The 57671-nt window shown below is 60.1% G+C and carries 49 protein-coding genes and 4 tRNA genes (2 of these 53 only partly in view); 20 read left to right on the top strand and 33 right to left on the bottom strand.

The features are described 5' to 3' along the window. From rplP to BW995_RS07305, 25 genes are all read right to left on the bottom strand, one after another. A protein-coding gene (gene rplP / locus BW995_RS07425) for a 50S ribosomal protein L16 (RefSeq protein WP_076399509.1) crosses the window boundary here: on the bottom strand, positions 1–303 show its 5' portion. It extends 117 nt beyond the left edge of the window; 303 of the gene's 420 nt are visible here — the first part of the coding sequence; its start codon is at positions 301–303; its stop codon lies beyond the left edge, outside the window. Positions 304–331: 28 nt separating this feature from the next. Beyond that, positions 332–1012: a 30S ribosomal protein S3 gene (gene rpsC, locus BW995_RS07420; RefSeq protein WP_076399508.1), complete on the bottom strand. Its 681-nt coding sequence runs from the start codon at positions 1010–1012 to the stop codon at positions 332–334. After that, positions 1012–1392 carry a 50S ribosomal protein L22 gene (gene rplV, locus BW995_RS07415; RefSeq protein WP_076399507.1) on the bottom strand — a complete coding sequence of 127 codons (381 nt, stop codon included), beginning with the start codon at positions 1390–1392 and terminating at the stop codon, positions 1012–1014. Before rplV ends, rpsC begins: the two co-directional genes overlap by 1 nt. A gap of 4 nt (positions 1393–1396) precedes the next feature. After that, the gene (gene rpsS / locus BW995_RS07410; RefSeq protein ID WP_076399506.1) at positions 1397–1675 is read right to left on the bottom strand and encodes a 30S ribosomal protein S19; all 279 of its coding nucleotides are present in this window, start codon (positions 1673–1675) and stop codon (positions 1397–1399) included. A gap of 12 nt (positions 1676–1687) precedes the next feature. Continuing rightward, positions 1688–2527 (bottom strand): 50S ribosomal protein L2, encoded by an 840-nt coding sequence (rplB, locus tag BW995_RS07405; RefSeq protein WP_076399505.1) that lies wholly within the window; start codon positions 2525–2527, stop codon positions 1688–1690. Positions 2528–2532: 5 nt separating this feature from the next. Further along, positions 2533–2811 carry a 50S ribosomal protein L23 gene (locus BW995_RS07400; protein WP_076399661.1) on the bottom strand — a complete coding sequence of 93 codons (279 nt, stop codon included), beginning with the start codon at positions 2809–2811 and terminating at the stop codon, positions 2533–2535. A 29-nt stretch (positions 2812–2840) separates the two neighbouring features. After that, the gene (gene rplD / locus BW995_RS07395) at positions 2841–3458 is read right to left on the bottom strand and encodes a 50S ribosomal protein L4 (protein ID WP_076399504.1); all 618 of its coding nucleotides are present in this window, start codon (positions 3456–3458) and stop codon (positions 2841–2843) included. Between the two features lie 6 nt (positions 3459–3464). Next, on the bottom strand, positions 3465–4220 hold the full coding sequence (gene rplC / locus BW995_RS07390) for a 50S ribosomal protein L3 (RefSeq protein ID WP_076399503.1): 756 nt from the start codon (positions 4218–4220) through the stop codon (positions 3465–3467). Between the two features lie 29 nt (positions 4221–4249). Beyond that, positions 4250–4558, bottom strand: coding sequence for a 30S ribosomal protein S10 (rpsJ, locus tag BW995_RS07385; RefSeq protein WP_019646046.1), 309 nt, complete (start codon positions 4556–4558; stop codon positions 4250–4252). 97 nt (positions 4559–4655) lie between these two features. Beyond that, positions 4656–5846, bottom strand: a complete 1191-nt coding sequence (tuf, locus tag BW995_RS07380) for an elongation factor Tu (RefSeq protein ID WP_076399491.1) — start codon at positions 5844–5846, stop codon at positions 4656–4658. 35 nt (positions 5847–5881) lie between these two features. After that, positions 5882–7960 (bottom strand): elongation factor G, encoded by a 2079-nt coding sequence (gene fusA / locus BW995_RS07375; protein ID WP_076399502.1) that lies wholly within the window; start codon positions 7958–7960, stop codon positions 5882–5884. A gap of 50 nt (positions 7961–8010) precedes the next feature. Next, positions 8011–8481: a 30S ribosomal protein S7 gene (rpsG, locus tag BW995_RS07370; RefSeq protein ID WP_076399501.1), complete on the bottom strand. Its 471-nt coding sequence runs from the start codon at positions 8479–8481 to the stop codon at positions 8011–8013. An 18-nt stretch (positions 8482–8499) separates the two neighbouring features. Beyond that, on the bottom strand, positions 8500–8871 hold the full coding sequence (rpsL, locus tag BW995_RS07365) for a 30S ribosomal protein S12 (protein WP_076399500.1): 372 nt from the start codon (positions 8869–8871) through the stop codon (positions 8500–8502). Positions 8872–9314: 443 nt separating this feature from the next. After that, positions 9315–13514, bottom strand: coding sequence for a DNA-directed RNA polymerase subunit beta' (rpoC, locus tag BW995_RS07360; RefSeq protein ID WP_076399499.1), 4200 nt, complete (start codon positions 13512–13514; stop codon positions 9315–9317). 162 nt (positions 13515–13676) lie between these two features. Then, the gene (gene rpoB / locus BW995_RS07355; RefSeq protein ID WP_076399498.1) at positions 13677–17858 is read right to left on the bottom strand and encodes a DNA-directed RNA polymerase subunit beta; all 4182 of its coding nucleotides are present in this window, start codon (positions 17856–17858) and stop codon (positions 13677–13679) included. Positions 17859–18286: 428 nt separating this feature from the next. After that, positions 18287–18661, bottom strand: a complete 375-nt coding sequence (rplL, locus tag BW995_RS07350; RefSeq protein WP_076399497.1) for a 50S ribosomal protein L7/L12 — start codon at positions 18659–18661, stop codon at positions 18287–18289. An 82-nt stretch (positions 18662–18743) separates the two neighbouring features. Further along, positions 18744–19265 (bottom strand): 50S ribosomal protein L10, encoded by a 522-nt coding sequence (gene rplJ, locus BW995_RS07345; protein WP_076399496.1) that lies wholly within the window; start codon positions 19263–19265, stop codon positions 18744–18746. Between the two features lie 383 nt (positions 19266–19648). Further along, entirely contained in the window at positions 19649–20344 is a 696-nt protein-coding gene (rplA, locus tag BW995_RS07340; RefSeq protein ID WP_076399495.1) for a 50S ribosomal protein L1, read from the bottom strand. Between the two features lie 4 nt (positions 20345–20348). After that, positions 20349–20780, bottom strand: coding sequence for a 50S ribosomal protein L11 (rplK, locus tag BW995_RS07335; protein ID WP_076399494.1), 432 nt, complete (start codon positions 20778–20780; stop codon positions 20349–20351). A 108-nt stretch (positions 20781–20888) separates the two neighbouring features. Beyond that, the gene (gene nusG, locus BW995_RS07330; RefSeq protein ID WP_076399493.1) at positions 20889–21422 is read right to left on the bottom strand and encodes a transcription termination/antitermination protein NusG; all 534 of its coding nucleotides are present in this window, start codon (positions 21420–21422) and stop codon (positions 20889–20891) included. A 6-nt stretch (positions 21423–21428) separates the two neighbouring features. After that, positions 21429–21626, bottom strand: coding sequence for a preprotein translocase subunit SecE (gene secE / locus BW995_RS07325; protein WP_076399492.1), 198 nt, complete (start codon positions 21624–21626; stop codon positions 21429–21431). 143 nt (positions 21627–21769) lie between these two features. After that, positions 21770–21845, bottom strand: a tRNA-Trp gene (locus tag BW995_RS07320). Between the two features lie 184 nt (positions 21846–22029). Continuing rightward, entirely contained in the window at positions 22030–23220 is a 1191-nt protein-coding gene (gene tuf, locus BW995_RS07315; protein WP_076399491.1) for an elongation factor Tu, read from the bottom strand. A 113-nt stretch (positions 23221–23333) separates the two neighbouring features. Continuing rightward, positions 23334–23407: transfer RNA gene (locus BW995_RS07310), tRNA-Gly, on the bottom strand. Between the two features lie 136 nt (positions 23408–23543). Further along, positions 23544–23629 (bottom strand) — tRNA-Tyr (locus BW995_RS07305). A 127-nt stretch (positions 23630–23756) separates the two neighbouring features. Between BW995_RS07305 and rlmB the strand changes: the two genes are divergently transcribed. Further along, a complete protein-coding gene (rlmB, locus tag BW995_RS07300; RefSeq protein WP_076399490.1) occupies positions 23757–24653 on the top strand; it encodes a 23S rRNA (guanosine(2251)-2'-O)-methyltransferase RlmB in 897 nt (298 codons plus the stop codon). Between the two features lie 72 nt (positions 24654–24725). Next, a tRNA-Thr gene (locus BW995_RS07295) sits at positions 24726–24801 on the top strand. Positions 24802–25156: 355 nt separating this feature from the next. On the opposite strand, the gene BW995_RS07290 is transcribed toward BW995_RS07295, so the two are convergent. Then, positions 25157–26410 (bottom strand): DUF2478 domain-containing protein, encoded by a 1254-nt coding sequence (locus BW995_RS07290; protein ID WP_076399489.1) that lies wholly within the window; start codon positions 26408–26410, stop codon positions 25157–25159. Between the two features lie 71 nt (positions 26411–26481). Next, the gene (locus tag BW995_RS07285) at positions 26482–26715 is read right to left on the bottom strand and encodes a DUF3553 domain-containing protein (RefSeq protein WP_076399488.1); all 234 of its coding nucleotides are present in this window, start codon (positions 26713–26715) and stop codon (positions 26482–26484) included. Positions 26716–26850: 135 nt separating this feature from the next. On the opposite strand from BW995_RS07285, the gene BW995_RS07280 reads away from it, so the two are divergent. From BW995_RS07280 to uvrC, 6 genes are all read left to right on the top strand, one after another. Then, positions 26851–27525 carry a histidine phosphotransferase family protein gene (locus BW995_RS07280; protein WP_076399487.1) on the top strand — a complete coding sequence of 225 codons (675 nt, stop codon included), beginning with the start codon at positions 26851–26853 and terminating at the stop codon, positions 27523–27525. Positions 27526–27836: 311 nt separating this feature from the next. Continuing rightward, positions 27837–30737, top strand: a complete 2901-nt coding sequence (locus tag BW995_RS07275; RefSeq protein ID WP_076399486.1) for a hybrid sensor histidine kinase/response regulator — start codon at positions 27837–27839, stop codon at positions 30735–30737. Positions 30738–31021: 284 nt separating this feature from the next. Further along, positions 31022–31390 (top strand): response regulator, encoded by a 369-nt coding sequence (locus tag BW995_RS07270; RefSeq protein WP_076399485.1) that lies wholly within the window; start codon positions 31022–31024, stop codon positions 31388–31390. A 101-nt stretch (positions 31391–31491) separates the two neighbouring features. Next, on the top strand, positions 31492–32622 hold the full coding sequence (locus BW995_RS07265) for a protein-glutamate methylesterase/protein-glutamine glutaminase (RefSeq protein WP_076399484.1): 1131 nt from the start codon (positions 31492–31494) through the stop codon (positions 32620–32622). A gap of 2 nt (positions 32623–32624) precedes the next feature. Beyond that, positions 32625–33473 (top strand): CheR family methyltransferase, encoded by an 849-nt coding sequence (locus BW995_RS07260; RefSeq protein ID WP_076399483.1) that lies wholly within the window; start codon positions 32625–32627, stop codon positions 33471–33473. Between the two features lie 786 nt (positions 33474–34259). Beyond that, entirely contained in the window at positions 34260–36161 is a 1902-nt protein-coding gene (gene uvrC / locus BW995_RS07255; protein WP_076399482.1) for an excinuclease ABC subunit UvrC, read from the top strand. A 127-nt stretch (positions 36162–36288) separates the two neighbouring features. Here the strand turns inward: uvrC and BW995_RS07250 are convergent, their stop codons facing one another. Beyond that, entirely contained in the window at positions 36289–37182 is an 894-nt protein-coding gene (locus BW995_RS07250; protein WP_076399481.1) for a LysR family transcriptional regulator, read from the bottom strand. Between the two features lie 131 nt (positions 37183–37313). Here BW995_RS07250 and BW995_RS07245 point away from each other — a divergent pair, with 131 nt between their 5' ends. Next, positions 37314–37643 (top strand): nuclear transport factor 2 family protein, encoded by a 330-nt coding sequence (locus BW995_RS07245; RefSeq protein WP_076399480.1) that lies wholly within the window; start codon positions 37314–37316, stop codon positions 37641–37643. Then, complete coding sequence (locus BW995_RS07240; RefSeq protein ID WP_076399479.1) at positions 37640–38443, top strand: SDR family oxidoreductase; 804 nt, start codon at positions 37640–37642, stop codon at positions 38441–38443. The genes BW995_RS07245 and BW995_RS07240 overlap by 4 nt, the downstream gene beginning before the upstream one ends. 103 nt (positions 38444–38546) lie before the next feature. Here the strand turns inward: BW995_RS07240 and BW995_RS07235 are convergent, their stop codons facing one another. Further along, positions 38547–39833, bottom strand: a complete 1287-nt coding sequence (locus BW995_RS07235) for an NAD(P)/FAD-dependent oxidoreductase (protein ID WP_076399478.1) — start codon at positions 39831–39833, stop codon at positions 38547–38549. Positions 39834–40313: 480 nt separating this feature from the next. Here BW995_RS07235 and BW995_RS07230 point away from each other — a divergent pair, with 480 nt between their 5' ends. From BW995_RS07230 to BW995_RS07215, 4 genes are all read left to right on the top strand, one after another. Continuing rightward, positions 40314–41414, top strand: a complete 1101-nt coding sequence (locus BW995_RS07230; RefSeq protein ID WP_076399477.1) for a polyamine ABC transporter substrate-binding protein — start codon at positions 40314–40316, stop codon at positions 41412–41414. A 126-nt stretch (positions 41415–41540) separates the two neighbouring features. Beyond that, positions 41541–42707, top strand: a complete 1167-nt coding sequence (locus BW995_RS07225) for an ABC transporter ATP-binding protein (protein WP_076399476.1) — start codon at positions 41541–41543, stop codon at positions 42705–42707. Next, a complete protein-coding gene (locus BW995_RS07220; RefSeq protein ID WP_084194651.1) occupies positions 42704–43750 on the top strand; it encodes an ABC transporter permease subunit in 1047 nt (348 codons plus the stop codon). Before BW995_RS07225 ends, BW995_RS07220 begins: the two co-directional genes overlap by 4 nt. After that, positions 43747–44592, top strand: coding sequence for an ABC transporter permease subunit (locus BW995_RS07215; RefSeq protein ID WP_076399475.1), 846 nt, complete (start codon positions 43747–43749; stop codon positions 44590–44592). The genes BW995_RS07220 and BW995_RS07215 overlap by 4 nt, the downstream gene beginning before the upstream one ends. 76 nt (positions 44593–44668) lie before the next feature. Here BW995_RS07215 and BW995_RS07210 read toward each other — a convergent pair whose 3' ends face one another. Then, positions 44669–45556, bottom strand: a complete 888-nt coding sequence (locus BW995_RS07210; protein WP_076399474.1) for an MYG1 family protein — start codon at positions 45554–45556, stop codon at positions 44669–44671. A gap of 402 nt (positions 45557–45958) precedes the next feature. On the opposite strand from BW995_RS07210, the gene BW995_RS07205 reads away from it, so the two are divergent. From BW995_RS07205 to BW995_RS07195, 3 genes are all read left to right on the top strand, one after another. Further along, positions 45959–46285, top strand: a complete 327-nt coding sequence (locus BW995_RS07205; RefSeq protein ID WP_245821321.1) for a rhodanese-like domain-containing protein — start codon at positions 45959–45961, stop codon at positions 46283–46285. Positions 46286–46635: 350 nt separating this feature from the next. Then, entirely contained in the window at positions 46636–47160 is a 525-nt protein-coding gene (locus BW995_RS07200) for a universal stress protein (RefSeq protein ID WP_076399472.1), read from the top strand. Positions 47161–47507: 347 nt separating this feature from the next. Then, complete coding sequence (locus BW995_RS07195) at positions 47508–48335, top strand: fumarylacetoacetate hydrolase family protein (protein WP_076399471.1); 828 nt, start codon at positions 47508–47510, stop codon at positions 48333–48335. 429 nt (positions 48336–48764) lie between these two features. On the opposite strand, the gene BW995_RS07190 is transcribed toward BW995_RS07195, so the two are convergent. Beyond that, a complete protein-coding gene (locus BW995_RS07190; protein ID WP_076399470.1) occupies positions 48765–52283 on the bottom strand; it encodes a CHAT domain-containing protein in 3519 nt (1172 codons plus the stop codon). A gap of 87 nt (positions 52284–52370) precedes the next feature. Between BW995_RS07190 and BW995_RS20740 the strand changes: the two genes are divergently transcribed. Both BW995_RS20740 and BW995_RS07180 read left to right on the top strand, forming a co-directional pair. Next, the gene (locus BW995_RS20740; protein WP_175617010.1) at positions 52371–52727 is read left to right on the top strand and encodes a hypothetical protein; all 357 of its coding nucleotides are present in this window, start codon (positions 52371–52373) and stop codon (positions 52725–52727) included. Further along, positions 52724–53434 carry a hypothetical protein gene (locus BW995_RS07180; RefSeq protein ID WP_139332802.1) on the top strand — a complete coding sequence of 237 codons (711 nt, stop codon included), beginning with the start codon at positions 52724–52726 and terminating at the stop codon, positions 53432–53434. The genes BW995_RS20740 and BW995_RS07180 overlap by 4 nt, the downstream gene beginning before the upstream one ends. A gap of 297 nt (positions 53435–53731) precedes the next feature. On the opposite strand, the gene BW995_RS07175 is transcribed toward BW995_RS07180, so the two are convergent. Next, complete coding sequence (locus tag BW995_RS07175) at positions 53732–55255, bottom strand: tetratricopeptide repeat protein (protein ID WP_139332801.1); 1524 nt, start codon at positions 55253–55255, stop codon at positions 53732–53734. 376 nt (positions 55256–55631) lie between these two features. Next, positions 55632–56585, bottom strand: a complete 954-nt coding sequence (locus tag BW995_RS07170) for an acetyl-CoA carboxylase carboxyltransferase subunit alpha (protein ID WP_076399466.1) — start codon at positions 56583–56585, stop codon at positions 55632–55634. A 237-nt stretch (positions 56586–56822) separates the two neighbouring features. On the opposite strand from BW995_RS07170, the gene BW995_RS07165 reads away from it, so the two are divergent. Beyond that, positions 56823–57671 carry the 5' portion of an MFS transporter gene (locus tag BW995_RS07165; protein ID WP_245821319.1) on the top strand. 456 nt of this gene lie beyond the right edge of the window, so only the first 849 of its 1305 coding nucleotides appear in the window; it begins with the start codon at positions 56823–56825; the stop codon falls past the right edge of the window.

The following is a 57671-nucleotide window of genomic DNA, read 5'->3' as shown; positions in this document are numbered from 1 at the left end:
GCGACCGGGCTTAATCTTGCAAACCCAGTACTCGGGCGACCCCTTACCGGAACCCATACGGACTTCGGCAGGTTTGGTGGACACCGGCACATCCGGGAAAATGCGAATCCACACACGGCCTTGACGCTTCATATGACGGGTCATGGCACGACGAGCGGCTTCGATCTGGCGAGCGGTCACGCGCTCCGGTTCCAGCGCCTTCAGACCGAACTGGCCGAAGTTCAGGGCAAAACCACCCTTAGCTTCGCCCTTGATACGGCCCTTGTGCGCCTTGCGGAACTTAGTACGCTTCGGAGAAAGCATCTCTCAAATCCTCGTTCCTGGGGCGGCCTTAGCGAGCGGTGCTGCCGCCTTCGGCAGCGCGCTTGTCCTGGGCCATCGGGTCATGCTCCAGGATTTCGCCCTTAAAGACCCACACCTTGACGCCGCAAGCGCCATAGGTGGTGTGAGCGGTGGCTTCGCCGTAATCGACATCGGCGCGCAGGGTGTGCAGCGGCACGCGGCCTTCGCGGTACCATTCGGTACGAGCGATTTCGGCACCACCCAGACGGCCCGAGCAATTGATACGGATACCCTGGGCACCCAGGCGAATCGCCGACTGCACCGAACGCTTCATCGCACGACGGAACGCGACTCGACGCTCCAGCTGCTGGGCGATGTTTTCGGCAACCAGCTGAGCTTCCAGTTCCGGCTTGCGGATTTCGACGATGTTCAGGTGGACTTCGCCACCGGTCATCTTCGACAGCTCACGACGGATGACTTCGATGTCCTGACCCTTTTTACCGATCACCACGCCCGGACGGGCGGTGTGAATGGTAATGCGGGCCTTCTTGGCCGGACGTTCGATGACGATGCGGGAGACGCCAGCCTGAGCCAGACGCTTCTTCAGGAACTTGCGAATCCGCAGGTCCTCATGCAGCAGCGTGCTGTAGTTCTTTTCGGCGAACCAGCGGCTATCCCAGGTACGGTTGATGCCGAGGCGCAGGCCGATCGGATTAACTTTCTGACCCATTATTCGGACTCCCCGCGCTCACGCACAACGATGGTCAGGTTGCTGAAGGGCTTGAGAATCTTGCCCACGCGACCACGAGCACGCGGACGCCAACGCTTCATCATCAGGCTCTTGCCAACGAACGCTTCAGCAACCACCAGACGGTCAACGTCCAGCTGGTGGTTGTTTTCCGCGTTGGCAATCGCCGACTGCAACACCTTCTTCACTTCGTTCGACACCCGACGGGTGTTGAACGTCAGCTCAGCCAAGGCCTTTTCTGCCGACATCCCACGGATGCTGGCAGCGACCAGGTTGAGCTTGCGCGGGCTGGTCCGAATCGAACCGGAGAATGCCCGGGCTTCGTTATCCGCGCTCCGGCGCGGTGCCGACTGCTTACCCATGGTCTTACTTCCTCTTCGCCTTCTTGTCGGCGGCGTGGCCGTAGTAGGTGCGAGTCGGCGAGAATTCACCGAACTTATGACCGATCATGTTCTCGGTAACCAGCACCGGCACGAACTTCTGCCCGTTGTAGACACCAAAGGTGAGACCAACGAACTGCGGCAGAATGGTCGAACGTCGCGACCAGGTCTTGATGACCTCATTTCGGCCAGAAGCGCGGGTAGCCTCTGCCTTCTTTAAGAGATAACCGTCGACGAACGGTCCCTTCCAAACTGAGCGAGCCACGTCCGTTCTCCGTTACTTCTTCTTCGCCTTGTGGCGCGACCGCATGATGAACTTGTCGGTCGCCTTGTTCGAGCGGGTGCGCTTACCCTTCGTCGGCTTACCCCACGGGGTAACCGGGTGACGGCCACCAGAGGTACGGCCTTCACCACCACCATGCGGGTGGTCGATCGGGTTCATCACAACGCCGCGAACGTGCGGACGACGGCCCAGCCAACGCGAACGACCGGCCTTGCCCAGGCTGATGTTCTGGTTGTCCGGGTTGGACACGGCACCAACGGTGGCCATGCACTCGCCGCGCACAACACGCAGTTCACCAGAGGACAGACGGAGCTGAGCGTAGCCACCATCCTTACCGATCAGCTGAGCATAACAACCGGCAGAACGAGCGATCTGACCGCCCTTGCCCTGCTTCAGCTCAACGTTGTGGACGATGGTCCCCACCGGCATGTTCTTAAGGGGCATGGCGTTGCCCGGCTTAATGTCGGTGCGGTCGTCGGCAACGATCTGATCGCCAGCCTTCAAACGCTGCGGAGCCAGGATGTAAGCCAGCTCACCGTCTTCGTACTTCACCAGGGCGATGAAAGCGGTACGGTTCGGGTCATACTCCAGACGCTCGACAGTGGCGAACATGCCCATCTTGCCGTTGCGCTTGAAGTCGATCTTGCGATACCGACGCTTGGCCCCGCCGCCACGCCACCAAACGGTGATGCGACCGGTGTTGTTACGACCACCGGACTTGGTCAGACCTTCGGTCAGCGCCTTGACCGGCTTACCCTTCCACAGATCGGAACGGTCAACCAGCACCAGCTGGCGCATACCCGGGGTAACCGGGTTGTAGTTCTTCAATGCCATGGTGATCAGACCCCCGTGGTCACGTCGATGGACTGACCGTCAGCCAGGGTGACGATCGCCTTCTTGGTGTCCGAACGACGGCCGATGGTGCCACGGAAGCGCTTGGACTTCCCCTTGGCAACCAGCGTGTTGACCGCCGTCACAGTCACACCGAACACACCTTCAACAGCAGCCTTGATTTCCGGCTTGGAGGCGGTCAGCGGAACGCGGAAGGTAACCTGGCCGAATTCGGACCCCAGGGTAGCCTTTTCGGTGATCACCGGAGCGGAGATGATGTCGTACATCTGCTCCTTGGAGAGCGAGACCTTCTTGCTCACTTCAGGCGCTCCTCAAGATTGGCGACGGCGGCCTTGGTCAGAACCAGGGTGTCACGACGCAGAATGTCGTAGACGTTGGCGCCCTGGGACGGCAGCACATCGAAGTTGGGGATGTTGCGCGCAGCGAGCTTGAAGCCTTCGTTCAGCTCGGAACCATCGATCACCAGGGTCGAACCCCAGCCGAGGGCTTCCAGCTTGGACACCAGCTCCTTGGTCTTGCCTTCAGTAACGGCAGAGTCCAGGATGATCAGCTTCTGTTCGGCCAGCTTGGCAGACAGAGCGGTCTTCAGACCCAGCGCACGGACCTTCTTCGGCAGATCGTGGGCGTGCGAACGCACCACCGGCCCGAAAATGGTCGCACCGCCACGGAACTGGGCGGAACGCATGGAACCCTGACGAGCACGACCGGTGCCCTTCTGCTTGAAGGGCTTCTTGGTGGTGCCGGAGATCTCGGAGATCCCCTTGGTCTTGTGCGTGCCGGCTTGACGCTTGGCCAACTGCCAGCGCACAACGCGCTGCAGCAGGTCAACGCGAACTTCCAGACCAAAAACGTCGTCTGCAAGTTCGATCGAACCGGCCGCCGAGTTATCGAGTGTGATAACGTCGCACTTCATGGCGGCTTATTCCTTGTTTTCGGCTTCGGTTCCTTCGGAGGAACCCGCCTCGGTGGCCGGGGCATCGGCAGCAGCCTGAGCCACAACGGCAGTCTTCACGGCAGCCGGGAACGGAACGTTGTCCGGCGTCGCCTTCTTAACGGCATCGCGCACCAGCACGTAGCCGCCCTTCGAACCGGGGACAGACCCCTTGACCAGCACCAGGCCGCGTTCGGCATCAACCGAAACGACGGTCAGGTTCTGGGTCGTAACGCGCTCGGCGCCCAGGTGACCGGCCATCTTCTTGCCCTTGAACACACGGCCCGGATCCTGACACTGACCCGTAGAACCATGCGAACGGTGGGAGACGGACACACCGTGAGTCGCTTCCAAACCACGGAAGTTATGACGCTTCATCGCACCGGCAAAACCCTTACCGATGGAGGTGCCAACCACGTCAACAAACTGGCCGGAGACAAAATGGTCCGCGCCAAGCTCGGCACCAACGTCGATCAGAGCTTCCTCTTCGACGCGGAATTCCACAAGCTTTTTCTTCGGCTCGACCTTCGCCTTGGCAAAATGACCACGAAGAGCCTTCGTGGTGTTCTTTACCTTGGCATCATCAAAACCAATCTGAACGGCAGTGTAGCCGTCAACTTCTTCCGTACGCTGGGCGACAACTTGGTTACCAGCAACCTTCAGGACGGTGACCGGGGTATGCACACCATCAGCGGTGAACACACGGGTCATGCCGACCTTCTGGGCAATGAGACCGGAGCGCATTATTACATTCCTTAATTAGGCACGCTCACTTAGAGCTTAATCTGGACGTCCACACCGGCGGCCAGGTCGAGCTTCATGAGCGCGTCGACGGTCTGCGGAGTCGGATCAACGATATCGAGGACCCGCTTGTGAGTACGAATTTCGAACTGTTCGCGCGACTTCTTGTCGATGTGCGGCGAACGGTTAACAGTGAACTTCTCGATTCGCGTCGGCAACGGAATCGGGCCACGGACCTGGGCGCCCGTACGCTTCGCCGTGTTGACGATTTCCAGCGTGCTCTGATCCAGGACACGGTGGTCGAACGCCTTAAGGCGAATGCGGATGTTCTGACTTTCCATCATGGTCCAACCGTAGATTAAGAGGCAGCACCCGGGGCTCGGGAGGCAGGGTTATACCCTACTCCGCCCCGGGTGCCCACTCTTTTTTTCAGTTTCTTTACGCGATGATCTTGGCGACGACGCCGGCGCCGACGGTACGACCGCCTTCACGGATGGCGAAACGCAGACCTTCATCCATGGCGATCGGCGCAATCAGCTTCACGGTCATGGAGATGTTGTCGCCCGGCATCACCATTTCGGTGCCTTCCGGCAGCTCGATGGTGCCGGTGACGTCGGTGGTGCGGAAGTAGAACTGCGGACGGTAGTTCGAGAAGAACGGGGTGTGACGGCCACCTTCATCCTTGTTCAGGATGTAGCACTCACCGGTGAAATCGGTGTGCGGGGTGATCGAACCCGGCTTCGCCAGAACCTGGCCACGCTCCACGTCTTCACGCTTCACGCCGCGCAGCAGGGCGCCGATGTTGTCGCCGGCTTCGCCCTGATCGAGCAGCTTGCGGAACATTTCAACGCCGGTGCAGGTGCTCTTCACAGTGGCCTTCAGGCCAATGATTTCGACTTCTTCACCGACCTTCACCACGCCACGCTCGACGCGACCGGTCACCACGGTGCCACGGCCAGAGATCGAGAACACGTCTTCGATCGGCATCAGGAAAGCCTGATCCTTCGGACGGGCCGGCTGCGGGATGTAGTCGTCAACGGCCTTCATCAGCTCGAGAATCGCTTCGCGACCGATGGTGGCGTTGTCGTCGTTCAGAGCGGCCAGAGCCGAGCCCTTCACGATCGGAATGTCATCGCCCGGGAATTCATAGGACGACAGCAGCTCGCGGATTTCCAGCTCGACCAGTTCCAGCAGTTCCGGATCGTCGACCTGGTCAACCTTGTTCATGAACACCACCAGGGCCGGCACGCCGACCTGACGGGCCAGCAGGATGTGCTCGCGGGTCTGCGGCATCGGGCCGTCAGCGGCCGACACCACCAGAATCGCGCCGTCCATCTGCGCAGCGCCGGTGATCATGTTCTTCACATAGTCAGCGTGACCCGGGCAGTCAACGTGAGCATAGTGACGGTTCGCGGTTTCATATTCGACGTGAGCGGTCGAAATGGTGATACCACGCGCCTTTTCTTCCGGGGCCTTGTCAATCTGGTCATAGGCCGCAAACGTCGCGCCGCCGGTTTCGGCGAGGATCTTGGTAATCGCAGCAGTCAGCGTAGTCTTACCGTGGTCAACGTGGCCAATGGTGCCAACGTTGCAATGCGGCTTGGTACGCGCAAATTTTTCCTTAGCCATACTAGCTCTCCAACCTTGCTCTGAACCAACCAGCCTTAGCCGGCCAGCTTGGCACGGATCTCTTCAGAAACGTTGTTCGGCACTTCGGCATACTTGTCGAAGACCATGGTGTACTGGGCGCGGCCCTGGGACATCGACCGCAGATTGTTCACGTAACCAAACATGTTGGCCAGCGGAACAGAGGCGTCGACCACGCGGGCATTGCCGCGCTGATCCATGCCCGAGACGTTGCCACGGCGGCTGTTAAGGTCGCCGATGATGTCGCCCATGTATTCGTCCGGGGTCACCACTTCGACCTTCATCACCGGCTCAAGCAGCTTCGGGCCAGCCTTGGGCATGGCTTCACGGAAGGCAGCGCGAGCAGCGATTTCGAACGCCAGAACGCTCGAGTCGACGTCGTGGTACGAACCATCAATCAGGGTGACCTTGAAGTCGGTGCAGGGGAAACCGGCAATGGTCCCGGTATCCAGAGCAGACCGCAGGCCCTTTTCGACGCCCGGAACGTATTCCTTCGGCACCGAACCACCGATCACGGCGTTTTCGAACACGAAACCAGCACCCGGCTCCAGCGGAGCGAACTTCAGCACGACCTTGGCGTACTGACCCGAACCACCGGACTGCTTCTTGTGGGTGTAGTCGCAGACGTATTCCTTCGAGATGGTTTCGCGATAGGCCACCTGCGGGGCGCCCACGGCGGCATCCACCTTGAACTCACGACGCATACGATCGACGATGATTTCGAGGTGGAGTTCGCCCATCCCCTTGATCACGGTCTGACCGGTTTCATGGTCGGTCGACACACGGAACGACGGATCTTCGGCGGCCAGACGAGCCAGCGCCATCCCCATCTTTTCCACGTCAGCCTTGGTCTTGGGCTCAACGGCCACTTCGATCACCGGCTCGGGGAATTCCATGCGCTCCAGGATCACCGGCTTCAGCGGATCACACAGGGTGTCGCCAGTGGTGGTGTCCTTCAGGCCAACGATGGCAACGATATCGCCAGCAGCTGCGCCCTTGATTTCTTCGCGGTTGTTCGAATGCATGAGCAACATACGGCCGATGCGTTCACGCTTTTCCTTGACGGTGTTCACCACATAGGAACCGGCTTCGACGGTACCCGAGTAGATGCGCACGAAGGTCAGCGAACCAACGAACGGGTCGTTCATGATCTTGAAGGCAAGACCGGCGAACGGCTCGTCATCGCTGGAGTTACGAACAACTTCGGTTTCGCCATCGGTCAGCACACCACGGATGGCGGGCACTTCGAGCGGCGACGGCAGGAAGTCGATCACGGCATCCAGCATGGTCTGGACGCCCTTGTTCTTGAAGGCAGAGCCACACAGGACCGGCACGAACACTCGGGCAACGGTACCCTTGCGGATACAGGCCTTCAGGGTTTCTTCGTCCGGCTCGTTGCCTTCCAGATAGGCTTCCATCACCGCATCGTCGACTTCGACGGCGGTTTCCACCAGCTTGGCGCGGTAGTCGGCAGCCTTGTCAGCCAGATCAGCCGGAATGTCGACGTATTCGTAGGCAGCGCCCAGATCGTCGCCCTTCCAGATCACGGCCTGCATCTTCACCAGGTCAACGATCCCGGCGAATTCGGCTTCGGATCCGATCGGCAGATTGACCACCAGCGGAACAGCACCCAGGCGATCGACGATCATGTCGACGCAGCGGTAGAAGTTCGCACCGATACGGTCCATCTTGTTGACGAAGCACATGCGGGGCACGCCGTACTTGTCAGCCTGACGCCACACGGTTTCGGATTGCGGCTCGACGCCGGCAACCGAGTCGAACACGGTCACAGCACCATCGAGCACGCGCAGCGAACGTTCCACTTCAATGGTGAAGTCGACGTGGCCCGGGGTGTCGATGATGTTGATGCGGTGGTCTTTCCAGAAGCAAGTGGTAGCAGCAGAGGTGATGGTGATACCCCGCTCCTGCTCTTGTTCCATCCAGTCCATGGTAGCAGCGCCGTCGTGGACTTCGCCGATCTTGTGCGACTTGCCTGTGTAATACAGGATGCGCTCGGTCGTCGTAGTCTTGCCGGCATCGATGTGGGCCATGATGCCGATATTACGGTATCTCTCGAGCGGGGTTTCGCGTTTCATGACGAACTCTTGAGCCTTGAGGGTCTTACTAAAGCCAGCAGAAATGCCGACTACCAGCGATAGTGCGAGAAGGCCTTGTTGGCTTCCGCCATGCGATGCGTATCTTCGCGCTTCTTGACGGCACCACCACGGTTGGAGGAGGCATCCATCAGTTCGCCGAACAGACGATCAATCATGGTGGTTTCCGACCGCTTGCGGGCGAAATCAACCAGCCAGCGGAACGCCAGAGCCTGACGACGGTCCGTACGGACTTCGACCGGCACCTGGTAGGTTGCACCACCAACGCGACGCGAACGCACTTCGACCGACGGCTTGATGTTGTCGATGGCGTCGTGGAACAGCTTCAGCGGATCCCCGCCAGCCTTCGAGGACAGCTTGTCCAGCGCACCGTAAACGATGTGCTCGGCAGTGCCCTTCTTTCCGTCAAACATGACGGAGTTGATGAACTTGGCCAGGACCTGGTCACCAAACTTGGCGTCCGGCAGGACCTCACGCTTTTCTGCTTTATGACGACGAGACATTGTCGCGCTTCCCTATTCTTACTTCGGACGCTTGGCGCCGTACTTCGAACGACGCTGCTTACGGTCCTTAACACCCTGCGTATCGAGGGTACCGCGAATGATGTGGTAGCGAACGCCGGGAAGATCCTTCACGCGGCCGCCGCGGATCATCACCACCGAGTGCTCCTGGAGGTTATGACCTTCGCCAGGGATGTACGAGGTCACTTCAAAGCCGTTGGTGAGGCGCACACGGGCCACCTTACGAAGGGCCGAGTTCGGCTTCTTCGGCGTGGTGGTGTAAACGCGGGTGCAAACACCGCGCTTTTGCGGGCAGGCCTGCATGGCGGGAACCTTGTTCCGCTTGACCACCGGCTGCCGCCCACTGCGAACCAACTGATTGATCGTCGGCATTACCGTTCCTTTATTTTCCTAACGCTTTCGCGTTTCCAATAAGCCTGCGCGTCAAAAGCGCTTTACCGACAGTTTTCGTAAAGCGCCGGATTCTTCGCCGGCATAAGACCCAATTACGACCGTGAAAGGGCCGTGTGGGAATTCCTTTACAGGAGTCCCAACGGCGCCCTTCCTCAAGAGGCCCCAAAGGCCTGATGTCAAATCGCGCTAAACCAAAAGATCTCACCTGACCGACCCGACAGGCCGATCACAAGACCTCCGATTGAGGGGCGCATACTACGGATGCCCCCCGATACCGTCAAGCGAAAGCTGATGCCTGTCACAAAGCAGAGCCCTCACCGGACGATTCAAGGCTGCCCCCGAACATCTTTGTAATAAAATGTCCTGAAGCAGCCTCGAAACGTCAGTTTATAACCGATCGTTCATCAGGCCAAAGACGGCCTTTATTCAGCCGGAGTGCCGGGAACGCCCGACTCTCCGCCGACTCCGGCGACTCCCGGCAGGGCCGAGAAATCCGCAGTCTCCTGAATTTGCGCCAGATCACGATCCCGACGGGCCGCAATCTGCCGCTTGGTGTTCATCGCAGCGCCGGTCCCGGCAGGGATCAGACGACCAACGATGACGTTTTCCTTCAGACCGACCAGGGTGTCGACCTTGCCCGAGACCGAAGCTTCGGTCAGGACGCGAGTCGTTTCCTGGAACGAGGCTGCCGACACGAAGGAGTGCGTCTGCAGCGAGGCCTTGGTAATCCCCTGGAGAACCGGCGAGGCAACCGCTTCGCGGCCACCATCCTTGATGGTCTTTTCGTTTTCGAACACGAAATCGACGCGATCAATCTGTTCCCCGGCCAGGAAGGTGGTGTCACCCGGATCGGTGATTTCAACCTTCTGCAGCATCTGGCGGACGATCACTTCAATGTGCTTGTCGTTGATCTTCACGCCCTGCAGACGATAAACGTCCTGGATTTCCTTGATCAGGTAATCGGCCAGAGCCTCGACACCCATCACACGCAGGATGTCGTGCGGCACCGGGTTGCCGTCCATCAGCGGATCGCCACGCTTGACGTAATCGCCTTCCTGCACGGCCAGGTGCTTGCCCTTCGGCACCAGGTATTCCATCGGCTCGCCAGCATCGTCGCCGGTCGGGGTGACCAGAATACGGCGCTTGTTCTTGTAATCCTTGCCGAATTCAACGCGACCATCGATTTCGGCGATGATGGCGTGATCCTTCGGCTTGCGGGCTTCGAACAGTTCGGCCACGCGCGGCAGACCACCGGTAATGTCGCGCGTCTTGGAACCTTCCCGCGGGATACGGGCCAGCACGTCACCGGCGTTGACCTTCTGCCCCGGCTCGACCGACAGGATCGAGTCGACGGACATGTAGTAACGGGCTTCCATGCCGTTCGGCAGGGTCAGGACCTGATCGTTTGCGTCACGCAGGGTGATGCGCGGACGCAGATCGCCGGACTTGGGCATCGACTTCCAGTCGATAACCACGCGCGAGGAAATGCCGGTCGCTTCGTCGAGCTGTTCACGGACGGACACGCCGTCGATCAGGTCAACATAGCTGACATAGCCTTCCAGCTCGGTGATGATCGGCAGGGTGTACGGATCCCACTCCGCCATCTTCATCCCCTTGGCGACATCCTGTCCGTTCTCGACATAGATCTTCGCGCCATAAGGAATACGATGACGGGCCTTTTCGCGGCCCTGCACGTCCAGCAGGACGACTTCGCAGTTACGCGACATGACGATGGCGATGTTGTCGGAGTTGATAACCACCTGACGGTTTTCGACCCGGATCTTCGAGTCAAACGCCGCTTCAACCGCCGACTGTTCCGCACCACGCTGAGCCGCACCACCGATGTGGAAGGTACGCATGGTCAGCTGGGTACCGGGTTCACCGATCGACTGCGCGGCGATAACACCCACAGCTTCACCGGTGTTGACCTCGGTGCCGCGCGCCAGGTCACGACCATAGCACTTGGCGCAGATGCCGGTTGCCGCTTCGCAGGTCAGTGCCGAACGGATCATCACGGTTTCGATACCGGCCGCTTCGATCTTTTCGACTTCCGCTTCGGTGATGATTTCGCCAATCGGAGCCAGAATGACGCCGGTTGCCGGATCAATCACATCCTCGGCAGCACTGCGACCCAGCACACGTTCGCCCAGCGAGACCACCACTTCGCCGCCATCGACCACCGGAACGGCCTTCAGGGCGTTCTTGGTGCCGCAATCGCGTTCGGTGATGATCGCATCCTGCGCCACGTCCACCAGACGGCGGGTCAGGTACCCCGAGTTCGCCGTCTTCAAGGCGGTGTCAGCCAGACCCTTACGGGCACCGTGGGTGGAGTTGAAGTACTCCAGCACGCTCAGGCCTTCCTTGAAGTTCGAAATGATCGGGGTTTCGATGATTTCGCCCGACGGCTTGGCCATCAGGCCGCGCATCCCGGCCAGCTGCTTCATCTGCGCTGCCGAACCACGCGCCCCGGAGTGGGCCATCATGTACACCGAGTTCACCGGACGACCGGGTTCGACCTTCGAGATTTCCTTCATCATCTCGTCGGCGACCAGATCGGTACAGTGCGACCAGGCGTCAACCACCTTGTTGTACTTTTCACCGTGGGTGATCAGACCGTCCTGGTACTGCTGTTCGAATTCCTTCACCAGACGTTCGGTGTCGGCAACCAGCTTTTCCTTGGCGGCGGGGATCACCATGTCGTCCTTGCCGAAGGAGATCCCGGCGCGGGCGGCCTGCTTGAAGCCCATCGACATGATGCGGTCACAGAAGATCACCGTCTCTTTCTGACCGCAATGGCGGTAGACGATATCGATGACGTCCTGAATGTCCTTTTTCCGCAGCAGACGGTTGATCAGCGTGAACGGCAGCATCGGGTGACGCGGCAGCACGCTGGCCAGCATCATCCGGCCCGGAGTGGTGTTGACCACCAGGGTAACCGGAGTGTTGTTGGCATCAACGGTGTGGTAACGGGCACGAATGTTGGCATGCAGGGTCACGGCCCCGGCATGCAGGGCGTGTTCCATTTCCGCCAGATCGGCAAAGGCCATGCCTTCACCCGGTTCACCGGCCCGTTCCATGGTCATGTAGTACAGACCGAGGACCATGTCCTGCGTCGGAACGATGATCGGCTTGCCGTTGGCGGGGCTGAGGATGTTGTTGGTCGACATCATCAGCACGCGGGCTTCGAGCTGGGCTTCCAGCGACAGCGGCACGTGAACCGCCATTTGGTCACCGTCGAAGTCAGCGTTGAACGCCGTACAGACCAGCGGATGCAGGTTGATGGCCTTGCCTTCGACCAGCACCGGCTCGAACGCCTGAATGCCCAGACGGTGCAGCGTCGGCGCACGGTTCAGCATCACCGGGTGTTCGCGGATCACCTCTTCGAGGATGTCCCACACTTCCGGGCGCTCTTTTTCCACCATGCGCTTGGCGGCCTTGATGGTGGTCGCCATGCCGTACAGTTCAAGCTTGGAGTAGATGAACGGCTTGAACAGTTCCAGCGCCATCTTCTTCGGCAGGCCGCACTGGTGCAGCTTCAGTTCCGGCCCCACCACGATCACCGAACGACCGGAGTAGTCAACGCGCTTACCCAGCAGGTTCTGACGGAAACGACCCTGCTTGCCCTTCAGCATGTCGGCCAGCGACTTCAGCGGACGCTTGTTCGCACCGGTGATGGCGCGACCACGACGGCCGTTGTCGAACAGGGCATCGACCGATTCCTGCAGCATGCGCTTTTCGTTGCGGATGATGATTTCCGGCGCACGCAGCTCGATCAGGCGCTTCAGGCGGTTGTTGCGGTTGATGACGCGACGATAGAGATCGTTCAGGTCAGAGGTCGCAAAGCGGCCTCCGTCCAGCGGCACCAGCGGACGCAGTTCGGGCGGAATGACCGGAATCACTTCCAGGATCATCCATTCCGGACGGCAACCCGACTCGAGGAACGCTTCGACGATCTTCAGACGCTTGACCAGCTTCTTGCGCTTGGCTTCCGAGCTGGTTTCGCGCAGCTCCTGCCGCATTTCCACCCGCAGCTCTTCGAGGTCCAGAGCGCACAGCAGATCGCGGATGGCTTCGGCACCAATCCCGGCGGTAAAGGTGTCTTCGCCGTATTCTTCCACCGCACGCTGATACTGCTCTTCCGACAGCAGCTCAAACATCTTCAGCGGGGTCAGACCGGGTTCGGTCACCACATAGTTTTCAAAGTACAGGACGCGTTCGAGATCCTTCAGCGTCATGTCCATCAGCAAGCCGATGCGCGACGGCAGCGACTTCAGGTACCAGATGTGCGCCACCGGCGCGGCCAGCTCGATGTGGCCCATGCGTTCGCGCCGCACCTTGGACAAGGTGACTTCGACGCCGCACTTTTCGCAGATGATGCCGCGATACTTCATGCGCTTGTACTTGCCGCACAAGCATTCGTAATCCTTCACCGGCCCAAAGATACGGGCGCAGAACAGACCGTCGCGCTCGGGCTTGAAGGTACGATAGTTGATGGTTTCCGGCTTTTTGATTTCGCCGAACGACCAGGACCGGATCTTTTCGGGGCTGGCGATAGAAATCTTAATCTGGTCAAACGACTGGCTGCCGCTGGCCTGACCAAAGATTTTCATCAGTTCATTCATGCCTGATCTCCCGTTGCGAAACCGACGCGGTGCGCCGTTCAAGAAAGGCCCGGTGGGGACATGGCATACCGTCCCCACCATCGCCGGTTCCGCCTTTCGCTATCGAATAACGAGGCCTAACCGTGGGTGAAACGTCCTTGCGGACCGAGGGGCGTCGACCGCTCAGCTTTCGCTTTGCAGCAGTTCGACGTCCAGACTCAGCGACCGCATTTCCTTCACCAACACGTTGAAGGACTCAGGGATGCCCGCCTCAAAGGTGTCATCGCCACGAACAATCGCTTCATAGACCTTGGTACGGCCGGAAACGTCGTCGGACTTGACGGTGAGCATTTCCTGCAGGGTATAGGCAGCGCCATACGCCTCCAGGGCCCACACTTCCATTTCCCCGAAGCGCTGACCACCGAACTGTGCCTTACCACCCAGCGGCTGCTGGGTAACCAGCGAGTAGGGGCCAATCGACCGGGCGTGGATCTTGTCGTCGACCAGGTGATGGAGCTTCAGCATATAGATGTAGCCCACCGTCACCTGACGGTCGAACGGCTCACCGGTACGGCCGTCGTGCAGGGTCACCTGACCAGAGGTGTGCTGGCCAGCCTTTAACAGGTATTCGGCGATGTCACGTTCCCGCGCACCATCGAACACCGGCGTCGCGATCGGAATACCGGAGCGCAGGTTGTGCGCCAGTTCCTTGACTTCGCTGTCGTCGAGATCGGCGATTTCTTCGGCGTAGGTTTCTTCACCATAGACGTCCTGCAGCTTGCCGCGCAGGTCATCGACAGTCTTGTTCTGATACTTCACCGCATCGAGCATCTCGCCAACCTGCTTGCCCAGGCCACGGCAGGCCCAGCCAAGGTGGGTTTCGAGAATCTGACCGACGTTCATGCGCGACGGCACGCCCAACGGGTTCAGCACGATATCGACGTGGGTACCGTCTTCCAGGTACGGCATGTCTTCGATCGGGACAATGCGGGAGATAACCCCCTTGTTCCCGTGACGACCGGCCATCTTGTCCCCGGGCTGCAGCTTGCGCTTCACCGCCACGAACACCTTGACCATCTTCAGCACGCCCGGCGGCAGTTCATCGCCACGCTGCAGCTTTTCGACCTTGCTTTCGAAACGCTTCTGCAGCTGTTCGATGGACTCTTCAAAGGCCTTCTTCATGCCTTCGATGTGGGTCATCACCGCGTCGTCTTCGACGGCGAACTGACGCCACTGGCCCGGGGTGTAATCGGACAGCACCGACTCGTCGATCACCACGCCGGTACGGAAGCCCTTGGGACCGGCAACAGCCTTCTGCCCCAGCAGCTGATCCTTCAGACGCAGGCTGAACGAGCCTTCCAGAATGGCGCGTTCGTCATCGCGGTCCTTGGCCAGACGTTCGATTTCGGCGCGTTCAATCGCCAAAGAACGTTCGTCCTTGTCCACACCGCGACGGTTGAACACCCGCACTTCGACGATGGTCCCGGCCACACCCGGCGGCAGACGCAGCGAGGTATCGCGCACGTCCGAAGCCTTTTCACCGAAAATGGCGCGCAGCAGCTTTTCTTCCGGGGTCACCGGGCTTTCGCCCTTGGGAGTAACCTTACCGACCAGAATGTCGCCCGCCTTCACTTCGGCGCCGATGTAGACCACGCCCGCTTCGTCGAGGTTCTTCAGGGCGTCTTCACCAACGTTCGGAATGTCGCGGGTGATTTCTTCCTGACCGAGCTTGGTGTCACGCGCCATCACTTCGAACTCTTCGAGGTGGATGGAGGTGAACACGTCGTCGGACACGATGCGTTCGGAAATGGTGATCGAGTCTTCGTAGTTGTAGCCGTTCCACGGCATGAAGGCGACGAGGACGTTCCGCCCCAGAGCCAGTTCACCCAGCTCGGTCGACGGGCCGTCGGCAACGATGTCACCCTTCACCACCAGATCGCCCACCTTCACCAGCGGGCGCTGGGTGATGCAGGTGCTCTGGTTCGAGCGCTGGAACTTGGCCAGACGGTAGATGTCCACGCCCGAAGCAGCCGCATCGACTTCCTCGGTGGCGCGCACCACGATACGGGTGGCATCGACCTGCTGCACCACACCGGTCCGGCGGGCGGCAATCGCCGCACCCGAGTCACGGGCCACAACGCCTTCCATGCCGGTACCGACGAACGGCGCTTCGGCCTTGATCAGCGGCACAGCCTGACGCTGCATGTTGGAACCCATCAACGCGCGGTTGGCGTCGTCGTTTTCCAGGAACGGGATCAGCGCCGCCGCAACAGACACCAGCTGCTTGGGCGAGACGTCGACATAGTCGATTTCTTCCGGGGTGATCATCACAAAGTCACCGGCCTTGCGGCAGGGGATCAGATCGCCCACGAACCGGCCATTGCCATCGACTTCGGCATTCGCCTGCGCGACAGCGTAACGGCCTTCTTCCATCGCCGACATGTAGGTCACGTCGTTGGTGACGCAGCCGCCGACAACCTTGCGGTACGGCGCTTCGATGAAGCCGTACTGGTTGACGCGGGCAAAGGTCGCCAGCGAGTTGATCAGACCGATGTTCGGGCCTTCCGGCGTTTCAATCGGGCAGATACGGCCATAGTGGGTCGGATGCACGTCGCGGACTTCAAAGCCTGCGCGTTCGCGGGTCAGACCCCCTGGCCCAAGCGCCGACAGACGACGCTTGTGCGTCACTTCGGACAGCGGGTTGGTCTGGTCCATGAACTGCGACAGCTGCGACGAGCCGAAGAATTCACGAACGGCCGCCGCCGCCGGCTTGGCGTTGATCAGGTCATGCGGCATGACGGTGTCGATATCGACCGACGACATGCGTTCACGGATGGCACGTTCCATGCGCAGCAGGCCGACGCGATACTGGTTTTCCATCAGTTCGCCGACCGAGCGCACACGACGGTTGCCCAGGTGGTCAATGTCGTCGATTTCGCCGCGACCATCCTTCAGCTCGACCAGCATCTTGATGATCTTCAGGATATCGTCACGACGCAGCACACGCACCGCATCGCCGACATCATTCAGCGAAATGTTCAGGCGCGAGTTCATCTTGACGCGACCGACCGCCGACAGGTCATAGCGTTCCGAGTCAAAGAACAGGCCACGGAACAGCGCTTCGGCGGTTTCCAGGGTCGGCGGTTCGCCCGGACGCATCACGCGATAGATGTCGATCAGGGCTTCTTCACGGCAGGTGTTCTTGTCCGCAAACAGGGTGTTGCGGATATAGCCACCAACGTTGACGTGATCGATATGCAGGGTCGGCAGTTCGGTCATGCCGGCTTTTTCGAGCGTGGCCAGAGTATCTTCGGTGATCTCTTCGCCTGCTTCGATATAGATCTCGCCGCTCGCCGGATTGACGATGTCCTGGGCAGCATAGCGGCCCAGCAGGTCTTCGACCTGCACGCGCATTTCGGTCAGGCCTTCTTCGACCAGCTTGCGACCCAGACGCGGCGACACCTTGCCACCGGCTTCGACCTTCACTTCGCCGGTTGCGGCGTCGACCAGATCATAGGCCAGCTTGACGCCCTTCAGACGTTCCGGAGCAAACTGGGTCTTCCAGCCCTTGCTGTCATAGGAATAGACAATCTGGCTGTAGAAGTAGTTCAGGATGTTCTCGCCGGTCATCCCGGTCAGTTCGCTCGGGTCCACCGCCTTGCGCTGTGCCGCCCGCGTTGCGCGCAGGGCTTCGGCTTCCGCCGAGTCGAGCGCGTACAGCAGGGTGGTCACCGGCAGCTTGCGGCGGCGGTCGATACGCACATAGACCTGGTCCTTGGCGTCGAACTCGAAGTCCAGCCACGACCCGCGGTACGGAATCACGCGCGCAGCGAACAGGTACTTGCCCGACGAATGGGTCTTGCCCTTGTCGTGGTCAAAGAACACGCCCGGCGAGCGGTGCATCTGCGAAACGATCACGCGTTCGGTACCATTGATGATAAAGGTACCGTGCTTGGTCATCAGCGGCATGTCGCCCATGTAGACATCTTGTTCCTTGATGTCACGGACCGAGCGCGCGCCGGTGTCTTCGTCCACGTCCCACACCACCAGGCGCAGGGTCACCTTCAGCGGAGCCGCAAAGGTGATGCCGCGCTGCTGGCATTCTTCGACGTCATACTTCGGCTCTTCGAGGTCGTAGGAGACGAACTCCAGCTCACCCTTTCCGGCGAAGTCCTTGATCGGAAAAACGGATTTGAAAACTTCCTGCAAGCCGCTGTTGGTGCGCTTGCTCAACGGAATGCCCGTTTGCAGGAACTGGTCGTAGGATGCCTTTTGCACCTCGATCAGGTTGGGCATGGGGGCAACCGTCGGAATGCGACCAAAATTTTTCCGCACGCGCTTCCGACCCGTAAAGGACTTAGGCATTGCCGCTCCTATATGTCTTGACTTGCGTCTGATGGCTCAAAACCTCAAAGCCCCCGAATCCCTCGTCTGGCGGACAAGGCACTCGAAGGCCCGGGCGTTGGCAGGGAGCGCCAGAGCACGCACCAATCCCGCCGATGTATGAGCGATCGACCCCACTGCCCGCATCTGCTCTTCAATGCGGCGTCCGGTTCGACCTTCGCAAGGCTCTGCACAAAGCCCTGGGAACGTCGCCCCCTCTCCCGGTTTACCGGGCAAGTGCTCGATTCGGGCAACAGACAGCAAAACGCCGCCTCATTGCTCCCTCGAACGGGGCGCCATAAGACGTCATTTCCACTCAAAAATCAAGCCCGATTCGTATCATTCAAGCACTGATAGGTCGGAAGCCATGAAGGCTCCCGACCCGTCAGCAAGAAGGCAAGGAAACTGAATTACTTCAGTTCGACCTTGGCGCCGGCTTCTTCCAGCTTCTTCTTCAGTTCGGCAGCTTCGTCCTTCGACGCGGCTTCCTTCACGGTCTTCGGAGCGCCTTCGACCAGGTCCTTGGCTTCCTTCAGACCCAGGCCGGTGATGGCGCGGACTTCCTTGATCACGTTGATCTTCTTGTCGCCGGCGTCAACCAGGACGACGTCGAATTCGGTCTTTTCTTCGGCAGCCGGAGCGGCAGCGCCCGGAGCAGCAGCAGCCACGGCAACCGGAGCAGCGGCGGACACGCCCCACTTTTCTTCCAGCAGCTTGGACAGCTCGGCAGCTTCCATAACGGTCAGGGCGGACAGGTCGTCAACCAGCTTAGCGAGATCGGCCATTTAAATGTAACTCCGTTGTTCAACCACCCCGAACACAGTCGCGGGCGGCCAGTCTTTGACAGGAAAAAGCGATAGGCTTGGCTTACGCAGCTTCTTCGCTCTTGGAGGCATAGGCAGACAGCACGCGCGCCACCTGACCACCCGGAGCCTGCAGGACGCCGGCGATACGGGTCGCCGGGGTCGAGATGAGGCCAACCAGCTGGGCACGCAGCTCGTCCAGGGACGGCATCGACGCGAGGGACTTGACGCCATTGACGTCAAGAACAGTCTCGTTCATCGCACCGCCGAGGATCACGAACTTGTCGTTACCTTTGGCGAAATCAACGGCAGCCTTGGCGGCAGCCACCGGGTCGGACGAAATGGCAATGCCAGTCGGACCGGTGAACAGCTCGCTGAGGCCTTCGAAGCTCGTACCTTCAAGGGCAAGACGGGTAAGCCGATTCTTGGTCACACGGAAGCTCGCACCGACTTCCGCCATCTTCGCGCGCAGGGTGTTCAGATCGGCAACGGTCAGGCCCTTGTAGTGGGCGACCACGACGGTCTGGACATCCCCGAGCGTCTGATGCAGGTCGGCAACGAATTCCTGCTTCTGGTCTCGGTTCACTCTACGTCTCCGCTCTCTCGCCTGACGACACGAACGTCAGGACGGTTGCGTTATCCTCGGGGTAACATACCCCTTGGGAATACCTGCCCCAGAAGTCCCAAGCCGTTTCCTGACCGTAACGCCGGTCTCATCCGTAAATGGAACCGGGACAACGGAAAAACGGAACTTGCAACTCCCGTCTACGCAGGGGGAAAATTCCTTTAGGCTTTCGAGGATTCCGCTTTCTGACTGAACAGAAAGACTGGGTACTCGTCAGCCCCTGCGGTCTTGGACAGGTAAAGGAGTCACGCGGATATCCGGTTAACTCCCATACCGGAAAGGGTGGCGAACCACCCTCCCCTCTCGATGGCTGGCGCCACCGAAAATCTCATCAGTCGGGCTGATTAGCCAGCGATCGAGCTGATGTTGACCTTCAGGCCCGGGCCCATGGTGGAGCTCAGGGAAACCTTCTGCACGTAGGTGCCCTTGGCACCGGTCGGCTTGGCCTTCTGGATCGCATCCACAAAGCTGCGGATGTTTTCGATCAGAGCCTGTTCGCTGAACGAAGCCTTGCCCACGCCAGCGTGCACGATACCGGCCTTTTCGACGCGGAACTGCACCTGACCAGCCTTGGCAGCGGTAACCGCACCGGCGACGTCCATGGTAACAGTGCCCAGCTTCGGGTTCGGCATCAGGCCGCGGGGGCCCAGGATCTTGCCCAGACGACCGACGATCCCCATCATGTCCGGGGTCGCGATGCAGCGGTCAAAGTTCATTTCACCGGCCATGACCTTTTCCATCAGGTCTTCGGCGCCAACAATGTCGGCACCAGCGGCTTCGGCTTCCTTGGCCTTGTCGGCCTTGGCGAACACGGCGACGCGCACGGTCTTGCCGGTGCCGTGCGGCAGTTCGCACACGCCACGGACCATCTGGTCGGCGTGACGCGGATCGACACCCAGGTTGATCGCCACTTCGACGGTTTCGTCGAACTTGGCCTTGGCCTTGCCCTTGATGGTGGACACGGCAACGGTCAGATCGTAGAAGCGGTTACGATCGATGTCTGCGTAGGCGCCCGTCAGACGCTTTCCAACTTTCGCCATCGTCTTACTCCACCACCTCGAGACCCATGGAACGGGCCGAACCAACGATCATGTTCACGGCAGAATCGACTTCCGAGCAATTCAGATCTTTCATCTTCTGCTCGGCAATGCCGCGAATCTGCTCCAGGGTCACCTTACCGACGTTGCCGCCGCGACCCGGGGTCTGCGAACCCTTCGACAGGCCAGCGGCCTTCTTCAGGAAGTACGACACCGGCGGGGTCTTGGTGACGAAGGTGAAGGTACGGTCGGAGTAGGCGGTGATGACGACCGGAATCGGCATACCCGGCTCAAGGCTCTGCGTGGCGGCGTTGAAAGCCTTGCAGAATCCCATGATGTTCAGACCGCGCTGACCCAGCGCAGGACCGATCGGCGGCGAGGGATTGGCCTTGCCGGCCGCAACTTGCAACTTGATGAAACCAATAATCTTCTTTGCCATCTCTACACCTCTGTCTGGCGAGGCCCGCGGTACGGCCCGGCAAAAGGCCCTCCACGGAAACCCGGAAGCCCCACTCCATGCGGGGCCCCGAACTTACCCTCCGGGATCTTACAGCTTCTCGACCTGCGAGAATTCCAGATCCACCGGAGTCGAACGTCCAAAAATGGACACCGAAACTTTCAGGCGGGACTTTTCGTCATCCACGTCTTCAACCATCCCGTTGAAGGACGCGAACGGACCGTCAGCCACACGCACCTGCTCACCCACTTCGAACGATACCGAGGTCTTCGGTCGATCGACACCGTCCTGAACCTGACGGATGATCCGCTCGGCTTCGGCTTCGGTGATCGGGCTGGGGCGGCCACGGCCACCCAGGAAACCAGTTACTTTCGGGGTATTCTGAACCAGATGCCAGCTCTCGTCGGTCAGCACCATCTTCAGCAGCACATAACCGGGGAAGAACTTGCGCTCGGCGGATACTTTCGCCCCGCGGCGCATCTCCACCACTTCTTCCGTGGGGACCAGAACTTCCTCGAACAGCTCTTCCATGCCCTTCTGAACCGCCTGCTCGCGGATCGACTGGGCGACTTTGCTTTCAAAGCCGGAATAGACGTGCAGAACGTACCAACGGGCGGTCGCCATGGTTGATTACCCTCCCAACCCGAAAATCAGCTTGACGCCCCAAGCCATCAACTGATCGACGACCAGAAAGAACAGCGAGGCAACGACAACCATCACAAAGACCATCAAGGTCGAGATCGTCGCTTCCTTACGCGTCGGCCAGGCAATCTTCGCCACCTCTTGGCGGACCTGACGAACGAAAAGCGCCGGAGTGGTTTTCGCCATTATCGCTCACTATCCCTGTTGGGGCCAACCCCGGAAAACCGGGGACTCTAAGCAGAGAGGGCGCCTGCGAGTCCGTTCCTTTTCAGGAAGGCCTCCCGACGCCCCACAAACCACCTTTGAGACAAAGGGGATATTCTGGCTGATGGCAGGGGCGGCAGGGATCGAACCCGCAACCCCCGGTTTTGGAGACCGGTGCTCTACCAGTTGAGCTACACCCCTATAAGGAGTCCCAGCCATCAGGACTGAAGTCGATTTTCTTGAGACTTAGCAAGAACTTTCGACCTGTTGCCGATCCGTTGATCGGCTCGAGAGGACGGTTATATACCCGCCAACCCGGAAGAGATCAAGACCTTTTTGACACCCCGGCGACTCTTTTTATCGAGCCGCCGGGACATCAGCAACATCAGGCGATGATCTTGGCAACGACGCCGGCGCCGACGGTACGACCGCCTTCACGGATGGCGAAACGCAGACCTTCATCCATGGCGATCGGCGCAATCAGCTTCACGGTCATGGAGATGTTGTCGCCCGGCATCACCATTTCGGTGCCTTCCGGCAGCTCGATGGTGCCGGTGACGTCGGTGGTGCGGAAGTAGAACTGCGGACGGTAGTTCGAGAAGAACGGGGTGTGACGGCCACCTTCATCCTTGTTCAGGATGTAGCACTCACCGGTGAAATCGGTGTGCGGGGTGATCGAACCCGGCTTCGCCAGAACCTGGCCACGCTCCACGTCTTCACGCTTCACGCCGCGCAGCAGGGCGCCGATGTTGTCGCCGGCTTCGCCCTGATCGAGCAGCTTGCGGAACATTTCAACGCCGGTGCAGGTGCTCTTCACAGTGGCCTTCAGGCCAATGATTTCGACTTCTTCACCGACCTTCACCACGCCACGCTCGACGCGACCGGTCACCACGGTGCCACGGCCAGAGATCGAGAACACGTCTTCGATCGGCATCAGGAAAGCCTGATCCTTCGGACGGGCCGGCTGCGGGATGTAGTCGTCAACGGCCTTCATCAGCTCGAGAATCGCTTCGCGACCGATGGTGGCGTTGTCGTCGTTCAGAGCGGCCAGAGCCGAGCCCTTCACGATCGGAATGTCATCGCCCGGGAATTCATAGGACGACAGCAGCTCGCGGATTTCCAGCTCGACCAGTTCCAGCAGTTCCGGATCGTCGACCTGGTCAACCTTGTTCATGAACACCACCAGGGCCGGCACGCCGACCTGACGGGCCAGCAGGATGTGCTCGCGGGTCTGCGGCATCGGGCCGTCAGCGGCCGACACCACCAGAATCGCGCCGTCCATCTGCGCAGCGCCGGTGATCATGTTCTTCACATAGTCAGCGTGACCCGGGCAGTCAACGTGAGCATAGTGACGGTTCGCGGTTTCATATTCGACGTGAGCGGTCGAAATGGTGATACCACGCGCCTTTTCTTCCGGGGCCTTGTCAATCTGGTCATAGGCCGCAAACGTCGCGCCGCCGGTTTCGGCGAGGATCTTGGTGATCGCAGCAGTCAGCGTAGTCTTGCCATGGTCAACGTGGCCAATGGTGCCAACGTTGCAATGCGGCTTGGTACGCGCAAATTTTTCCTTAGCCATCGTCGAACCCGTCGTCTGTCTGGTGGATCAGTTAAGGGGGATCGCCGCGTACTTCGCAAAGTAAACAGCAGCCCATAAAGAACAAGCGCCTTGCGGCGCTCGAGAAGAAAGATTGGAGCGGGTGATGGGAATCGAACCCACGTAGCCAGCTTGGAAGGCTGGAGCTCTACCATTGAGCTACACCCGCGCTGCAAAAAAACAGCGCATTTGTCTCGTATCGCATTTGCGAAACGGACAGATACACTGCTTTGCATCGCCGTGATTTGGAACAGGTCAGCCTATTCTAACTTTTTGAAAGAACACGCTTCGCTATCAGCAGGCGGTGGTGGAGGGGGTTGGATTCGAACCAACGTAGACGTACGTCGACAGATTTACAGTCTGTTGCCTTTGACCGCTCGGCCACCCCTCCGTTGGGGACCGCTGCTTTCCTGCCTCATCGGCGGGAGGCCAGTAGATACCCGCACACCTCCCCCTTGTCAACGAGAAAAAATCAAATAGCCTGAAAAAACTTTCTCACCCGCTACAGGAGCCTGCCCATGGCCCGCACCCCGTCCCGTTCGTCTGCCGGTTCATCCCCTGCCCCCACCCGCGCCCCCCAGCGCGGCAAGGGACCGGCACAGACCAAGGGAGATCCGGCCCGAGGCGACGGCCCCTCCCGCAAGCCCGCCGCCCGCCCGGCAAGCAAAAGCGCCGAAGGCTGGCTGTATGGCCGCCATCCGGTCGAAGCCGCCCTGCTCAATCCCCAGCGGCAATGCCATCGCCTGATGGCCACCAAGGACGCCCTCGCCAGTCTGGACTCGCTGCTGCGCGGTCTGCGTCGCCCGATCCCGGTCGAGGTCGTGCCACGGCAGGACATCGACGATCTGCTCGGCCCGCAGGCGGTGCATCAGGGGCTGGCGCTGAAAACCGGCCCCCTGCCTGCCCTCACCCCGGAAGATCTGGTTGAAATGGCCCGCGATCAGGACAATGTGGTGGTGATGGTGCTCGATCAGGTCACCGACCCGCACAACGTCGGCGCCGTCCTGCGCTCGGCCACCGCCTTTGGCGCGTTGGCAGTGGTGGTGCAGGATCGCCACTCGCCCGATGAAACCGGCGTGCTGGCCAAATCGGCATCGGGCGCGCTGGAAAAAATGCCGCTGGTGCGCGTCGCCAACCTCGCCCGCGCTCTCGACATCCTGAAAGACGGTGGCTTCTGGGTGGCTGGCCTCGCCGCCGATGGCCGCCAGACCATCCGGGGTGCCAACCTGAGCGGAAAAATCGCCCTCTGCCTCGGCTCGGAAGGCGAAGGACTCCGCCGCCTCACCCGCGACCATTGCGACCATCTGGTCCGCCTGCCGATGATGCCCGGCGCAGTCGAAAGCCTGAACGTCTCCAACGCCGCCGCCGTCGCCCTTTACGCCCTGCGCGAGCAGGTGCTGGAACAGACACAATAAGGAACCATCCGCCATAAACCGTTGAATTTGGGACTTGGCGAAGCCCCCCTTGGTAGGCTATCAAGGGGGCACGCCCCTATAGCTCAGCTGGTAGAGCACCTGATTTGTAATCAGGGGGTCGCGGGTTCGAATCCTGCTGGGGGCACCAGTTCAACCCACTGGAAACACTGCGTTTCCAGTGGGTTTATTTTTGCCCGATCCGGCAAAAAGGGGCCGTGGCTAGCGATATGGCTAGCAAAACGGCTGGTGCTCCACACCTCGCTGGGGCCTTAGAGCATTTTCAAGTTGACCGTCTCCGGTCAACGGCTCGGAAAATGCGGCCCTAAAAGGGAAGAGCGTTTTCGCTCGGTGTGAAAACGCTCTAAGGCCCCAGACCCCACTCCTTTGATCATAAAAGAAAAATGGGGGCTTGGGGGCATCGCCACCAAACGGGTTTGGGCGGTAGCCCACACTGATCCCACCAACTGTCGTGTACTGTAGATTCACATTTATGGCTCACAGCCCTAACGGGCCAGCACACGCAAGCGGACAAACGGCAGTAAATCCCGCTCATCACTGGCCCCGGCGCGGATTGCCTGCGCACACCCGCCGGGATCGTGAATTTCGGCACCAATCAGGGCCGACAGGCCATAGGACAGCAGGCGCGGCGTCAACGGCACGGCCAGCCCGGCCAGCACGACGCAGCTTTCCGGCGACACCTGCCCCAGCAAGGCTGGCAGGCTGCGTTCAGCCAGCGCGGCAGCTGGCAAGGCAACTGCAGCAGCGGCAGGCAACCACCAGGGCGAAGACACCAGTGCCTGTGGCAAAGACATCGCCAAGGCCCCGACGGGGACGGTCACCAGACTGTTCTGAACCGTGGCGGACAAGATATTGACCGTTGCCGATGACCGTGCGGGGTCATGTGCATCGGCAACGCCCCCATACGGCTCGTCCAGCGGCATCCCCCCCTTGCCGTGCCCGGCCACCAAAGCTGCCAGCGCCCACGCGGCCCCCCATGGCGAACCACACATCAGACCAGCGGCCACATCCTGCATCGCCATGCCGACGGCAGGGGGCGGCGGCGCATCGGTGGTCATCGCCGCATATGCAGGCACCGGAGCCAGCCCCCAGCCGCAGGCGCCTTCCAGCATCACCCAGTGGCGCCCCAGCACGGCCTGACGCACGGTTCCGGCCTCCCCTGACAGGGACCCGGCCAGATCGGCCAGCAGGTGCGCCGCCCCCCACCATTGCCACAGGGCATCAAGATCGGGCGGCAACAAAACGCCGCGCCCGCCGGTGAAATCCATCCACGCCTCGACCGAATCCGACGGCACGGTGGTCAGTACCGGAATCCGCCCACTGGCGGCAGTGGCAAACTCGGCGCGGAAACCGCGCCCTTCGGCCTCCAGATGGGCGAATTTGCTCAACACCAGCAGGTCAGGCTGCTGCTCAAGGGCCGACAGCAACCGCCCGGACACCGAACACACCGCCTGTTCGTCCAGCGTACAGGACTGCGAGCCACTGCCCAGCCTTTGCGAAACGGACAGGCGATCGCCGCTGATCACATCGACCAGCACCATATCGCTCTTCCGCCCGTCCTCGCCCCGCAGGGTCTGCTGGACCACACCGACCACCGAGAAGCCTCGCTGGTGCAAGGTACGGGCAAAATCGGCCATCAGGCGGCGCGCAGCCTCTCCGCCCAGGATCGCCGCAGGCGGACGAACCACAGGGACGGCAAAGGGCGACAGGGAAGACGCGGCAGACGATGATGTTTTCATAAACACCGAGGGGACATCATTTCCATACCTGATGCAAGGATTTTGCACCCCTTCCCGTCACCCGTCACCCGTCACGCTGCGCCGCGTGTTGCCTTCTCGGCTTTGGCTTCGGCGTCAAGGTAGGCATCCAGTTCGTGGTCTTCCAGAACCTGCAACGATACCACCGCCGTATTGACCAGCACTTTCCCGGCATGGGCAAAGTTCACCGTCACCCGGTGACCGACGGCAGACTGAATCTGCCCCAGCCCCCAATCAGGCTGCTGGGGATGCAGCACCCAGGCGCCCGGCAGCAAAAAAAACGACATGGTTCCTCCGATCCTGCTCAGCGCCTTTAGCGTAAGACGCCTGATCAAAAAGCATATGGTGTCTCAGGCAGCTTGCCTAAAGAGGGAGCGGCTTTTACCCTGCCTCGTGCACAGTTGGAACAAGAAAGACCGGCAATGACTGACCCAGTACCCGATGCCACCCTTTCAGCCCCCCTGCTGACTCTGGTTCCGGCTGTTGATATCGAGGTCATGGCCCTGCTGTGCACACGCCTGTGCCATGATCTGTCCGGCCCGATCGGGGCCATCGCCGCCGGAACCGAGCTGTTGAGCGACGGCGATGACGATTTCGTTCAGGAAACGGCCGCCCTGCTCTCTCATTCAGCCGACAGCGCGGTGGCCCGCCTGCGGCTCCTGCGCGCCGCCCTCGGCGTTCTGCACGGCGGCACGGTGGCCCCGGTCCAGACGCTGGAAGATTACCTGCACGCGGTCCACGGCACCGACATAACTCTTGATTGGCCGGAAAAGAATAGTCATGTATGGGAACAGGCGGATGTGGCCCGCATCATCCTGAACATGGCGCTGGTTGCCATTGATACCTTGGGCGGGCGAGGCACTATCTCGATTCACCTTGCCACATCCAACACCATTGTCGTCCGGGCCACCGGAAAGCGTTGCCAATTCACACCCACCCTCCTTGCTGCCTTGGAGGGTAACCGGCAGACCATCTCGGCACGAACGGTGCAGGCCTACTATCTGGCCTGCCTGACCGCAGATGGCGGCGGCCTTGGACACCAGAGTGCCGAGGGCTGGATAGAGCTTTCGTCCAGCTTGCCAAGTCAAGGAAAGTAGGGCTGTTTATGCTTTCGTTGCCATATCAAAACAAAACCTAAGAATCCTTCTGGTTTGAAGAAAGCCGTGCTAAAACCATTCCAGGTATGGCTATGCATGGTCGTTAAACTGCCGCCCCTGTCCCCCCCCTCCGGGTTTACCCCACCCCCCGGATTTACCACTGACAGGACGGCTCACACGCACCCCACAAATGCCCCCACAGATGCCATGGGGCAGACTGCGGGGGTCACAAGACAAAGCCTGTGTACCACAGACCCCGTCCGGGGATGGTCCACACGGGGCACCAGGTGTAAACGGGATGGAGAGAACCCATGGATGACCTGCTCAGTGAATTCCTGACGGAAACGTCGGAAAGTCTCGCCACACTCGACGTCGAGCTGGTGAATCTGGAGCAGAACCCTAACGATTCCGGTATTCTGTCCAACATTTTCCGTCTGGTGCATACCATCAAGGGCACCTGCGGCTTCCTCGGGCTGCCGCGTCTGGAAACCCTGGCCCACGCCGGGGAAAACGTCCTGGGCAAATTCCGCGATGGCGAACTGGAAGTCACCCCGCATGCGGTGACCCTGATTCTGGCCTCGATTGACCGCATCAAGGAAATTCTGGCGCACATCGAAGCCACCGAAACCGAACCGGAAGGCAACGACGACGACCTCAAGGTGCAGTTGAACGCCATGGCCGATGGCCGGGTGGTTGCGGCTCCGGCCCCGGCGGCCCCGGCAGCGCCTGCCGCCCCGGCAGAAGATGGCCCGATGACCAGCGACGCCGGTTTCCCGGTGGCCGCCGAACTGCTGGCCGAGGTCGAAGCCGCCCTCGCCAGGGGCAAGCGCGCCGCCACCGAAGCCGAAATGATCGCCGAGATGGAAGCGGAGATGCATGCCGCCGAGGCTGCCAGGCCCGCGGCTCCTCCGGTTCCCGTTCCCGCCGCGGCGGCTCCGGTTCCGGTGGCACCGCCCGTGCCTGCCGCCCCGCCGAAAGCCAGCCCGCCGGTTCCGGTCACCGCCGCCCATCCGGGCGATGACAAGGGTGGCGCCGCCAAAAGCGCCGAGTCGGCCATTGCCGCCCAGTCCATTCGCGTCAACGTCGAGCTGCTCGAAAACCTGATGACGCTGGTGTCGGAACTGGTGCTGACCCGCAACCAGTTGCTGCAGATGGTGCGTGGCCGCGACGACAGCGAATTCGCTGCTCCGCTGCAACGCCTGTCCCACATCACCACCGACCTGCAGGAAGGGGTGATGAAGACCCGCATGCAGCCGATCGGAAACGCCTGGGCCAAACTGCCGCGTATCGTGCGCGATCTGGCGATTGAAACCGGCAAAAAGATCGACCTGCAAATGTACGGTGCCGAGACCGAACTCGACCGTCAGGTGCTGGAACTGATCAAGGACCCGTTGACCCACATGGTGCGCAACTCGGCGGACCATGGCCTGGAAGACAACGAAGGCCGCCGCATGGCCGGCAAGTCCGAAACCGGCATCATCAAGCTCAACGCCTTCCACGAAGGCGGCCACATCATCATCGAGATTTCGGATGACGGTCGCGGCCTGAACATCGGTCGCATCCGGGAAAAGGCGATCATGAACAGCCTTGCCACCGAATCCGAACTCGACAACATGAACGACCAGCAGGTCGCGCAGTTCATCTTCAAGGCGGGCTTCTCGACCGCTGAAAAGATCACCAGCGTGTCCGGGCGCGGCGTCGGCATGGACGTGGTGCGCACCAACATCGAAAAGATCGGTGGCACCGTCGAACTGAAGACCTACGAAGGGCGCGGCACCACCTTTACGATCAAGATCCCGCTGACGCTGGCCATCGTGTCGGCCCTGATCGTTGAATGTGCCGAAGAACGCTTTGCCATCCCGCAGATTTCGGTGCTGGAACTGGTGCGCGTCACCGCCAACAGCGAAAACGGCATCGAGATGATCAATGCCACCCCGGTCCTGCGTCTGCGCGATCGCCTGTTGCCGCTGGTCAGCCTGGCCAACCAGCTGAAGCTGCGCAAGGAATCGCCGGAAAAGCTGGCCGAGGAAATTTCGGCGGCGCAGGAACGCATCCGCGAGCTGCGCACGCAGGGTGACAGCGCCGAAACGCTGGCGATGGCTGCCAGCGTTGCCGAAGACACCCAGGAAACCTTCATCGTCGTCACCCAGGTCGGTACCTACACCTTCGGGATCATCGTCGATCGCGTGTTCGACACCGAAGAAATCGTGGTCAAGCCGGTGGCGCCGATCCTGCGTCACATCTCGATGTTCTCGGGCAACACCATCCTCGGTGACGGCTCGGTGATCATGATCCTTGATCCGAACGGGATTGCCTCGGCCACTGGCGAAGTCACCATGGGCAGCAATGCCGCCGGTGATTCGGCTACCACCACCGAAATCCAGCACTCGGACGATCGCACCAGCCTGCTGATCTTCCGCGCCGGGTCGAACGACCTCAAGGCGGTGCCGCTGGCGCTGGTGGCCCGTCTGGAAGAAGTCGATCTGGAAACCATCGAACACTCCTATGGCAAGCCGGTGGTGCAGTACCGTGGTCAGCTGATGCCGCTGATTGCGGTCAACAGCAGCTATCAGATGGCCGACAAGGGCCGTCAGCCGGTGCTGGTGTTCGCTGACCGCGACCGCTCGATGGGTCTGGTGGTCGACGAAATCGTCGATATCGTCGAAGACCGCCTGCGCGTCGAACTGAAGGCCAGCTCGGAAGGGGTGATCGGGACCGCCATCATCGGGGGCAAGGCCACCGATGTGATTGACACCGGCTATTACCTGACTGCCGCCTTTGGCGACTGGTTCGGCACCCCGGATCACAGCGTGGGTGAAAACGCCATGCTGAGTCGCAACCGGTCGATCCTGCTGATCGATGACAGCCCGTTCTTCCGCAACCTGCTGACCCCGCTGCTGTCAGTATCCGGCTATGACGTCACCGCCGTCGAAAGTGCCGCCAAGGCGCTGGAAATGCGCGATGCCGGCCTGTCGTTCAGCTGCGTCATCTCGGACATCGAAATGCCGGGGATGGATGGCTTCCAGTTTGCCGAAGCCGTACGCGGTGACGAGCGTTGGCGCAGCGTACCGCTGATTGCCCTCAGCTCGCATGCAACCGAACGTGACTTTGAACGTGGCCGTCAGGTTGGCTTTGACGACTATGTGGCCAAGTTCGACCGTGACTCGCTGCTTGATACCCTGCAGCACATTCTGGGGTCGGCAGCCGCCTGACCCATCGTCTGACAGACCAGAGGGGGCTGCGGGATTACCCCCAGCCCCCTCTTCGGTTCTACTCCGGGGACGGTGGGATGAAAAAGCAGCCCCTAAGCACTATGGTTCGTTGATCGGACCTCTGGCTCCGGCTATTTTGTCTTCTGGTATCAATGCGATGCCATTCCACGAGCCCGTTTGGCGGGCAACGCGTTCATGAACCTGATGCTGCCACCCGGCAGCCGTGACCAGAGGAAAACCATCCGATGGTCGCACAGGATAATCCGTTGGGGGCACAGAGAGGTATGAAATCCTGTTTGATCGTCGATGACTCCAAAGTCATCCGCATGGTGGCCAAAAAGATTTTGCAGGAATTGCAATTCAGCACCGCCGAAGCCGAAGACGGTAAAAGCGCGCTGGATGCGTGCAAGCAGACCATGCCTGATGCAGTTCTGCTGGACTGGAACATGCCTGTGATGAACGGCATAGAGTTCCTGCGCGAACTGCGCAAACTCCCCGGCGGCGAAACGCCCGTTGTCGTGTTCTGCACCACCGAAAACGACATCGAGCACATTCAGGAAGCCATCGAAGCAGGCGCGAATGAGTACATCATGAAGCCCTTTGACAGCGAAATCCTGCAAGCAAAGTTTGCACAGGTCGGCCTGATCGACTGATCAGACGCTCAGTCAGCAGCAAGGGGAGCGAAGCCTTGACCTTTCCCAGGGACGCATCATCTACGCCAGCCGGAACTGGTGCCACTGAACCTTACCGCGTGATGGTCGTTGACGACTCGGCGGTGGTCCGTGGTCTGGAAACCCGTATGCTCGAATCCGACCCGGCAATCAAGGTCGTGGCTTCTGTCGGCAACGGACAAAGTGCCATTCAGACACTGGAGCGACAGGATATCGAAATCGTCGTTCTCGATATCGAAATGCCGGTGATGGATGGCCTCACCGCACTGCCGAAAATTCTTGCTTCGCCGTCGCGTCCCAAGGTCATCATGTCTTCGACCCTGACGCAGAAAAATGCCGAAATCAGCCTGAAGGCCCTTGAGCTGGGCGCAACCGACTATATCCCCAAACCGTCCTCTTCGCGGGAACTGACTGGCGGCACCGATTTCAAGCGCGAGCTGGTGGAAAAGGTGAAGGCTTTGGGGGCTGCGGTCCGCCGCAGCTCGGGCCGTCGCCCGGCTCCGGCTGCCCCGGCTGCAGCCGCAGTTCCGACCCTGCGCCGCCCCGGCGCAGCAGTGGCCCCCGCGCCGGCCAGCAGCCCGCTGGCGCCTCCCGGCACCAAGGTTGTCTTGCGTCAGGCCGGAACCGAGCGCCCGGATGTCATCTGCATCGGCAGCTCGACCGGTGGTCCGCAAGCCCTGTTTACCGTCCTCAGCGGGATCATGAAAGCGGGTGGTGTTACCCAGCCGATCCTGATCACCCAGCACATGCCGGCAACCTTTACCACCATCCTCGCGGAACACATCTCGCGCCTGTCCGGCTTCCCGGCCAAGGAAGCCGCCGATGGCGACCGCATCGAAGGTGGCAAGGTCTATGTCGCCCCCGGCGATTACCACATGCTGGTCGAGGTCAAGAACGGTGAAAAGATCCTGCGCCTGAATCAGGGCGCACCGGAAAACTTCTGCCGTCCGTCCGTCGATCCGATGTTCCGGTCGATTTCGCAGGTCTATGGCCGCAAGGTTCTGGCCTGCGTGCTGACCGGCATGGGGTCGGATGGCGCCCGTGGCGGCAAGGTGATCGTCGAAACCGGCGGCACCGTCATTGCCCAGGACGAGGCAACCAGCGTGGTGTGGGGCATGCCCGGTGCCACCGCCCAGGCGGGGGTCTGCGCGGCAGTCCTGCCCATTCAGGACATCGCCGGCTGGATCCACAAGTTCGCAAACAGGCGGGCATAGTTATGAAACCCGATGATTTTGACTTTTTGGCCAAGATGCTGAAGGAGCGGTCCGGTCTGGTCCTGACCCCGGACAAATCCTATCTGCTCGAAAGCCGACTGATGCCTGTGGCCCGCAAACGCGGCCTCAAGGGATTGGAAGACCTGGTTGCCCAGCTTCGCCGCCGGGACGAGGCACTTGCTGCCGATGTCACCGACGCAATGACAACCAACGAGTCGTTCTTTTTTCGGGATCAAAAGCCCTTTGACCAGTTCCGCGACGTTGTTCTGCCCAACCTGTTGAGAACACGGGCCACCAAGCGCAGCTTTCGCATCTGGTGTGCCGCAGCATCCTCCGGGCAGGAACCCTATTCCCTGGCCATGATCCTCAAGGAACATGCCGCCAGGCTGGCGGGCTGGAAAGTCGAGATCGTCGGCACCGACCTGTCGCGGGAAATCCTGCAAAAAGCCCGCTCTGGCCTGTACTCACAGTTTGAAGTCCAGCGCGGGCTGCCGATTCAGCTGCTGGTCAAATACTTCCAGAAACGCGATGACCAGTGGGAACTGGACCCGGCAGTACGGTCGATGGTGCAGTTCAAGGAATGGAACCTGCTGCAGGACATGAAGGCGTTAGGGACGTTTGACGTGGTGTTCTGCCGCAACGTGCTGATTTACTTTGACCAGCCGACCAAGTCGGTGGTGCTGGAAAACATGTCGAAGCAGATGACCGACGACGCGGTGCTCTATCTGGGCGGTGCCGAGACGGTTCTGGGCATCTCGGAACGGTTCAAGCCGATCCCCAGCCAGCGCGGCGTCTATGCCGTCGCCCGGCCCGGCTACAACGGCCCCAGCATCGGGGCTCCGGCGGCCTGATTTCCCCACCGTCTGCATGCTCTATACACAGCCCCTTTTGGTCGCAGGATCAAAAGGGGCTGTGTTTTTTAGAGCGTTTTCACACCGAACGAAAACGCTCTTCCCTTTGAGTGCCGCATTTTCCGAGCCGTTGACCGGAGACGGTCAACTTGAAAATGCTCTAGAGCAGCGTGCGAAAAGTGGGAACCGGTTTTCGCAACAACAATGCGGCACACCAAAAGGTTAGACCAGTACGCGGGCCTAACCTTTTGTCCTGCATTTCCTGCTGCAGTGTGGCAACTTTGCCATGTTCTTTGCCTGCTTACACACAGGCTGAAGAACATGCGACTCGATGACTCTTCTGTGACAGGCACGACAGCCAGCAAACGCAAAACCAGTCCTTTTGGACTATTTCCGCATACTCGTCCAGCCGGCGATTCTAGATGCGGTGCGAAAGGAGACCTAGGAAACATGCGCCCGAATCGGCACTCATCCACATCTTTTCCACAGGGTGATTCCGGGCTGCCCCATCGTCGTATTTCTGTCAAGAGAGAGAATCGCGAGTCGCTTTATCCACCACGAAAAACTGATTAATTCATAAACAACAATGCCTTAGTCATTTTGCCCACTTTTTAAGCAACCTGCTCAAACCCTAGAGAGTCTGCGGTTCCCATGAGTTGTTCCTGCCATTACCCACAAGGTTATCCACAGGATTCGTGGATAGTCGCGGGATAACACATCGCCACCGCCTGATGTTCTTCATTTACCCCCTTGGAAGGCAGGGCAAGGCTGGATATATCTTCGCCCATGAGCCAGACACCCGCCCCCCCGCCCACCGTGGACACAGCCTCCTCCGATGCCCTGACGCCGACCGTGCGCGGGGTAGAGGTGATTCGGCAGACCCTGCGCACCCTGCCCGACAGCCCCGGCGTTTACCGCATGCTGAACGGCAAGGGCGATGCCCTGTACGTCGGCAAGGCCAAAAGCCTGAAAAAGCGGGTGGTGGCCTATACCCGCATCGACGCCCTGCCCCTGCGGCTGCAACGGATGGTCTCCGAGACCATCAGCATGGAGATCGTCACCACCCACACCGAAGCCGAAGCCCTGCTGCTGGAATCGAACCTGATCAAAACCCTGAAGCCGCGCTATAATATCCTGCTGCGCGACGACAAGTCGTTTCCCTATCTGGTTCTGACCAGCGCCGACGACTTTCCTCAGGTAATCAAGCATCGCGGCAGCAAAAGCCTGATTGGCGATTACTTCGGCCCCTTTGCTTCGGCGGGCGCGGTCAACCAGACCCTGAACCAGATTCAAAAAGCCTTTTTGCTGCGCAGTTGCACCGATGCGGTGTTCAACAGCCGGACCCGCCCCTGCCTGCTGCATCAAATCAAACGCTGTAGCGCCCCTTGTGTGGACCGGATCAGCCGCGCCGACTATCAGACGCTGGTCACGCAGGCCAAGGCATTCCTGTCTGGCGACAGCAAGGACATTCAGGCCGAACTGGCCACCCGCATGGAGGTCCATTCCGCCGCGATGGAATTCGAGGACGCCGCCATCCTGCGCGACCGCATCCGGGCACTGGCGCAGGTGCAGGCCCATCAGGACATTGCCATTGATGACATGCGCGATGCCGATGTGATCGCCATCCATCAGGCAGGTGGGCAAAGCTGCCTGCAGGTGTTTTTCTTCCGCATGGGGCAGAACTATGGCAACCGGGCCTACTTCCCCCAGCACAGCCCGGATGCCCCCTCAGGCGAGGTTCTGGAGGCTTTTGTCGGCCAGTTCTATGCCAACAAGCTGCCTCCCCATTCCATTCTGCTGTCCGAACCGCTGCCGAACCATGATCTGGTCTGTGCCGCCCTGAACCTGCGGGCAGGCCGCAAGGTCGATGTGACGGTGCCCAAACGCGGCCCGCGCACCAAGGCCATCGCCCACGCCCTGACCAATGCCCGCGAAGCGCTGGGGCGGCGGCTGGCCGAAAGTTCAGCGCAGAACACCCTGCTGGTGGCGATGGCCGAGCTGTTTGAGCTTGATGGCCCGCCCCAGCGGATCGAGGTCTACGACAACTCGCACATTCAGGGCACCAACATGGTTGGGGGGATGATCGTTGCCGGGCCCGAGGGCTTTAACAAAAGCGCCTACCGCAAGTTCAACATCAAGGATCCCACCGTCACCCCCGGCAACGACTTTGCGATGATGCGCGAGGTGCTGACCCGCCGCTTTACCCGTGCGCAAAAGGAAGACCCCGACCGCGACCGCGGGCAATGGCCGGACGTGGTGCTGATCGACGGCGGGCAGGGACAATTCAACGTCGCCAAAGCGGTGCTGGACGATCTGGCAATTGATGACGTCACCCTGATCGGGATCGCCAAGGGACCGGATCGCAACGCCGGGCGCGAAACCTATTTCATTGAGGGACGCGAGCCGTTCACCCTCGCCCATAATCACCCGGTGCATTATTTCCTGCAGCGCCTGCGCGACGAAGCCCACCGCTTTGCCATTGGCTCCCACCGGGCCCGCCGTTCACAGGATATCAGCCGCTCGCCGCTTGATGGCTTGCCGGGGATTGGTCCCAAACGCAAGAAAGCCCTGCTGCATGCCTTTGGGTCGGCGCGTGGGGTGGCCGAGGCCGGATTGACCGACCTGCAACAGGTGGACGGCATCAGTGAAAGTCTGGCCCAGACGATTTACGACCATTTCCACGGATAGAGCAGTGAGCGTTTTCACACGGAGCCCAAAGACTCGCCGTTTTCCGTGCCGCATTTTCCGGGCCGCTGACCGTACAGGCTCACCTTGAAACGGCTCTGGCTGATCTCTCAAACGCGGCAGATGACTGTCATCCTGCGATTTGACGCGCCATGCCGATTAAGGCCTTGAACGCAGCCGAGGGATTTCGCCTGCTGGGATAATAAAGGCACAAAGGCGCAAGCGGCGGGGTCCAGTCTTCCAGAACGCGAACCAGGCATCCCGCTTCGATGTCTGCGCGGACATCGGATTCCATGAAATAGCCGATCCCGGCATCGTTCAGGACAGCGATGCGCGCGAGGCTTGCCTCGTCGAGGGTCATTGGACCTTGGACGTCTATCTGGGCAACCTGCCCATCCTTCTCGAATCGCCAGCGATGGATCGCGCCATTCGGGAGCCGGATGCGCAGGCACGCATGGTGAAGGAGGTCGGGAGGAACAAAGGGTTTGCCGTTGGTTTTAAAGTAGGCAGGTGAGGCAACGACGGCAAATCTACGGGGAGGCCCCACAGGAATGGCAATCATGTCGCTCGGCACAAGGTCGGCGCTCCTCAGGCCAAGATCAAACCCCTCGGCAACGATGTCCACAATCCGGCCCTCGGTAACGAGATCGATATGAACCTCGGGATAGCGCCGCAGGAACTGCAACAGAAGCGGCCCAAGAACCTCCCGCGCGGCTGTTGCAAAAGCATTGATGCGGAGAGTTCCAGACGGCATCTCCTGCTGCGAACGGGCGATATCCATCGCGTCATGAATGGTTTTCACGGCAGGACCGACCTGATCGACAAACTTCCGTCCGGCGTCTGTAAGGGAAACGCTGCGGGTCGTGCGATTGAACAGGCGGATACCGAGCTTGCGTTCCAGCTTTGCGATGACATTGCTTAGTGCGGTCGTTGACAGGCCAAGCTCCAGCGCCGCCGCCCGGAACGACCCTCGTCGCGCAATGGCAAGCACCGCATCAAACCCAATCAGACCGTCTTGAGGCATTGTCCTGCTTTTCACAACACAGCATGACGATTTATCCCGATTATCATGGCAAAGGTCCAGCGCTAAGTTGGCGTTACCAAAAGATGGAGAGCACCAGACAAGGGGCATCCACAGCAGAGTGGAGATGAAGGATGACCATCACGCTGACCGGTATGATTGCTGAGTATTTTGCCGCCGACGGGGAAAAAAGCGCTGAAGCTGTTTCCAGATGCTTTAGCCATCTCGCTGTCGTCAAGGATGAGGGGAAGAGTTACACTGGAAGGGATGCGATACGACAATGGGCATCGAACTCATCCAGAAAGTATAGCTACACTGTCGAGCCGTTCTCGATATCGACGGAAGGCAACCGCACAATCGTCGTCGCCCATCTTGCTGGTGATTTCCCCGGAAGCCCGGTAGACCTGCGCTATCAGTTCATCCTCGATGACGGGAAGATTGCCGGACTGGAGATCGCGCTGTGAGCGCGGGCTTCCAGAGCAGTGCTCATCCGTTTCTCGACCTGAGCGGAAAACGCGCGCTGATCACATCCGGGACACGCGGTGCAGGTGCTGCGACCGTCAGCCTTTTTCAGGGTCTGGGAGCGGAGGTTCTGACGACCGCCCGCACGAAGCCGGAAGCCGTGTCGCCATCGCTGTTCGTCGCGGCCGACCTGACGAGCGCGCACGGTTGTGCGACACTGGCAGAGGCGGTGAACGAGCGCATGGGCGGGGTGGATATCATGGTGCATATGCTCGGCGGCTCCTCCGCCCCGGCAGGGGGTTTTCAAGTCCTCGGCGACGATATCTGGAGACGTGAGCTCGACCTCAACCTGATGCCAGCCGTTCGCCTCGACCGCGAGCTTGTTCCGGCCATGGTGGCGCGCGGCAGCGGCGTCGTCATTCATGTCACGTCCATTCAGCGCCAACTGCCACTGCCCGAAGCGACGACAGCCTATGCTGCGGCCAAGGCGGCCCTGACGACCTATAGCAAGAGCCTTTCAAAGCAGGTGTCGCCTCAAGGCGTGCGTGTGGTGCGGGTTTCCCCGGGCTGGATAGAAACTGAGGCGGCTGTCGAATTTGCGACACGGCTTGCGGCCGGGCATGGCGGTGACATTGCCGTCGGCAAGAAGATGATCATGGACTCGCTCGGCGGAATACCGATTGGACGTCCGACGACGCCCGGGGAAGTCGCAAGCCTGATCGCCTTTCTGGCGTCCGGTCGGGCAGGCAGCATCACGGGCACCGAATATGTGATTGATGGCGGGACGGTGCCGACAGTTTGATGCGCACGGATTGACCGACCTGCAGCAGGTGGATGGCATCAGGGACAGCCTGCCCCAGACGAGTGACGACCATTTCCACGGATAACCTGCCGGGTCACTCCGCTCACAGCAGGTCGCGCAACCGGTGCCAGGCCATCGCCAGCACCAGCGCCGGAGTCCGCAGCCACGTCCCGCCAGGGAACGAGGCATGGGGAATGCGGGCAAAGACATCAAACCGCTCCGCCTGACCGGCGATGGCCTCAGCCAGCACCTTTCCGGCCATCCCGCTGAGTGCAATCCCGTGTCCGGAATAACCATGGGCAAAATAGACCGTCGGCGTCAGACGCCCCAGATGCGGCAGGCGATTGACGGTGATTGCCACATGCCCTCCCCAAGCATAGGCCGGTTTGCTAAAGGCCAGTTGCGGGAAAATCCGGCTCATGGTCCGGTGCATGGCGGTCCCGATGTTCAGCGGGTCCAGCCCGGAATAACTGACCCGCCCGCCGAACAGCAGGCGGTGATCGGACGACAGGCGGAAATAGTTCAGCACAAAATTGATGTCGGCCACCGCCTCGTTGCCGGGGATCAGCGAGGCGGCAATCCCCGCGCCCAACGGCTCGGTGGCCATGATGTAGGTTCCGACCGGCATGATCTTGCGGCCAAGGCGGCGTTCGGTTTTCCACAGATAGGCATTCCCGGCCAGCACAAGAAACCGGCTGCGGAGTCGCCCTTTATTCGTGATCACATTAACAGTGTCAGAGGTGGGATTTTCCCAGCGTTCCATCGCGGTATACTCGTGAAAAACCACTCCGGCCGAGGCCGCTGCCCGCGCCAGACCCAGCGTATAGTTCAAGGGGTGCAGATGGGCTCCGTTCGGATCATACAGGGCACTGGTATAGCGCGGACTGGCCACCCGCTGTTGGGTGGTCTCCCGGTCCCAGACCTCGATGCCGGGCCGCCCCAACCGGGTCCACACCTCGGCCTCATGCCGCAAGGCTTCGGCGTGGCGCGGCTTCATCCCGACGTGGATATGCCCCTTTTGATAGTCGCAGGCAATCTGGTGTTCCTGCACCAGAGTCTCGGTCAGCTTCAGGGCCTCTTCGTTGAGATTCCACAGCTTTTTCGCATCATCACTGCCCACGATTCTGGCAATGGCCTGCTGGTCGCGGTTGAAACCGGCAATCGCCTGCCCGCCCGACCGCCCCGACGCGCCAAAGGCCACCGTTTCGGCGTCAATCACCCGTACACGCAGGCCGCGATGCGCCAGATGCAGGGCGGTCGAACAGCCGGTAATCCCTCCGCCCACCACACACACGTCACAGTCCACCTCTCCCTGCAACGAAGGATGAGAGGGCGCCGGACTGGCAGAAACCTGATACCATGACGCGGGTGCGGTAGATGGATGCTGCATAGCAAACAGGCTCCCCAAAAAAGTGATCAAAAAGTAACCTTAAACCGCTTCCGCTCCCCCGGGAACATGCTATCCTGCCAAGGCAGAAAACACCGGAGAAGACCCAGAGGCACGCCGGGCCATTCCCTGTGTGCCGTTTTGATCGCACTTTGACAACCTTCCTGCCAGACACCAGCCCGGGCGGGACAGGCGGAAAAGTCTTTCGCCCCTGCGGCATCTACGCTCTTGCGTGACGCGGCAATCGCTGAGAAAGTCGCAAAGGATACAGGCTCCTATGGGCTTTGCGGATGGGAAACGGATGAGCAACAGGGGGGCATGGTCGCCATGTCTTGAGGTTCATCAACCACCTGCAGGGTCTGTGGATGAAAGAGCCGATACACCGCCTGGACTTGCGCCCGCTCCTGTCACTGCAGGAGACCGTTCGGGAGGCGATGACGGGTTCGTTCAAGCACCCCATGGTTAGGTGGAGGGTTCCGCACCATGAAGTCTTTGCGCGTTCTGGTTGCTGCAGCATTGATGGCTGGCGGCTTTGCTTCGGCGGCATCGGCCGAAGAAGAAAAAAAGCTCAATATCTACAACTGGTCTGACTACATTGCCGAAGACACCATCGCCAAGTTCGAGGCGGAAACCGGCATCAAGGTGACCTACGACGTCTATGACTCGAACGAAGTCCTGGAAGCAAAACTGCTGGCCGGCAAAAGCGGGTATGACATCGCCGTCCCGACCGGGCCGTTCTTTGAACGTCAGATCAAGGCCGGTATCTTCCGCGAACTCGACAAGGGCAAGGTTGCCAACCTCGCCAACCTCGACCCCAAGATCATGAAGGCCGCCTCGGTCCATGATGCCAACAATGCCCACGGCATTGTCTACATGTGGGGCACCGACGGCATCGCCCACAACCCGGACAAGGTGAAAGCCGCCGCCGGTGCCGATGCGCCGGTCGACTCGTGGTCGCTGATTTTCGACCCGAAGTGGGCCGCCAAAATCTCCAAGTGCGGCTTCTACCTGATGGACAGCCCGTCCGAAGTCATTCCGGCGGTGCTGCAGTATCTGGGCCTGAACCCGAACACCACCAATCCGAAAGATTATGAAAAGGTCGAAGAGACCCTGCTGAAGATCCGTCCGTATGTGACCAAGTTCCACAGCTCGGAATCGATCTCGGCACTGGCCAACGGCGACATCTGCGTTGCGATGGGCTATTCCGGTGACATGGCTCAGGCCGCCGCCCGCGCCAAGGAAGCCAACAACGGTGTCACCGTCCAGTACATGATCCCCCAGGAAGGCGCCGAAATGTGGTTCGACTTCATGGGTGTGCTGAAGGATGCCCCGCATCCGGAAAACGCCCTGAAGTTCATCAACTTCGTCCTGAAGCCGCAGATCACCGCCGACATCACCAATTTCGTCTGGTACCCGAACGCCAACACCAAATCGACCGAGCTGGTGGACAAGGAAGTCTCGGGCAACCCGAACATCTACCCGAAGCCGGACGTGATGGCCAAGCTGTTCACCAAGGAAACCCCGCCGCAGAACATCGAACGTCTGCGCACCCGCATTTGGAACAAAGTCAAAACCGGCTCGTAACCCTGTAGAACACGAGGCGGCTGCGGTAAAACCAGCCGCCTCTTTCTTTGACTTTTTCCTGCCCGCCCTCCTTGCCGGGACGGACGACCCGCGCGCCGCCTGCCTTCAGTACGGGAACCCACCCTCATGTCACAATTCGCCCGCAATCTTCAGGATCAAGTCGCTCGCGCCGAAAAAGGCGGGAGTATTCCCACCGACACCCCCCGCTCGATCATCCAGATCCAGAACGTCACCAGAAAGTTCGGAGATTTCGTCGCGGTCAACGATGTCAGCCTGACCATTTACGAAGGCGAACTGTTCTCGTTACTCGGCGGTTCGGGCTGTGGCAAGACCACCCTGTTGCGCATGCTGGCCGGGTTTGAAACCCCCAGCAGTGGCCGCATCCTGATTGATGGTCAGGACATGACCCACATCCCGCCGTTTGAACGGCCGGTCAACATGATGTTCCAGTCCTATGCCCTGTTCCCGCACATGACGGTTGAACAGAACGTCGCCTTTGGCCTGAAGCAGGACGGCATGCCGTCGGCCGAGGTCAAAAAGCGGGTGGCCGAGATGCTGGACATCGTTGAACTCAGCGCGCTGGGCAAACGCAAGCCGCACCAGTTGTCCGGCGGTCAGCGCCAGCGCGTGGCGCTGGTGCGTGCGCTGGCCAAGCGCCCGAAGGTGCTGTTGCTGGACGAACCGCTGGGTGCGCTGGACAAAAAGCTGCGCGAACGGACCCAGCTGGAGCTGGTCAACATTCAGGAATCGCTGGGCGTGACATTCGTGGTGGTGACCCACGATCAGGAAGAAGCGATGACCATGTCCTGCCGGGTGGCGATCATGAATCAGGGCCGCATCCTGCAGGTTGATACCCCGCACGCGATGTACGAATACCCCAACACCCGTTTCGTTGCCGAATTTTTTGGCTCGGTGAACATGTTCGAAGGCATTCTGGTCGAAGACGAAGCCGACCATGTGGTGATCGACTGCCCCGAACTGTCCCGCCCGATCTACGTCAGCCACGGCGTGTCAGGCCGCGAAGGCGGCACCGCCTATGCTGCCATCCGCCCGGAAAAGGTGGCACTGTCCAAGGAAGAACCGGCAGACACCTCGCGCAATTGCAGCACCGGCGTGGTGCAGGACATCGTTTATCTCGGTGGCGAAAGCACCTATCTGGTGAAGCTGGACAGTGGCCGGGTGGTGCGGGTGTCGCTGCAAAACGCCTATCGCGCCGCCGAACCGGAAATCACCTGGGATGACCGGGTGTGGATTTCGTGGCAACCGTCGAACGTGGTGGTGGTGTCCTCATGAGCACGGAACTCGATCCCCTTACCGGCGGCGCAACGGTCTCGCCAGCCCCCGGTGCAGCCGCGACGGTGGCCGAGCAGACCAAGGCCGATGCTCCGCCGCCGCGTCCCAAACACCGCCTGTATCGCGTCCTGTTTCGCGGGCCGCTGGCCCTGCGCGGGCGCGGGCTGGTGATCGCCATTCCCTATCTGTGGCTGCTGCTGTTCTTTCTGACACCGTTTGCCATTGTCCTGAAGATCAGCTTTGCCGAGTTCATGGTCGGCGTGCCACCCTATACCCCGCTGGTCGAATGGGTGGATGACACCTATCTGAAAATCACCCTGGCCTTTAGCGGCTACAAGTACCTGCTGGAAGACAGCATGTACGTGAATGCCTATCTTGGCTCGCTGCGCATTGCGGCCACCGCCACCGTGCTGTGCCTGCTGCTTGGCTATCCGATGGCCTATGGCATTGCCCGCTCATCGCCGTCAACCCGTAATGTGTTGCTGTTGCTGGTGGTTTTGCCGTTCTGGACCAGTTTCCTGATTCGCGTCTATGCCTGGATCGGCATCCTGAAAAACAACGGACTGCTGAACAATGCCCTGATGGGGCTGGGGATCATCAACGAACCGATCGAGATGCTGAACACTGAATTCGCCATCTATATCGGGATCGTCTATTCCTATCTGCCGTTCATGATCCTGCCGCTGTACACCACGCTGGAAAAGCTGGACGGCTCGCTGCTCGAAGCGGCAATGGATCTGGGCTGCCGCCCGTGGAAAGCCTTCCTGAAGGTGACCCTGCCGCTGTCGATGCCCGGCATTGTCGCCGGCTGCATGCTGGTGTTCATCCCGTCGGTCGGCGAGTTTGTCATTCCGGACCTGCTGGGTGGGGCCTCTACCCTGATGATCGGGAAAGTGATGTGGAATGAATTCTTCCAGAACCGCGACTGGCCGACGGCGTCGGCGGTGGCGATTGCCATGCTGATCCTGCTGGTGCTGCCGATCGTCGGTTTCCAGCGCTATCAGCTGGTGCAGGAAGAAAAAGCGCGGGAGGGCAGCAAATGAGCAAGCGGTCGCCGTTTCTGATCAGCTGCATGGCTTTCGGGTTTGCCTTCCTGTACGTGCCGCTGCTGCTGTTGATGATCTATTCCTTCAACGACAGCAAACTGGTAACGGTATGGGGCGGCTTTTCCACCCGCTGGTATGGCGAGCTGTTTCAGGATGACCAGATTTTGGGCGCGGCACGCACCAGTCTGGTGATTGCCGCCATGTCGGCCACCCTGTCGACCATCCTCGGGACCATCTGCGGTCTGGTGCTGGCGCGCTTTGGCCGTTTTCGCGGGCGGACGCTGTTTTCCGGCATGATCACCGCCCCGCTGGTGATGCCCGAAGTGATCACCGGCCTGTCGATCCTGCTGCTGTTCGTGGCGCTGGAACAACTGATCGGCTGGCCGGAAGGGCGCGGGATGACCACCATCACCATCGCCCACGTCACCTTTACCATGGCCTATGTGACGATCATCATTCAGTCCCGGCTGGGGCAGATGGATGAAAGCATCGAAGAAGCGGCCATGGATCTGGGTGCCCGCCCGCTAAAGGTGTTCTTTCTGATCACCCTGCCGATCATCGCCCCGGCCCTGCTGTCGGGCTGGCTGCTGTCGTTCACCCTGTCGCTGGATGATCTGGTGATTGCCAGCTTTACCGCCGGTCCCAGCTCGACCACCTTGCCGATGGTGGTGTTCTCCAGCGTGCGCCTGGGGGTGACGCCGAAGATCAACGCCCTCGCCACCCTGCTGGTCAGCGCTGCCGCCTTCTGCATCGTGATTGCCGCCATCATCATGCGCCGCGCCGAGCGGGAGCGTGAACGGGCAATTGCCAAGGCAATGGCCGAGCAGGAGCAGATGTAGGCCTGTTGACACGCACAGCAAAAAAGCCCGTGGATCGTATTCGGTCCACGGGCTTTTTGTTTGTCTTGCGCAGCACTCAGGCCTCAGCTGCCATCTGCGCCATGCGGATCGCACCGTCCCGGCTGAGGGCACCACAGACGAACAGGGCCGAATGGCAGAAAGTCGCATCCTCGACCCCACAAACCGCCGCCAGCTCGGCTTCCCGCAAACCACCCCACGCCGCGGGCAATGACTTGCGCTGTGCAAATGAGCCACGGTCGGGGGGAATGGCGGAAACGGTCCAGTCCTTGCCCGCCGGGCGGATGACATACAGGGCCTCGCGCAAATCGAGATCAAACACCGCCTCATCCCACGGCAGGCGGCTGTCCAGCACGATGATGCGCGGATCGGCAGCGGCCTTTGCTGCCGCCTCTACGCTGTCCTGCGCCAAAGCGGCGGCATACGTCTGGGCAATTTCGCGCCGCAACACCTGATCAGCCACCGCTACCGCCTGAAAATAGGCATCATTTTCAGCCCGGTCGGTTTCGGCAAAGGTCGGATTCCACGACTCCAGCACCGACGACAGATGGCCCGGATGGCGGTCCATTGCACCGTTGTCCATCAGGTCGATATCGCGGATCAAGGCCGCATCCATCTTGGTCCAGACGATCTCGGCCTGCCCCGGCGTGGCCGCCGGACAGAGGGTGGCAATCGCCTGCCGACCATAGTCGCGCCAGATCAGTCCGGCTGACGAATAGGCTTCACCATTCGGACGCAACGGCTTGTCGCGCATATGGTGGTCATAACGACCGCGCTGGGGATCATAAATCCCGCCGACATCGAACACCACCGTCGCCTGATCCCAATCCGCCGCATCGCGGGACCGGGTCAGGCTGACCTCGCCGCCGGTCACGGCCTGAAGGATGGCAAAGGCGAACACGTCATCGGCATGAAAGCTGCCGCTGTGGGTTGCTGCAAGAAGCATGGCTGGCTCTCTGGAAGAAGGGGGCATGGACAGCAGGCCAAAGGGCAACAGAAAGGCCCGGCGGCTGTTGGCATGACGAGGTATACCGCGGGCGAGAGGGGAAAAGGCAAGCAAAATTCAACGCCTACTTTTCATTCATGATTATTTCACAGGCACTTTCCCCAACGGCACCTATTGCAGATGCGAGAGAAAGCCTTATCTTGGATACATCCGGCCCGGGCTGCTGTGGATGGATGCCTCCCCCTTTACATAATAGATTTCTAATATTATTCTCCCACCCATCACAGCCCCCCGCGCCATCCGCCGTCTGCCCCGATCGGGCAGGCCCAAGACACGACGCATACGACAGAAAGGGGACTGCTGATGTTCGGCTGGTTTACCAATCCCGCAGCGGAGGCTACCTTGGCGGCACACGTGAAACTGACGGCACCACGCACGATCATGCAATGGATCGAAGACGACTCGGTGGTGATCGTCGATGTCCGTGAAGAAAACGAATGGGCCAGTGCGCATATTCCGGGGGCAACCCTGATGCCACTGTCACGCTTTAACCCGGCGGCTGTCCCGGTTGATTCTTCCAAACGGCTGGTCTTTCACTGCCAGAGCGGCATGCGCTGCGGCATGGCAGCGGCCAAGATGGTCGAAGCTGGTTTCGATGGCGAAATCAACCGCATGGAAGGCGGCCTGATGGGATGGCGGATGCAGGGCGGCAAGATCGCCACCTCCTGATCCCCCGACCACTTTTGCGCTCACTGTTCTGACGCCCCCCATGGCCTGCCACGGGGGGCGTTCTTCTTTTTCATCCTGCGACTATCTCGCTGATGCAGAAAGATTTTCCCGCACTGCACCACCGCATTGCCGAGACTCGAGCCGCCCCCACAAAGCGGTCAGAAAGCCCCCTGTGGCAGCGCACAAAATCCTTTCTCCCCAACGGCCTGATACAACCCCATAGCGCATACATGCCAAAGTCTGCATCATCGACGGGCATAAACGACCCTCGCGCCCGACCCCAACGGGCACTCACGCCCGTTCCCCCAACAGGCAAGGATCAGAGGGCACCGGGAGAAGGAAACACGCTGATGTTTAGCAGTCGTTTGCCTTTTACGCGAAAACAGCATGCCGAACTGAAAGCCAATGCCCCCAGTCACCGCCGCTTTCTGGTGGTCGTCGATCAGTCGGAAGAACTGCGGGCCGCCCTGCGCTTTGCCGCCATGCGGGCACGCAATACCGGCGGTCGGGTCACCCTGCTGGCGGTGGTGCAGCTGCCGGAGTTTCAGGACTGGATGTTTGTCGGCAACCTGATTCAGGAAGAAAGCCGCCTCGAGGCCGAACATCGCCTGCAATCCTATGCCGCTCAGGTCCATGCGTTTTCCGGCGACATGCCCGAGCTGCTGATCCGCGAAGGCGACACACGGGAAGAACTGATCCGCCTGCTGCGGGAAGACCCACGGATTTCGGTGGTGGTGCTGGCCTCTGGCAGCAGCTCGGATGGTCCTGGGCCGCTGGTCACCGCCCTGACCGGCAAATACGCCGACAAACTGTCGGTGCCTGTTACCATCGTCCCCGGTCACCTGAGCGATGAAAAAATCGACGCCATGACCTGACAGATCGGAGCACACCGGGCGAGCAGGCTTCATTTCGGAAGCGAATCAGAACTCCCGTGCGGAAACTGCAAAAGAAGTTACTGCCTCATCCATAACGGCAACCAGCCTGCCGACGAGACTCCATCGCCTGACAGGCCGGATCAGTGTGCGCTCCCTGTGACGCGGGCTCACGACTCTGCCATACCGTTTTGCCGCCAACGGCAGCATCTCCTGTGGCAACAGACAGGCGACCACTGCTTTTTTCAGGAAAAGCAGTGTCCCCCCATGCCGGGGAGACCATATAGTTCCTGACACCACGGGAACCATGCCCGGTATCCCCTTTCCGCCCTGTCACCTCGGAGATTTCCATGAAACTGCTGCGCTTTGGCCCCGCCGGAAGCGAAAAGCCCGGCCTGCTGGACGCCAGCGGCACCATCCGCGACCTGTCTGCTGTGGTCAGTGACTTTACCGCTGCCACCCTCTCGTTTGCCCTGCTCGACCGGCTGCGTGCCATCGACCCGGCCTCGCTGCCCGCCGTTCCCGCCGATGTCCGTCTGGGAGCGCCACTGCTGCCCGCCAACCTGCTGTGCATCGGCCTGAACTACAAGGCCCACGCCCTCGAAGCCGGGATGGCCCTGCCCAGCGAGCCGGTGGTCTTTTCCAAACATACCAGCGCCCTCAGTGGCCCCTTTGACCCGGTACGCATCCCCCCCGGTTCCACCAAAACCGATTGGGAAGTCGAACTGGCGGTGGTGATCGGTCGGCGGACCCTGCATGTCAGCGAGCAGGATGCCCTGTCCTGCGTTGCGGGCTACACCGTCTGCAACGATGTTTCGGAACGGGACTACCAGATCGAGCGCGGCGGCCAGTGGATCAAGGCCAAAAGCTACCCCGGCTTCTGCCCCCTCGGACCGGTTCTGGTGACGGCGGACGACGTGCCGGACCCGCAAGCCCTGCGGCTGTGGCTGTCGGTCAATGGCGAGATGAAGCAGGACAGCAGCACCGCCGACATGCTGTTCCCGATCGCTGAAATCATCAGCTATCTCAGCCAGTTCATGGAGCTGCTGCCGGGGGATCTGATCACCACCGGGACTCCGCCGGGTGTCGGCCTCGGCAAGGGCGTTTACCTGCAGCGCGGTGATGTCATGCGACTGGGCATCGACGGCCTGGGCGAAATGGAGCAAACCACGGTTTAGAGCATTGCGCGAACAGCGGGAGTTGGGGCCAGAAGGCCCCGGCTCCGTTTTTCATAAAAGATGATCAGGGGAATCACGCTGGACCAGCGTACGTTAAACTTGGCGCCACAGGACAGTTGGTGGAAAAGAATGGGCTATCGCCCAACCCCATTCGGGGCCTGAGGCCCCGAACCCCCATCTTTTATAATCAAAGGAATGGGGTCTGGAGCCCCAGCGAGGTGTGGAGCAGCGCTCCACGTCCTTGTCCCCAAACTGTCGTGTACTGTGAGCTGACGCAGGCACGCTGATCTAATCTTTTGTTTTGTTGCATTGTTTTTGCGAGAACCGGTTCCCGCTTTTCGCACAACGCTCTATCCCGCGTATCGGGATGATCCGGGCCAAACGTCCGTTCCTGCGGGTGCATTGGCCCGCCCAATGTCATCAGCCGCATCATCTTCCGCTCGCCCCCGCCCCTTCAAACAGGACAAACGCTGCCCATGCAGGGAGACCACTCGGGCGCTGGCCCGCTTTTTCAAGGGACTGCAGCTTGGTCTGCCGCAAGGCGGCTGCCGGGTCGCTGTGCTCCTGCCCCAGCCAGGCCCGGTAAAAGTCGAACATGAAGTCCCGCGTCCGCCCGTCATAAATCGGCCACAGGGCCACCAGAACGTTCTTCGCCCCGGCGACATACAAGGCCCGGGGCAAGCCCTCCAGCCCTTCCGAGTAATCCACCGCCCCCTTGCCACTGTCACAGGCGGACAGGACCACCAGTTCCGTCCCCGACAGGTTCAGTGTCTGCGCTTCCGATGCATGCAGAATGCCGTTGTCCTGCGTTATCGGCGCATTCTTGCTGGCGTTGAGGTTCGCTCCGGACAAGGCAATGCCCGATTGCAGCAATGGATCATCCGCCATGGTGCCCGCATCCGAGTAATAGGCATGGGTGGCAAGGTGCAGGACACGAGGAGGCTGCGGCAGGGAGCGCAGCGCCGTTTCGGTAGCCCCCGTATCCCTCAGCAGGGTGCGGGACTCGCCGTCGCGGTATGTTTCATAACGCCCCGCAATCTTTTCAACTTCGGAGCCACTCTTCTCCAGTGGGTCAAAGAGCATCACCTGTGTTTTCTGTTCCTCTTCGGGCGGTATGGGGCCAAAGTCAACATCCCCCACCGCCACCAGTCCCGTGGCGGTCTCAGCTGACGGGGTCGCCACCAGATCCCGGCCGGTTTGCACCATGTGAACCGGCATTTTCTGGATCATCATCTTCCCGTCGGGGGCCGTCAGGATATCAAAGGGCATCATGTGCAACAGGCCATCCGGGGCGATGTATACCGTCTTGACGTCCTTCAGCACAGCCTGCAAGGGGGCCAGCAGCCGGCCATAGCCCTGCCGCGCGTTGCTGTGGAACGATGCGGCATCCTGTTGCGGGTCAATGATCCCGTTGACCAGACTGTTGATCGCCTGTGCATCGCCAAGATCATGCACGGTCGGTGCCCCATCGGGCCGGATCACCACCGCCAACAGGTGCTGGTCCCCGAACTCTCGGGCGTCAAAATCATATGGCTTGAAAAAGCGGTATTCGATCAGGGCCGCCCCGACAGGCAGCTTTGCCTGTACCTCCGCACTGGTCGCATCTTGTGCTGTCTGAAAGGTCCGGTAAGCCGGTAACAAGGCCCGCAGTTTGGCTTCAGCCTCTTCATACTGCTTGCGCAGATTTTCCTTTTGCGCAGACGAGAGATCGGGATTGAGCGCAGCGTTTGACAACTGACCACGACTGTTACCAAGGGCCTTGACCGCCTCGGCCACCTGAGGGTCAGGACTCTGCCGCGCCAAGGCGTTCAACCGCGCATCATCGGGGGCCAGCCGTTTTTTCCAGCGCAGTGTCAAGTCAGCGGCAAATTGCACTGCGGTTAGATCACCCTTGGCGACGGCAAGGCTGAAAACGACGTTCTGGGCGCCACTGTTTTGGGCCAGCAGTTGCCGCCGAATGGCATCGGAACGGGTGGTACGGGTTTGAATGCCGAGCCAGGAGGACAGATCGCTATCCACAGTCCGAAAGGCCGCCAGCGCTTCATCTGCTCGGTGTGTCTGGAGGAACAGCATCGCCTGATTGATCCGAACACCAATCGTATCCGGATGATCGCGCCCCAGAACACGCTCCCGCGCCTCCAGCGCCCGCTGGTACAGCGGCTCGGCATCGCCGTAGCGGCCTTGGCTATCATACAGAGCAGCCAGATTGTTGACGCTGCTCAGTGTATCCGGATGCTCGCGGCCCAGAACACGCTCCCGCACCTCCAACGCCCGCTGGAACAGCGGCTCGGCATCGCTGTAGCGGCCTTGGCTATCATACAGAGCAGCCAGATTGTTGACGCTGATCAGCGTATCCGGATGCTCTCGGCCAAGAACACGCTCACTCGCCTCCAGCACCCGCTGGAACAGCGGCTCGGCATCGCCATAGCGGCCTTGGCTCTCATAAAGAGATGCCAGATTGTTGACGCTGCTCAGCGTATCCGGGTGCTCGCGGCCAAGAACACGCTCCTGCACTTCCAATACCCGCAGGAACAGCGGCTCAGCATCGCCATCGCGGCTCTGTTTTACATAAATCGCTGCTAAATTATTGAGGCTGATCAGCGTACCTGGATGCTCGCGCCCCAGAACACGCTCTCGCACATCTAACACTCTCTGGTATAGTTGTTCAGCATCACCGTAACGGCCTTGGCTATCATACAAGCCTGCCAGATTACTGGTGGTGGTCAAGGTGCTGGGATGCTCACGACCGAGTATATGCCCCATGGCACCGAGCACTCGTAAGAACAATGCCTCAGCATCGCCATAGCGGCCTTGGCTCTCATAAATATCAGCCAGATTGTTGACACTGCCCAGCGTATCCGGATGCTCTCGGCCAAGAACACGCTCACTCGCCTCCAGTACCCGCTGGTACAGCAGCTCGGCCTCGCCGTAGCGGCCTTGGCTCCTGTAAAGGCCTGCCAGATTGTTGACGCTGCCCAACGTATCCGGATGCTCGCGGCCCAGAATACGCTCCCGCGCCTCCAGCGCTCGCCGGTACAGCCGCTCGGCATCGCCGTAGCGGCCTTGGCTGTTGTAGAGGCCTGCCAAATTGTTGGCACTGGTCAGAGTCTTGGGATGCTCGCGACCAAGCACTCGCTCCCGCACCTCCAGCGCCCGCTGGTACAGCCGCTCGGCATCGCTGTAGCGGCCTTGGCTCTGATAGAGAAACGCCAGATTGTTGACGCTGCTCAGCGTAGCCGGATGCTCCCGCCCCGAAACACGCTCCCGCGCCTCCAACGCCCGCTTGTACAGCGGCTCGGCATCGCCGTAGCGGCCTTGGCTTACGTAAAGACCTGCCAGATCGTTGACACTGGTCAGAGTCTCGGGGTGCTCGCGACCAAGCACTCGCTCCCGCACCTCCAGCGCCCGCTGGTGCAGCGGCTCGGCATCGCCGTAGCGACCTTGGTCTTCATACAGGCCTGCCAGATTGTTGACTGTAGTCAGCGTATCTGGATGCTCTCGGCCAAGAACACGCTCCTGTGCCTCCAGCATCGACTGATATAGTGACTCCGCATAACTGTAGCGTCCTGTACTCTGATAAAGTCCTGCCAAATTATTGATGATGACCAGAGTGTCGGGATGCATTAGCCCCAATACGCTCTCCATTCCCTTCTCTGCCCGCCAAAATAATTTCTCGGCATCACCGTAGCGGCCTTGTCTCTGATACAGCCTAGCCAGGCTGTTGACTACGGCCAGCGTACCAGAATGCTCCGGCCCCAGTTCAGCCTCGGCCTTTTTCAGGGTGGCCTCCGCCAGCACCACCCCTTGCTGATATTGTCCAGCCCGATAGAGCGCAACAACCTGTGCATTGGCCTGCCTGATGTCATCCACCGCATCACCAGCCAAAGCCGGAGTAGCAAGGAGGGTGCACCCCAGAGCCAACACCCTGAACCAACGATCAGCACGCATCCCCGCCCCCACCTTAAAGTTTTCTTTCCATGACAATAAATTCATGAGATGTAGCAGGGGTACTATCTTGTATGGGGTATGGCAATCATGAAAACATCCAAAGGTTATTTCGCACCCCTTCTGCCGGGCTTGGCTGCCTGTCTCCTGCTGTCCACCAATCTCATCAACACCCCCGCCACAGCGGCAGGGCAGTGTTTCTGCCTGCAACACCCGGACAGCGGCTCCATCGTCTATTACGGCTGTGATGCCCAGCCCATTCCGGGGCAGAATCGCGAGGATGTTGCCTGCCGCATAGACCCGCTGCACAGCAACGAGCGGGCTTCCATTGAAAAACCAGATACTTTTACCCGCCTCGCCGAAGGAAAGCTCAGCTGCAACCCTTGCGATCCTCTGCCGACTGGGGGCGAGGATAATGACATCCCGCGAGGACTGCAAAAGCCATGACCTCTCCCGACACATCTTCCCCCCCACCGGCAGACCCGCCCGGACCGCCGGACCAGCCACCGGCTGCGGCAACGCGCACGATGGCCGATGTGCTCAAACCCCTGCTGGAGAGTGGCTTTCTGGTTGCAACCGTCGTGGCGATGATCTGGATTGCCGGATGGTCCTACGCTGACCGTTTCTTTGCCGAATTTGGCCTCAACCTGTCGGCCATGGATGGTCTGGCACAGGAAAGCATTCTCGCCTATGCGGTGTGGGTCTTCCGCGATGGTTGGCAGATTTTGTTGCTCTGCGGGCTGATTGTTGCCCTGATCGCAGCCTCGTTCCTGATCCTCTGGCGACCGACAGCGATGTTTCGGCTGGGGTTGGCGCTGATGCTGGTCATGCTGGCCGCTGGCGGGATCACCGGGGCCGCCCGGTTGGGAGCCGATCGTGCCATCAAGCAGGTTCACTGGCTGGTGGACAAGGGATACCAGAATTTTCCCCGCGTCGTGCTGAGCCTTAAAAAGGACTCCGCCGCCGCCGAACTGCTCGGTGAGAAAGCCACCAGTACCTGCCTGCGCAAGCTGTTCATGGACCGCAAGGCCTTGTACGTGTACCCCGGCTATGAAAGCCAGAAAGGCAAGCCGCCTGATGTCTATATTTTGCCGTTGCAGGACGTGCAGGGGATCAAGGTAATCAACTCCACTGTGGCGCTTTGCACGCCCTGAGTGGTCGCCAGATCGGCGTAGGTTAAACCGGACGTCACAGTACCCGATAGTTTGGGAACAAGGACGTGGAGCGCTGCTCCACACCTCGCCGGGGCCTTCAGGCCCCAGACCCCATGCCTTTGATTGTAAAAGAAAAAATTGGGGTTCGGGGCCTCAGGCCCCGAGCAGGTCCGGTCGGCAGCCCGCTCTTGTTTTCAAACTGTCGTGTACTCTGACCGGACACGGGAACGCTGCTCTAACCTTTTGTTCTGCCACATTGTTTTTGCGAAAACCGGTTCCCACTTTTCGCACAATGCTCTACCTCTTGCCACCGTGTCGTTGCGGAAAACGCTTCAGGAGCTGTTCGGCATCGGCAGCGCGCCCCTGGCCTTGATACAAGCTGACCAACCCCTTCAGGCTCTCCTGCGTGTCAGGGTGATTGCTTCCCAGCACACGCTCGCGCGAGCCAACCGCTCGCACATACAGTGCTTCGGCCTGATCAAGGCGCCCTTCGCTCTGATAGACGTACGCCAGACCGTCAAGGCCATCCAGTGTGACAGGGTTATGGTGCCCCAGCACACGCTCCGCCCCTTCCAGCGCTCGTTCGTATAAAGGTTTGGCCTTCTGAGGCTGGCCCTCTTCACGATAAAAGCGCGCCAGACGATTGACCCAGCTCAGAGTGCTCTGGGCTTCCCGCCCAAACCTGCGTTCATTCAACGCCAGAGCTGCTCTCAATGCCTGTTCGAGATGAGAGGGGCGCCCCTGCTTTCGATGGACATTTTCCAGATAGGCAGTGATGTAGACAGATTCGACCTTGTCGTCCTTATACCTCTTGAGGGCTCGCTGATACAGCTTTTCAGCCTCGTCAAGACGCCCCTCGGCCACATAAATATGTGCCAAATCAATAACATATCTCAAAGTTGCGGGCGAGTTACGGCGATACTCACGGTCCTGTTCCCTGAATTCAGGGAGCAGAAACGCGGATTGCCTCTCGCTCTCCTCCAGAACCCGCAAGGCCAGGACTTCGGCCTCTTGATAGCGGGCCATCTTGTAATAAAACGTCGACAAACTTCTTAAGACCCACATCGACAATGGATCATGATGCAGGAGACCTTTCCCATATTTATCATACATCTGATCATAGAGAACCTCCGCTTCACCATAGCGCCCCTGTTTCGTATACAAATCAGCAGAATACATGTCATGCTCAAAATACATGTTGTTTATATCGCCATTTGGCTCAAATTTTTCATTATTTACTATTGTGTAAATATTTTCAGCATCATCATAGCGGCCAGCGCTTTCATACATTATCCCTAGTGCCCGCACATTATCTTCGATCTTTTCTTTGTAACGGCTAATATCTCCCTTCATTAAATCTATGGACCGCAGATACAGTTGCTCAGACTCTTTATCGCGACCGAGCTTACTGTAAATATATGCCAGATTGTTCATGCTTTTTATGGTGTCAGGCGCGTCATGGCCCAATGTGCGCTCTCTCGCCGCCAGAGCTTTTTCGCTCATGGCCGCAGCCTCTTCATAGCGATTCAGGGTTCCGTAAAAAACTGCCAAATTCTGGAGGCTGGTCAGGGTATTTCGATCATTCTCGCCAAGTTCAGCTTCCGCTTTCTTCAAAGTATACTCGGCCAGCGTCAATGCCTCTTGATACTTGCCGTCCTCATACAAACGCGTACTTTTTATATTATTACTATAAATAATGCTTGCTATATTAGGCGAATGTGAACGGTTCCCATCACCATCTTTCGCCAGCGCCAAAGGAGCGAAAAGCGAACAGGTGGCAACAACCAGTCCAACCCGACATGCATAGCGGACGACGCTCATTTTCCTCACCCCCAAGTTATCTTTACATCACCTCGGCATCGAGCAAGACGATGCCCATCGGTATATCCCGGTACATCCCGCTGGTAGGTCATGTCAGGAAAGAAAGCCGACTCTGTGCCTGCTGCTGCCTCCACTCATTGGCAAATGAAAGCCTGGAACCAGCAGCAAGCGACACGACAGAGAGCATTTCCCGAGCAATAAAACCTGCTTGACACTGGGAGATTACCCGCAAAAAGGGTTTAAAATAAGGTATGTTTAATGTGAAGATGGCAGAATGGGGGCAGCCGGGTCTGCATGGTCTTGCATTCCCCACAAACAAAAACCGGACAGCCCGTGAGGACTGTCCGGTTTCTTCATACCCTGCTCGACGGCCTGTTTATTCCAGACCGTTCCGCCCCATTGCCAGGAACTTTTCGCGGCGGCGGGTGCGCAGCACGTCGGGCTTTTCCTTCACCATCTGGCTCAGGTGACGCTCGATCGCTTCGCCGACCGCCTGCATGGCGGCGTCGCGTGAGCGGTGGGCACCGCCCAGCGGCTCGGGGACGATTTCGTCGATCACGTTCAGGCGCTTCAGGTCCTGCGCGGTCAGGCGCAGGGCTTCGGCGGCGGACTGGGCCTGATCGCCCGAACGCCACAGGATCGAGGCGCAGCCTTCCGGCGAGATCACCGAATAGATGCTGTGTTCCAGCATCACGATCACGTTGCCCGCAGCCAGGGCAATCGCCCCGCCTGAACCGCCTTCACCGATCACCACCGAGATCAGCGGCACCTTGACGCGCAGGCAGGCCTCGATGGAACGGGCGATGGCTTCGGCCTGACCACGTTCTTCGGCACCCACACCGGGATAGGCCCCGGCGGTATCGACCAGCGTCAGGATCGGCAGACCAAAGCGGTCGGCCATTTCCATCAGGCGGCGAGCCTTGCGGTAGCCTTCCGGGCGGGCCATGCCGAAGTTGTGCTTCACACGGCTTTCGGTGTCGTGGCCCTTTTCCAGCCCGATCACCATCACCGAGCGGCCCTTGAACCGGCCGATCCCACCGATGACGGCGGAATCCTCGCCGAACGAGCGGTCGCCCGCCAGCGGCATGAACTCGGTGATCAGCGCCTTGATGTAATCCAGACAGTGCGGACGGTCCGGATGACGGGCGACCTGGGTCTTTTGCCACGGCGTCAGCTTGGCATAGGTTTCCCGGATGCGTCGTTCCACCTTCTGCTGGAGGCGGGAGACTTCTTCAGCGATGTTGATGCCGTCGCCATCGCTCATGTGGCGCAGATCAGCGATCTTGCCTTCAAGCTCTGCAATCGGCTTTTCGAAATCCAGAAAGTTCATCGATGCTTGTCAAACTGCCAGCGGGGAAAGTCGGATCATCCTCTAGCACAGCGTTTTGGCTGGCGCGATGAAAAAAGGTGGCAACAGGGGGCCTGCCCGCTTGGGGGCCGGTAAAAAGAGTCGTTTTTGGCATATATTTTCTAACCCTGCGGATAAGAAAGCTGTCGTCGCGCTTTGTTTCGTCCTTCTGTAAACTGTCGTGTAATCGGGCCTGCGACCACAAAAGAAGGCCCCTGTATGATGAGGACGACCAACCCGATGAGCCAGCCCGATCAAACATCGTTCGTTCAAAAGGAGCCTGCCAGCCATGGCTGGCGCACCCCGTGGGTGATTGTCCTGTGTGGCTGTCTTATTTCGATGGTGACCTTTGGCGTCCGGTCGGATTACGGGCTGTGCGTCACCCCGTTGTCGATGACCCGTGGCTGGGGCCGGGAAGTGTTTGCCTTTTCGATTGCCCTGCAAAACCTGTTGTGGGGACTGGGGCAGCCGTTTGCCGGGGCACTGGCCGACCGCTTTGGCGCAGCGCGGGTGCTGGCCGGGGGGGGCATGCTCTATGCCGCCGGGGTGGTGCTGACCGCCACCGCCACCGATCCGCTGCTGTTGCATCTGGGCGCAGGGGTAATGGTCGGTCTGGGGCTGTCCGGGGCGGCGTTTGCCATTGTGATTGCTGGTTTTACCCGCCTGCTGCCGACCTCGTGGCGCTCGACCGCCACTGGTCTCGCCACCGCCTCCGGCAGTCTGGGACAGTTCACCTTTGCCCCGCTGGGACAGCAGTTCATTGATGTCTATGGCTGGCAGGCGGCGCTGGTGATTCTGGCCTTTGGGGTGGCGCTGGTGCCGTTGCTGGCCACGGCGCTGGCCTCGCCGCCCAAGGAACGCGAAAGCGCCCTGCAAGTCGGGGCGGTGATTCACGAAGAACGCTTTATCGCCGCGATGAAGGTCGCCCTGCGCCATCCCAGTTACCTGCTGCTGACCGCCGGATTCTTTGTCTGTGGCTTCCATGTGGCGTTCATCACCGTCCACTTGCCGGCCTATCTGGCCGATAACGGCGCCGATCCGGGACTCGCCGCCTGGTCACTGAGCATG

The sequence above is a fragment of the Insolitispirillum peregrinum genome (assembly GCF_900156605.1).
Lineage (GTDB): Bacteria > Pseudomonadota > Alphaproteobacteria > Rhodospirillales > Rhodospirillaceae > Insolitispirillum > Insolitispirillum peregrinum.
The sequence above is the reverse complement of the archived record's forward strand: the minus strand, read 5'-3'. Positions and strand labels throughout refer to the sequence as shown.

Coding starts and splice junctions, on each gene's coding strand:
- rpsC (WP_076399508.1), bottom strand. CDS start 1,012: ATGGGTCAGAAAGTTAATCCGATCGGCCTGCGCCTCGGCATCAACCGT.
- rplV (WP_076399507.1), bottom strand. CDS start 1,392: ATGGGTAAGCAGTCGGCACCGCGCCGGAGCGCGGATAACGAAGCCCGG.
- rplB (WP_076399505.1), bottom strand. CDS start 2,527: ATGGCATTGAAGAACTACAACCCGGTTACCCCGGGTATGCGCCAGCTG.
- BW995_RS07400 (WP_076399661.1), bottom strand. CDS start 2,811: ATGTACGACATCATCTCCGCTCCGGTGATCACCGAAAAGGCTACCCTG.
- rplD (WP_076399504.1), bottom strand. CDS start 3,458: ATGAAGTGCGACGTTATCACACTCGATAACTCGGCGGCCGGTTCGATC.
- rplC (WP_076399503.1), bottom strand. CDS start 4,220: ATGCGCTCCGGTCTCATTGCCCAGAAGGTCGGCATGACCCGTGTGTTC.
- rpsJ (WP_019646046.1), bottom strand. CDS start 4,558: ATGGAAAGTCAGAACATCCGCATTCGCCTTAAGGCGTTCGACCACCGT.
- tuf (WP_076399491.1), bottom strand. CDS start 5,846: ATGGCTAAGGAAAAATTTGCGCGTACCAAGCCGCATTGCAACGTTGGC.
- fusA (WP_076399502.1), bottom strand. CDS start 7,960: ATGAAACGCGAAACCCCGCTCGAGAGATACCGTAATATCGGCATCATG.
- rpsG (WP_076399501.1), bottom strand. CDS start 8,481: ATGTCTCGTCGTCATAAAGCAGAAAAGCGTGAGGTCCTGCCGGACGCC.
- rpsL (WP_076399500.1), bottom strand. CDS start 8,871: ATGCCGACGATCAATCAGTTGGTTCGCAGTGGGCGGCAGCCGGTGGTC.
- rpoC (WP_076399499.1), bottom strand. CDS start 13,514: ATGAATGAACTGATGAAAATCTTTGGTCAGGCCAGCGGCAGCCAGTCG.
- rpoB (WP_076399498.1), bottom strand. CDS start 17,858: ATGCCTAAGTCCTTTACGGGTCGGAAGCGCGTGCGGAAAAATTTTGGT.
- rplL (WP_076399497.1), bottom strand. CDS start 18,661: ATGGCCGATCTCGCTAAGCTGGTTGACGACCTGTCCGCCCTGACCGTT.
- rplA (WP_076399495.1), bottom strand. CDS start 20,344: ATGGCGAAAGTTGGAAAGCGTCTGACGGGCGCCTACGCAGACATCGAT.
- rplK (WP_076399494.1), bottom strand. CDS start 20,780: ATGGCAAAGAAGATTATTGGTTTCATCAAGTTGCAAGTTGCGGCCGGC.
- nusG (WP_076399493.1), bottom strand. CDS start 21,422: ATGGCGACCGCCCGTTGGTACGTTCTGCACGTCTATTCCGGCTTTGAA.
- secE (WP_076399492.1), bottom strand. CDS start 21,626: ATGGCGAAAACCACTCCGGCGCTTTTCGTTCGTCAGGTCCGCCAAGAG.
- tuf (WP_076399491.1), bottom strand. CDS start 23,220: ATGGCTAAGGAAAAATTTGCGCGTACCAAGCCGCATTGCAACGTTGGC.
- rlmB (WP_076399490.1), top strand. CDS start 23,757: ATGGCCCGCACCCCGTCCCGTTCGTCTGCCGGTTCATCCCCTGCCCCC.
- BW995_RS07290 (WP_076399489.1), bottom strand. CDS start 26,410: ATGAAAACATCATCGTCTGCCGCGTCTTCCCTGTCGCCCTTTGCCGTC.
- BW995_RS07285 (WP_076399488.1), bottom strand. CDS start 26,715: ATGTCGTTTTTTTTGCTGCCGGGCGCCTGGGTGCTGCATCCCCAGCAG.
- BW995_RS07280 (WP_076399487.1), top strand. CDS start 26,851: ATGACTGACCCAGTACCCGATGCCACCCTTTCAGCCCCCCTGCTGACT.
- BW995_RS07275 (WP_076399486.1), top strand. CDS start 27,837: ATGGATGACCTGCTCAGTGAATTCCTGACGGAAACGTCGGAAAGTCTC.
- BW995_RS07270 (WP_076399485.1), top strand. CDS start 31,022: ATGAAATCCTGTTTGATCGTCGATGACTCCAAAGTCATCCGCATGGTG.
- BW995_RS07265 (WP_076399484.1), top strand. CDS start 31,492: ATGGTCGTTGACGACTCGGCGGTGGTCCGTGGTCTGGAAACCCGTATG.
- BW995_RS07260 (WP_076399483.1), top strand. CDS start 32,625: ATGAAACCCGATGATTTTGACTTTTTGGCCAAGATGCTGAAGGAGCGG.
- uvrC (WP_076399482.1), top strand. CDS start 34,260: ATGAGCCAGACACCCGCCCCCCCGCCCACCGTGGACACAGCCTCCTCC.
- BW995_RS07250 (WP_076399481.1), bottom strand. CDS start 37,182: ATGCCTCAAGACGGTCTGATTGGGTTTGATGCGGTGCTTGCCATTGCG.
- BW995_RS07245 (WP_076399480.1), top strand. CDS start 37,314: ATGACCATCACGCTGACCGGTATGATTGCTGAGTATTTTGCCGCCGAC.
- BW995_RS07235 (WP_076399478.1), bottom strand. CDS start 39,833: ATGCAGCATCCATCTACCGCACCCGCGTCATGGTATCAGGTTTCTGCC.
- BW995_RS07230 (WP_076399477.1), top strand. CDS start 40,314: ATGAAGTCTTTGCGCGTTCTGGTTGCTGCAGCATTGATGGCTGGCGGC.
- BW995_RS07225 (WP_076399476.1), top strand. CDS start 41,541: ATGTCACAATTCGCCCGCAATCTTCAGGATCAAGTCGCTCGCGCCGAA.
- BW995_RS07220 (WP_084194651.1), top strand. CDS start 42,704: ATGAGCACGGAACTCGATCCCCTTACCGGCGGCGCAACGGTCTCGCCA.
- BW995_RS07215 (WP_076399475.1), top strand. CDS start 43,747: ATGAGCAAGCGGTCGCCGTTTCTGATCAGCTGCATGGCTTTCGGGTTT.
- BW995_RS07210 (WP_076399474.1), bottom strand. CDS start 45,556: ATGCTTCTTGCAGCAACCCACAGCGGCAGCTTTCATGCCGATGACGTG.
- BW995_RS07200 (WP_076399472.1), top strand. CDS start 46,636: ATGTTTAGCAGTCGTTTGCCTTTTACGCGAAAACAGCATGCCGAACTG.
- BW995_RS07195 (WP_076399471.1), top strand. CDS start 47,508: ATGAAACTGCTGCGCTTTGGCCCCGCCGGAAGCGAAAAGCCCGGCCTG.
- BW995_RS07190 (WP_076399470.1), bottom strand. CDS start 52,283: ATGCGTGCTGATCGTTGGTTCAGGGTGTTGGCTCTGGGGTGCACCCTC.
- BW995_RS20740 (WP_175617010.1), top strand. CDS start 52,371: ATGAAAACATCCAAAGGTTATTTCGCACCCCTTCTGCCGGGCTTGGCT.
- BW995_RS07180 (WP_139332802.1), top strand. CDS start 52,724: ATGACCTCTCCCGACACATCTTCCCCCCCACCGGCAGACCCGCCCGGA.
- BW995_RS07175 (WP_139332801.1), bottom strand. CDS start 55,255: ATGAGCGTCGTCCGCTATGCATGTCGGGTTGGACTGGTTGTTGCCACC.
- BW995_RS07170 (WP_076399466.1), bottom strand. CDS start 56,585: ATGAACTTTCTGGATTTCGAAAAGCCGATTGCAGAGCTTGAAGGCAAG.